This is a genomic window from Kitasatospora sp. NPDC028961, assembly GCF_055564815.1.
In genome coordinates, this window is sequence record NZ_JBVHVO010000003.1 from 1 (window position 1) to 55,245 (window position 55,245).

The following is a 55,245-nucleotide window of genomic DNA, read 5'->3' on the forward strand; positions in this document are numbered from 1 at the left end:
GCCCCCCCCCCCCCCTCTCCCCCCCCCCCCCCACCCCCCCCCCTCCTGTCCCCTCCCCCCCCCCCCCCCCCCCCCCCCCGGCCGTCTCAGCCCTGGCCGTCTCAGCCTCGGCCCTCTCAGAGGGTGTGCGATAGGGGATTCCCCCCAACTGTCCGGCTTCGATTCTTGGGGCGCGGACTCGGTTCCAGGATCTCGTGGCGGCCGGGTCCGTGTCCGCGATGTTGATCAGTGTGACGAAACGACGCAGGTATCCCTCGGACCTGAAGGACGATCAGGGGAAGCTCATCGAGCCGATGCCGGTGGCTCCCTGGTCACCGCGCTCGCCTTCGCGCTGGTCCTGAGCGCGGGCGCGCTGCGCCGCGCCGAACGTCCCGCCGTGCCGGCCGGCTCCGGCCGCCCGCACTCCACCCCGGTCCTGACAGGGTGAAACACGCTTCCCGACCGTCCCCGCGGTGTGATCCAATACGCGCGGCCGTGCAGGAAGCACGCCACCGACCCACAGGGGACCAATGAGCAGAGCCATCGACACCAGACGCATCGCCTCCGCCGCCGCGGTGCTCGCCGCGACCGCGGGGCTCGCCGTGGCCGCGCCCGCCGCTCCGGCCCAGGCCGACTCCCCGAGCGTGTTCCAGCTCGTCAACGCGGCCAGCGGTAAGTGCCTGGACGTCTCCGGCGGGTCCACCGCCGACGGCGCCGCGGTGATCCAGTGGGCCCGCACCGGCGGCACGAACCAGGGCTGGCACTACGCGGCCTCCTGATCCGGAACAGCACCGGAGCGCCGGCCCAAGGCGCGCCTTCGCCCGGGGCTCGCGTCCGTCGCGCACCCACCGGTCCGCCGGCGGCCGGCAAATCCACCGGAGCGACGCACAACCTTTCCGAACGACGCACGTCCAATCACATGACGCATCCGGCCACCCGGCGCCCGATCCGCGCAACCGGCCGCCGGCCGGACCGGGGCGGTCCGTCCTGCCCGATCGTCTGCACAGCTCCGTCCCAGGGGGACTCATGAACAGCCTCAAGCGACACCTCGGCTCCGCCGCCGCAGCCCTTCTCCTCGGCGCGGCCGGCACGGCCGGCATCGCCGCACCCGCCTCGGCCACGACCGCCTACCGGCCCGTCAACAGCACGGGCGACGTCGAGATCCGGGCCACCTTCAGCGACAAGTGCCTGGAGGTGGCCGACTGGCGCACCGACGACGGCGCCCCCGTCCGCCAGTGGACGTGCACCGGCGGCGACAACCAGAAGTGGCGCTTCACCGACGGCTACGCCGTCAACGTGCACAGCGGCAAGTGCCTGGAAGTCCCCGGCTGGAGCACCGCCCCGGCCGCCCCGATCGGCCAGTGGACCTGCACCGGCGGCAACAACCAGCGCTGGGGGGCCATCAACGTCGGCAACGGGGGCCTGGGCGTCAGCGACCGGAGCATGGCCGTCGTCAACTTCCACAGCGACCTCGTCCTGGACGTCAACGGCGGGGACTTCGCCGACGGCGCCCCGGTGATCCAGTGGTACTCGACCGGGGCGCGCAACCAGCGCCTGCTCCTCACCCCGCCCGCGACCGCCGCGCGCTGATCCTGAACGTCCGGGGTGGGGAGTCGGCGGACTCCCCACCCCGGACCCACCCCCCGTTTCGTGAGTCGTGGATCAGCTCGGTGGTGCCCTCGCGTTCCCACTCCTTGAAGTACCCGTGGACGGTGGTGCGGGGCGGGAAGTCGTGCGACAGGTACCGCCAGGCGATCCCGGTCCGTGCGACGTAGGGAATCGCGTTCACCACCTCGCGCAGCCCGGTCGCGGGCTCACGCCCTTCAGCGCGGCTGCGTCGCCACTACACCAGCATCGGCCAGATGAGCTACCCCTGATCGTCCTTCAGGTCCGAGGGATACCTGCGTCGTTCCGTCGCAATTGATCAATATCGCGGACACGGACCCGGCCGCCACGAGATCCTGGAACCGGGTCCGCGCCGCAAGAATCAAAGCCGGACAGTTGGGGGGAATCCCCTCTCGAACACCCCCTCAGCCCCGGCCGTCTCTCCCATCGGACGGGGCCGCCCGGTGGGCGGGCGTCACGAGGTGAGGGAGGCCACCTCGGCGGCGTAGAGCAGCTCCGGGTCGAGGTCCATCCCGGTGAAGTGGCCCGCCAGTTCCAGCGAGAGCGTGCCGTGCAGGCGGGTCCAGAAGGCGAGCGCGCGGCGCAGCTCGGCCGGGCGGGCGCCGGGGTGTCCGGCGGCCCAGGGGCGGTGGTGCTCCAGGTAGGCGTCGAGCGCGGCGGCCGGCCCCGCCGGCTCCGGCCCCGGACCGGCGGCGACACAGGCGTCGAGCAGGGTCGACATGATCTCCGAGGCGATCACGGTGGTGTCCTCGGGAGCGTGGTAGCCCGGGACCGGGGTGCCGTAGACGAGGAAGTAGCGGTGCGGGTCGGCCAGCGCCCAGCGGCGCAGGGTCCGGGTCAGCTCCAGCAGGTCCGCCGGGTGGGTGCCCCCGGCGGAGCCGGTGGCCAGCAGGGCGTCGGCGAGGCTGCGGTAGGCGTCCCGGACGAGCTCCGTGATCAGCTCGTCGCGGTTGGCGAAGTACCGGTACAGCGCGGGTCCGCTCAGGCCCATCTGCTTGGCGATCGCGTTCAGTGAGAGCGCGGACGCGCCCACCCCGGCGATCTGCTCCCAGGCCCGTTCCTTGACCTCCGCGCGGACCTGCTGCCGGTACCGCTCGCGTGGGGTCGGCGTCTTGTCGGCCATGCCTGTCTCCTTCTTCCGCTCGCCCCGGGATCCGCCCGTCCCGGGATCGGTCCCTCCGTGGATCAATCCGTCCCGGGATCGGTCCGTCGCCGTACCCGGCCGCCCGCCCCTGCCGTCCTGCCCGCTCGCCCGCCCCGGCCGCCCGCCCGGGTACGGGGACCACAGCATGGGTTAGACGGTATCACTCACGGCAGAGGTGTTCACGATCGATGGATTCGCTCGCTTGACACGACCCTCGGCGACATTCATTCTAGTTATAGCTTCTAACGGAAGCGAGAGCATCAAACACAGAGGAGATCGCCATGGTTGCCACCGAGTACGTCGAGGTCGTCCTGCCGGGCAAGGTCGAGCCGGAGGGCCTGAAGGTTCGTTCGGGACTGCCGCTCCCGGTGCCCGCCGCCGGTCAGGTCCTGGTCGGGGTGGAGGCCACCGGGGTCTCGTTCGCCGAGCAGCAGATGCGGCGCGGCCGCTACTACGACCAGCCGGCGTTCCCCTTCGTCCCCGGGTACGACCTGGTCGGTACGGTCCTGGCGGCCGGCCCCGGCGTCGGGCCCGAGCTGGTCGGCCGTCGGGTCGCCGCCATGACCAAGACCGGCGGCTGGGCGAGCCACGTCGCGCTGGACGCCGCGGACCTCGTCGAGGTGCCGGACGGCGTCGGCGCGGCGGAGGCCGAGACCGCGGTCGTCAACGGCCTGACCGCCTGGCAGATGCTGCACCGCAAGGCCCGGGTGCGGGCCGGTCAGACCATCCTGGTCCACGGCGCCAACGGCGGGGTCGGCTCGGTGCTGGTCCAGCTGGCGCTCGGCGCCGGCGCCCGGGTGATCGGCACCGCCTCGGGCCGCCACCACGACGCCCTGCGGGCCCTCGGCGTCACGCCCGTGGACTACCGGCGCGAGGACGTCCCCGCACGAGTCCGGGAGCTGGCCCCGGGCGGCGTGGACGCCGTGTTCGACCACGTCGGCGGCCCCGGCATCACCGACTCCTGGCGGCTGCTCGCCCCCGGCGGCACCCTCGTCTCCTACGGCAGCGCCGCCACCCGCGACGCCGAGGGCTCCAAGCAGCTGCCCGTGCTCGCGCTGCTCGGCCGGGTGTGGCTGTGGAACCTGCTGCCCAACGGGCGCCACGCCTACTTCTTCAACGTCTGGGCCGGCCGCGCGTTCGCCCCGAACCGGTTCCGGGCCCGCCTGCGCGCCGACCTCTCCCAGGTGTTCGCGGCCCTGCACCGGGGCGAGATCACGGCCCGGATCGCCGCCGAGCTGCCGCTGGCACGCGCCGCCGAGGCGATGCGCCTGGCGGAGTCCGGCACCGTCGCCGGGAAGGTCGTCCTCGTCCCGTAGGCACGGCCCCGCCCGACCGCCCCCCAGGCATCCCCCCAGGCATTCCCCCGGCACCCCCCTCAGGCACCCGACCAGGAGACCCACCGTGTTCACCACCCTCGCCGCCAGGGCCGCCGCCCTGCCCGTCGCCGTCGTCACCGGGCTCTGCGGAGGCGGCGGGCAGCAGCCCGCCGTCCGGATCGACCACCGGGCCCCGGTGATCACCCGCGACGACATCGTCATCAACGCGCCGCTGGAACGGATCTGGCGGATCCAGACCGACATCGGGGCCTGGCCGTCCTGGCAGCCCGACGTCACCCGCACCGAGTGGCTGACTCCCGGCCCGCTGCGCACCGGCTCGGTGTTCCGCTGGTCGGTGCACGGCCTGAGCGACATCTCCTCCACTGTCCGGGAGGTCCGCCCGCCGCACCGGATCGTCTGGGGCGGCCCGGCCCAGGGGATCACCGCCGTGCACGTCTGGACCTTCACCCCGGTCCGGGACGGCGTGCGCGTCCACACCGAGGAGTCCTGGGCCGGGGCACCGGTGGAGGCCGCCCGGCCGGAACTCCAGGCGGCGCTGGACGCCTCGCTGGACGCCTGGCTGCACCACCTCAAGGCCCGGGCCGAGGGGTGACGGTCCACCGGGCCGGCGCCCCGGGCCCCCTCCGCGGCGCCACCGGTCAGGCCCCGCCCGGCTCCGGCCGCCCGGGCGTCCGCGCGGCCGGGCGGACCAGCGCCACCGCGAGGACGGCCACGGCGGCGAGCGCGAGCAGGACCGTCCGCCCGCCGGACGCCGCGCCCGCCAGATGGACACCGAGGACGGGCAGCGCGGTGCCGAGCGCCGTCCCCAGGCTGCGGGCCATGTTGACCATGCCGCCGCCGACCGCCGAGCACTGCGGCGGGATCGCCCGCATCACCAGCGCGTTGTTGGCCGGCAGCAGCAGCCCCAGCCCGTACCCGGCGACCAGCAGCGGGCCCGCCGCCGTCGCCGCCCCCACCGGCAGCAGCGCGAGCAGCAGCAGCCCGGCGCCCGCGACGGCGGCGCCGAACCGGCAGCGGTCGACGTCCGACCAGCCCCGCGGCAGCAGCGCGCCGCCGACGGTCGCGGCGAGCGCGAAGGCGGCCGGGAGCAGGGTGATCACCAGACCGGCCCGGACCACCGGGACGCCCGCCCCGGCGAGCAGCACCGGGCCGAGCACCAGCGGGCAGAACAGCAGCAGATAGCCGATCAGCGCGACGGCCAGCCCGGGCCGCACGCCCGGGGTGTTGACCAGCCCCGGCGCCAGGATCGGCCGGGCGGCCCGCCGCTCCTGGCGGACCAGGCCGAGGGTGAGCAGCGCCGAGGCGAGCAGCAGGGCCGCCGCGGCCCAGCCGGGCAGGGGCAGGCCGGAGGCGGTGGAGAGGGCGAGCAGCAGCGCGGTGGTGGCTCCGGTGAGCAGCAGCAGCCCGGACAGGTCGAACCGGCCGCCCCCGGTAGCGCCCCCGCCCCCGTCGCCGTCGGCGACACCGGGGACCCACGCCCGGGCGCGGGTGCGGGGCAGCAGGAACCAGCCCGCCAGGATGCCGAACATTCCAACCGGCACATTGATCCAGAACACCCAGCGCCAGGAGGCGTGTTCGACCAGCAGCCCGCCGAGGCTGGGCCCGAGCGCCAGGCCGAGGCCCTGGGCGGCCGCCTGGATGCCCAGCGCCCGGCGCATCGCGTGGCCGGGGACGCCGCGGGCCACCAGGGCGACGCTGTTGGCCTGCATCATCGCGCCGCCGACCGCCTGCACGGCCCGGCAGGCCACCAGGATCCAGAGGCCGCCGGCGAACCCGGCGCCGAGTGAGGCCAGTGCGAAGACGGCGAAGCCGCCGAGGTACATCGTCTTGCGCCCGACCAGGTCGGAGAGCCGGCCGACCGGGGCCAGCAGGGCCACCAGCACCAGCAGATAGGCCAGCGCGACCCATTCCACCGCGGCGAAGCCGGCCCGGAAGTGCCCGCCGAGCGCGGGCAGCACCAGGGCGGTGATGCCGGCGGTGAGCTGGCCGAGGAACGCCCCGAGGCAGACGGTGCCGACGGCCAGCCAGTGGGCGTGCCGCCACCCGGCGATGCCGCGCGGCCGAGGGCGCTCGGCGAGCAGCCGGGTGGCGAGGGCGGTGGCGTTCATACGGCGAAATATATCGGACGCAGATATGTTCCTTCTACGAGCTGATCGGTCACCGATGGGCGTCGGCCCGGTGTCGAGACGGTACGCGACCGGCGGCCGCGGGCCGCGGCCTCCGGCGGGCGGGCGGCGGCCGGTCGGGGGTGGGCGGTCGGCGGGCGGCCTGGGGTGGGCGATCGACCCCTTCTCGGCAGGTGATCGGGCCGACGGCGCGGCCGCCACCAGGCGCTACGCTGTCCGCCATGCCGTCGTCACCCCCCGTTCCCGACCCCGCCGCCGCGCCTGCCGACACCCAGGCCGCCCCCGGGGTCCCGGCGGAGCTCCCCGCTCCGGCGATCGAACGCGCCCGGCGGCTGACCGACGTGGTCACCCGGCTGCGCCGCGCCCTGCGCAGCAGCATCCGCACCGAGTACCCGTGGGAGTCCCTGCCGATGGCGCAGGTCGAGCTCCTCCAGACGCTCGCCGCCGCGCCGCTGCGGGTCGGCGAACTCGCCGCCCGCCAGCGGCTGGCCCCGAACACCGTCAGCGGCCTGGTCGGCAAGCTGCTGGAGGCCGGCTTCGTCGACCGCCAGGCCGATCCCGGCGACCGCCGCACCGCCCGGATCGCACTCACCCCGGCGGGTCTGCGCCAGCTGGACGACTGGCGGCACGCCCACGAGCGCCGCATCGCCACCGCCCTCGCCACCCTGACCGCCGCCGACCGCGAGGCCGTCATGCAGGCGCTCCCCGCCCTCGACCGGCTCGCCCGCGCGCTGGCCGACCCGGGTGCGCCCGAGCAACCGACCGGGCCCGAATAGTCAGGTGACGAGCGGGCCCGGCGGCGGCTACCGTCCGTGGATGGAGAGCACTCGGGCGGACGCCGCACGGATACGGATCGAGCCCTGGACGAACGCCGATCTGGCGCTGCTCCGCCAGGTCAACACCCCGGAGATGAAGCGGCACGTCGGCGGCCCGGAGACGGAGCGGCAACTCCTCCACCGGCACCGCCGCTACCTCGACTTCGTCCCCTCCGGCGTCGGCTGCATGTACCGCATCGTGCTGCTCCCCGGCGGCGAGCCGGTCGGCACCGTCGGCTACGGCACCCGGACGTGGCAGGGCGCGACCGTCCACGAGATGGGCTGGAACGTCCTGCCCGCCCACCAGGGCCGGGGCATCGCGGTGGCCGCCACCAGGGCGGCCGTCGCCGCGGCCCGCCGCGAGGCCCGCCACCCCCATCTGCACGCCTTCCCCGACGTGGCCAACCCCGCCTCGAACGCCGTCTGCCGCAAGGCCGGCTTCACCCTCCTCGGCGAGACCGCCTTCGAGTTCCCGCCCGGGCGCCCCATGCGCAGCAACGACTGGCGGGTGGACCTCCGCGCGGACCCCGCCTAGCCCCGCCCGCCGGGGAGTTGACGGGTGCGGTAACGGCCGGGGGTCTCGCCGACGAGGGCGGCGAAAGCCTCGATGAAGGTCGTCGGATTGGCCCAGCCGCAGGCGAGAGCGGTCTCGGCGACGGACTTCCCCGCGGCGAGCCGGGTGAGCGCGTGGTGGACGCGGAGCTGAGTGCGCCACTGGTGGAAACTCATCCGCAGCTCCTGCCCGAAGAGCCGGCTGAGCGTGCGCTCACTCGCCCCGACCCGCGCCCCGAGCTCGGCGAGCGTCTGCTGGTTGGCCGGGTCGGCGTAGAGGATGCCGGTCAGCGCCCGGAGCCGGTCGTCGGCCGGCTCGGGCAGGTGCAGCGGCTGCTCGGGCGCCAGGGCGAGCTCGTCGACGACGACGGCGTGCAGCCGGTCGACCGCCTCCGGCGCCCGCCCGCCGGCGGCAGCCTCCTCGGCCGTGAGGGCGAGCAGGGCTTCGCGGGCGAGCCCGGAGACGCTGAGCACGGCCGGGCACGCGGGCAGCCGGGCGGCGAGCGCGTCGACCAGGAACAGGATCCGCATGTCCGCGTTGCCGTGCGCGGTGTGGTGGTGCTCGAAGGCTGCGGGAGTCCACGCCACCCGGGTCGGCGGGGCGATCCACGTGCCCCCGACGGTGGTCACGGACAGCACGCCGGTGGCCGGATAGACCAGGTGACCGCGGTCGTGGGCATGGACGGGCAGCCGCTGCCCGTGCGCCAGGGCGATGCGGCCGCGTTCCGCGGGATCGAGATGGCGGGTTTCCCTCATAGCTTGGCATCCTATCGGTGGCCCGCCACCCGGGCTCCGCCCGAGAGTGGACGGCATGACCAGCCCAGTAACCCACCAGGCCCCAGCGGCCGACCCGTCGGCGTTCCGGCAGGCGTCCCCCGGACCGGCCGGAGCACGCGCCGTACAAGCCGCTCTCGCGTTCAGCCTGGCCGCGCTGAACCTGCGCATCGCCGTCGCGTCCCTGTCCCCCGTCCTCGCGGAGGTCGAGCACGACGAACACCTCTCGTCCTTCGGCGCCGGAGCCCTCTCGACGGTGCCGGTCGTCTGCTTCGGGGCGTTCGCGTTCCTCGCACCCCGGCTCACCCGCCGCTTCGGCCCCCACCACCTGCTCTGGTACGCGCTGCTCGCGCTGGCCGGCGGCATCGTGCTGCGCTCCGTCCCGGGAGTGCCCGCCCTGTTCGGCGGGACCCTGATCGCCGGAGTGGCGATCGCGGTCGGCAACGTCCTCATGCCGCAGCTCATCAAGCACGACTTCGCCGGCCGCGCCGGGCTGATGCTCGGCTGCTACTCCCTGGCCCTGTCCGGCGGAGCCGCGCTCGCCGCGGGCTTGGTCGTCCCGCTGGCGTCGGCCACCGGCTGGGGCTGGCGGCCGGTGCTCGCGCTGTGGGCGCTCCCCGCCCTCATGGCCGCTCTCGCCCGGCTTCCCGAACTGCGCGCGCCGGACCGGCGTTCCGCGAACCGCCGGCGACCGGAGCCGGGGCAGCGGGGAGGAGCCGATACCGCCGCACCCGGGTCGCTGTGGCGCGACCGGACCGCCTGGGCGGTGACCCTGTACATGGGTCTGCAGTCCCTCGGCTACTACGCGATCCTCTCCTGGCTGCCGACGCTCCTGCGGGACCACGGCATGAGCGACAGCCAGGCCGGCTGGATGCTCTCCTTCTCCAGCTTCCCCGGGATGGCCGCGTCCTTCGCGGCCCCCTGGCTGCAGCACCGTCTGCGCCGGGCCTTCGTCCCGCCCCTGGCGGCGTCCCTGCTGTGCGCCACCGGCTTCGTCGGCCTGCTCACGTCCCCCGTGGCGGGCGCCTACCTCTGGATGACCGCGCTCGGGCTGGGCCAGGGCCTCGCCGTCGGTCTCGCCCTCGGCTACATCGTGGCCCGCTCGCCCGACGCTCACCACACCGGCCGGCTCTCGACCATGGCCCAGGGGATCGGCTACCTCATCGCCTGCCTCGGTCCGCTCGGTCTCGGCCTGCTGCACTCCGCGAGCGGGGGATGGTCGCTGCCGGTCGCCGTGCTGCTGGCCGTGCTCGTCGCCCAGACCGTCGCGGCCTTCGGCGCGAGCCGTGACCGCCACGTCCTGGCGTCCTCCTGACGGACCGGAGCGGTCCTCCTGACGGACCGGGCCCGGCGGGGACCACGCCGGGCGCGGTCCCCGCCGGGCTCAGAACAGCGTGCCGCCCTCCAGCTCCAGCAGCCAGCGCTTGCGGTCCACCCCGGCGGCGAAGCCGGTGAGGGAGCCGCTGGCCCCGACCACGCGGTGACAGGGCCGGACGATCAGCAGCGGGTTGGCCCCCACGGCGCCGCCCACCGCGCGGACCGCGTTCGGCGAGGCGCCGGCCAGCTCGGCGAGCCGGCCGTAGGTGACCGTCTCGCCGTACGGGATGTCGTCCAGCGCCGCCCAGACGCTCCGGCGGAAGTCGGTCCCGACCGGGGCCAGCGGGAGGTCGAAGGCGGTGCGCTCACCGGCGAAGTAGGCGGTGAGCTGGGCGACCGGCTCGACCAGCGCGTCCGGGTCGTGGACCCAGTGGTCGGCGGGCTCGGCCAGCGCGTACTTCTGGCCGGGGACGGTGACGGTGGCCAGCGCGGCCGGTCCGCCGTCCGTCGGCAGGACGCCGCTGAGCAGCAGCCGGCCGAACGGGCTCTCCATGAAGGTGAAGACGGTGGTGCTCATGCTCGGGTGTTCTCCGTTCCAGTGCTGAGGTCACTCGCGGCGCCCGCCCAGAGCCGGTGGACGGCGTAGGAGCGCCAGGGGGCCCAGGCCTCGGCGGCGCGGTCGGCGGATCTCGGGTCGCCGGGGGCGCCGAGCCGGACGAGGCCGTGGCGCACGCCGACGTCGCTCGGCAGGAAGACGTCCGGGTCGGCGAGGGCCCGCATCCGCAGGTAGCCGACGGTCCAGGGGCCGATGCCGGGGAGGGCGAGCAGCTGCGCCGCCGCCTCCTCCCGGTCGACGCCGCCGTCCAGCCGGACGACGCCCTCGGCCAGCGCCGCGCAGAGACCGGTGAGCGCCCGGCGGCGGGCGGCCGGCATCGCGAAGTCCTCGGGGTCGGCCACCGCCAGGGCGGCGGCGGTCGGGAAGAGCAGCCGCAGCCCGCCGCTCGGCTCCGGCAGGACGGCGCCGTACTTCTCGGCGAGCCGCCCGGCCAGGGTGCGGGCCGCGCCGACGGTGATCTGCTGGCCGAGGACGGCGCGGACCGCCAGCTCGTGCGGGTCGACGTGACCGGGCGAGCGCAGCCCGGGGCGGGCACGGACCAGCGCGCCGAGCACCGGGTCGGTGCCGAGCCGGCCGTCCACCGCGTCCGGGTCGGCGTCCAGGTCGAACAGGATCCGCAGCCGCTGGACGGCGGTCGGCAGGTCCCGCAGGTCGGTCAGGAAGAGGCGGCAGTCCAGCCAGCCGCGGGTCCGGGGTTCGTCGGCCGCCAGCCCGTCCACCTCGGCGATGCCGTGGCCGTACGGGAGCGTGAGGGTGCGGCGGTAGGTGCGCAGGCCCGGGCGCGGGCCGGGGACCACCTCCTCCACCCCGGGCACGGCGCGCAGGGCCAGGAAGCCGATCAGGTGGTCGCTGTCCAGCGCGCCCCGGTAGGCCAGCCGCAGGGTGAGCCCGCCGGCCGGGGTCGCGGTGCGCCGCCCCGCCGCGACCTCGGCGCGCAGCCCGCTGGGGGTGCGGTCGTAGACCTCGCGGACGGTGTCGTTGAACTGCCGGACGGAGGCGAACCCGGCCGCGAAGGCGATCTCGGTGACCGGCAGTTCGGTGGTCTGCAGCAGCAGCCGGGCGGTCTGGGCGCGGCGGGCCCTGGCCAGCGCGATCGGCCCGGCGCCGAGTTCGGCGGTGAGCTGGCGCTGGAGCTGGCGGGAGCTGTAGCCGAGGCGGTGGGCCAGACCGGCGACGCCCTCCCGGTCCACGATGCCGTCGCCGATCAGCCGCATCGCCCGGCCGACCAGGTCGGCGCGGTGGTTCCACTCGGGCGAGCCGGGCACCGCGTCGGGGCGGCAGCGCCGGCAGGCGCGGAAGCCCGCGCCCTGGGCGGCGGCGGCGCTGGGGTAGAAGGTGCAGTTGACGCGCTTGGGGGTCACGGCGGGGCAGCTCGGCCGGCAGTAGATGCCGGTCGAGGTGACGGCCGTGAAGAAGACGCCGTCGAAGCGGGAGTCCCTGCTGTCCACGGCTCGGTACCGGATGTCGTCGTCAATCACGCTGTCCAGTCTGCGGCACTCGGCGGGGTGGGACTGGCGGGAATCGGACATGGGCGTGCGGGTCCGCCGGAGCGGCTATCCGGCCGCTCGCCCGCGCGGGGAAAACCACGAGCCGTGCGGCCGGGCCCGCGGCTACCCTGACCGGGCCGGGCACCCGATCCGCCCGGCCGCCCGACCTTTTACCCGGCGACAAGGAGCCTCCCGTGACCGAGCAGCCGTACACCGGCCCGGACGATCCCCGGGTCACCGCGCTGCGGATGGAGCAGTTCGCCTTCCCCGGGCCGCTGCGCGACCGGCTGGTCGCGGCCGTCGTCAGCGGCGCCAAGACCAGCACCACCGGCCTGCTCGCCGAGTACGAGCACGAGAGCGAACCGCTGCCGAAGGTGGGCGTCCGCTCGGCGGTGATCGACTCGGACGGCCGGGCGGTGGCGGTGACCGAGACCACGGACGTCCGGGTCGTCCCGCTCGCGGAGGTCGACCTGCGGCACGCCGTGGACGAGGGCGAGGGCTTCACCACGGTGGCCGCGTGGCGTGCGGGCCACGAGGACTTCTGGCACAGCGAGGAGCTGCGGGCCGCGCTGGGCGATCCCGGCTTCACCGTCGACGACTCCACTCCCGTCGTGCTGGAGCGGTTCCGCGTGGTGGCCGACCTCCTGCGCTGACGGAGCTCCGAGCGGCCGCCGACGCCGCCCGCTCGGGGCCCGCGTCGCGTCGCACCGGCCCGACCCCGCTACGCCGCCGGGCCGCCGTCGCCCGTCAGCCGCCGCAGGGCCCGGTCGAGCCGGTCCCGCCGGGCCCGCGGGGTGAGCGCCTGGAGCAGCGGGAGGACGAGCCGGTAGCGCGCCGTCCGGTCGAGTGCCTCGAACGCCCGCCGGGCCCGCGGGTCCGCCTCCAGCGCCGCCGCCAGCTCCGGGGGCACGGTCGCGGCACGCTGCGAGGCGTAGGCCGCCGCCCACCGGCCGTCCGCCTGGGCTCGGCGCACCTCGGCGAGCCCGGGTCCGCGCATCCGGCCCTCGGCCGCCAGGGCCGCCACCCGGTCGACGTTCACCTGCGACCAGAGGCTCCTGGGCCGGCGCGGCACGTACTTCTGCAGGTAGTACCGCTCGTCGAGCGCGCGGCGCTGCCCGGAGATCCAGCCGTAGCAGAGGCCGATGTCGACCAGTTCGTCGTCGGTGACCGACGCGATGCCGGACTTCCGCCTGGCCATCCTGATCCACACGCCTTCGTGGCGCGGGTGGTTGGCGGCCAGCCAGTCCTCGAAGGCCCGGGCGTCCACGAAGGCGAGGACCTCCACCCCGTCGATCTCGTCCACGCGGTCGAGCGTAGCGGCACGCGCCCGGCGGGGCGACGGGCCGCCGTAACGCGCCCGCCGCCCCGCCGGTCCGCCGTCACCGCTTGACGACGCCCCGGGCGCGCACCGACTTGGTGATGGTCTTCCACTTCTTCAGCCGGGCCGAGGCCAGCCGGGCGTCCGAACGGGAGGCGATCCACTCGCTCTCGCGCTGGAGCTTGAGGTAGCTGTCCATCCGCCGCTGCGGGAGAGTGCCGTCCTCCAGCGCGGCCCGCACCGCGCAGCCGGGCTCGGTGTGGTGGCCGCAGTCGTGGAAGCGGCAGTCCTCGGCCAGCTCCTCGATGTCGGAGAAGGCCATCGCCACGCCCTCGCCGCCGTAGAGGCCGACCTCGCGCAGGCCGGGCGTGTCGATCAGCACGCCGCCGCCGGGCAGCGGGATCAGCTCACGGGTGGTCGTGGTGTGACGGCCCTTCTGGTCGACCGCCCGGGCCTGCTGAACGGTCATCACCTCGGCACCGGCCAGCACGTTGGTGAGCGTGGACTTGCCGACGCCGGACTGGCCGATCACGGCGGTGGTGCCGGGCGTACAGGCGCGCAGCACGTCCACCCCCTCGCCGGTCTCGGCGCTGACCACCAGCACCGTGACGCCGGGGGCGATGGCCTCGACGTCGGCCCGGATGAAGTCGGCGTCGTCCACCAGGTCGGCCTTGGTGAGCACGACCACCGGATCGGCGCCGGACTCCCAGGCCAGGGCCAGGAAGCGCTCGATCCGGCCCAGGTCGGGCTCGGCGGCGAGCGAGGCGGCGATCAGGACGGTGTCGACGTTGGCCGCCAGCACCTGGCCGTCCGAACGCTTGCCGGCCACCTTGCGGATGATCGCGGTGGAGCGCGGCAGCAGCGCCGCGACGGCCGGCATCGGCTGGGCCGCGAGGTCCACGGCCGCCCAGTCGCCGGTGCAGGGGCAGTTGATCATGTCGACGTCGCCGACCGACCGGGTGTCGGCCCGGACGGTGCGCGGTTCGCCGGTCGACGGGTCGGCCAGGACGACGTCGCACTGGCCGCGGTCCACCCGGACGATCCGGGCGGGCGTCAGCCCGGCCTCGGCGAGCGGGGCGAAGAGCTCCTCGGACTCGGCCGTCCAGCCGTAGTCGGCCAGCGGGAAAGCAGCCCGCTGGAAGTCGGAGGAGTCAAAGGAGTCGGAATCGGAGGAAAGGAGGGACGAGACGGAGGCAGCGTTGAACAACGCAGTGGGCCCTTCGGGAGGAAAGTGATCCCGCCGGGCTACGGCTGCGCGCGCGAAGGCGGCGTCAGCCGGCGGCCGGGAGGGAGAGGTGGTGGGTGCGAGCGCTGCCCAGGGCAGCCGTGACGGCAAAGACGGTCACAAGGCTCACCTCGTCTCTTCTCCGTGGACCGGTACAGCGGTCCCCTCAAACCGAACTGCTCACACCGTAGCGGCCGCCTCCGGCGCTGCCAACCGGTTTTTCACCTGCGCCGATCCGGTCGCCGACGATCGGGTCGCCGACGGCCGGCGCCGCGCCGACCGCCCGGCGCCGCAGCGCGTCAGCGCTGGTCCCACGGCGGCCGCGGCGGGTGGCTGGGTAGCGTGCGCTCGGGCGGCGGCGCGGTCGGCCGGTCGCTGTCCGGCGGCGGCGGGGTCGGCCGGTGGTGCGGACCGCCCCGGCTGGTGAGCCGGGCCCGGACGTTGTCGGCGGCGAGCACGTCGGCCCAGCGCTCGGGGTACTCGGAGGGCACGTCGACGTCCTCCCCCTCCTCGGCGTACTCCTCCTCGGCCCCCTCGGCGAGGCCGAGCTCGCGCGCCCGCCGGGCGCGCTCGGCGGCGCGCCGGGCGGCCACCTCGCGGACCACGGCGGCGGCGGCCTCCTCCTGCGCGCGCTCGTTCTCGGCGCGGGCGTCGGCGGTCTCCAGGGTCGGCCAGCGGCGGTCTATGGCGGCGTTCATCGCGGCGCCGATCAGCACCGCGAGCGCGACCACGAAGATCCAGAGCAGCACGGCCACCGGCGCGGCCAGCGAGCCGTACACCGAGGGGCCCTCGACCGAGCTGACCAGGTACAGCCGCAGTCCGACGCTGCAGAAGACCAGCACCACCAGCGCGACCAGCGCGCCCGGGATGTCCTCCCGCCAGGGCGTCGAGACGGGTACGGCCAGGTGGTACAGGGTGGTCAGGAAGACGATCAGCAACAGGATCGCGACCGGCCAGTAGAGCGCGTTGACCACGGTCGCGAGGTCCTGGACGGTGTTCTGCACCAGCCCGGGCCCGACCAGCAGCAGCGGCAGGACCAGGGAGCCGATCACCAGGGCGCCGAGGTAGAGGCCGAGCGACATCAGCCGGGTCTTGACGATGCCGCGCTTCCCGTCGAGCCCGTACATCACGGTGATGGTGTCGATGAAGATGTACAGCGCCCGGGACCCGGACCAGAGCGAGAGCAGGAAGCCGATCGAGACCAGGTCCGGCCGGGTGTGCTTGAAGACCTCGTCCAGCAGCGGGATCACCACGTCCTGGATGGACGAGTCCGAGAGGACCGTCCCGGAGGCCTTGAGGATGTCCTGCTTCAGCTTGTCGATCGTGCCCGCGCCGAGGAGGTCGTCCAGGTAGCCGAGGGTGCCGGCCAGGCAGAGCAGCAGCGGCGGGATGGACAGCAGGGTGAAGAACGCCGCCTCCGCCGCGAGCCCGGTGACCCGGTACTCGACGCAGGTGTTGGTGGTGTCCCTGACCAGCGCCCAGGCCGTCGTGCGCCAGGTGGCCTTGGCCGCCCGTCGGGAGCCCTTGCCCCGACGACGGGAGGGCCGCTCCGGGTTCGGTCTCGTCGTTTCGCCTGCTGCTTGCACAGGGCTAACGGTATCGGGCCGGGGCAGGTCCGTTGATCTCCCGTGTCGCGGGCCGTTCGACGGGGGTCCGATCCGGGGAGCGGCGGGAACGTCTCGGCATCTCGATATGCGAAACCTTTGCGTCCATCATTCGGACGTTAGTGGACCTCGCGTCGTGCTCCGTGCGAATCTCTTGCCATGCCTAGCGCCGGAACCACCCTAGTAGGTCGACTCCACGTCGATCTCCTTCGCGTGTCCAGCGCCATCTGTCCGGTGATCTGAGCCCCACCCCGCCGCCACCCACCGCACCCGGCGCCACCACCCCGCCATCCCCGTCGACGCGGATGCGCAGGCGCCCGCCCGGCCACGGTCACTGCTCTCCCGGCCTTGAGAAACCCGCAGGTCACAGCAGCAGCGCCCGGCCGAGCACGCCCAGCGACCGATCCGGCGTCAGAGCCACCTGCCCCGAAGGACTTCACCATGGCCACCACCCCCGAGACCGCCGAGCCGACGGCCGACCGCGCCGAGGCACGCCGCCCCGCCGCGCCTCGCAAGGTGACCCGCCACCGCGGTGAGGGCCAGTGGGGCATGGGCCACTTCACTCCTCTGAACGCCAACGAGCAGTTCAAGAAGGACGACGACGGTCTCAATGTGCGGACACGTATTGAGACGATCTACTCGCAGCGCGGCTTCGACTCGATCGACCCCGCCGACCTGCGCGGCCGGATGCGCTGGTGGGGCCTCTACACCCAGCGCAAGGAAGGCATCGACGGCGGCAAGACCGCGATCCTGGACCCGCACGAGCTGGACGCCGAGTACTTCATGCTCCGCGTCCGCATCGACGGCGGCCGGCTGACCGTCGCCCAGCTCAAGGCGATCGCCGAGGTCTCCGAGCTCTACGGCCGGAACACCGCTGACCTGACCGACCGGCAGAACGTCCAGTACCACTGGATCCGGATCGAGGACGTCCCCGCGATCTGGCAGAAGCTGGAGGCCGTCGGCCTGTCCACCACCGAGGCCTGCGGCGACACCCCGCGCGTCATCCTCGGCTCCCCGGTGGCCGGCATCGCCGAGGACGAGATCATCGACGGCACCTCCGCCATCGAGGAGATCCAGCGCCGCTTCATCGGCAACAAGGACTTCTCCAACCTGCCGCGCAAGTTCAAGTCCGCCGTCTCCGGCTCCCCGCTGCTGGACGTCGCGCACGAGATCAACGACATCGCCTTCGTCGGCGTCGAGCACCCCGAGCACGGCCCCGGCTTCGACCTCTGGGTCGGCGGCGGCCTCTCCACCAACCCCAAGCTCGGCGTCCGCCTGGGCGCCTGGGTCCCGCTCGACGAGGTCGCGGACGTCTACGGCGGCGTCATCGGCATCTTCCGCGACTACGGCTACCGTCGGCTGCGCAACCGCGCCCGGCTGAAGTTCCTGGTCGCCGACTGGGGCGTGCAGAAGTTCCGCCAGGTCCTGGAGGACGAGTACCTCAAGTACCAGCTGGTGGACGGCCCCGCGCCGAAGGAGCCCGCCGGCCGCTGGCGCGACCACGTCGGCGTGCACCGGCAGAAGGACGGCAACTACTACGTCGGCTTCGCGCCGCGGGTCGGCCGGGTCGACGGCGCCCTGCTCGGGCGGATCGCCGACCTCGCCGCCGCCCACGGCAGCGACCGGCTGCGCACCACCGCCGAGCAGAAGATGCTCGTCCTCGACATCGCCGAGGACCGGGTCGAGTCGCTGGTGGCCGGCCTGGAGGCGCTGGACCTGCGGGTCACGCCCTCCCCCTTCCGCCGCGGCACCATGGCCTGCACCGGCATCGAGTACTGCAAGCTCGCCATCGTCGAGACCAAGGAGCGCGGCCGCACGCTCATCGACGAGCTGGAGAAGCGCCTGCCGGACTTCGAGGAGCCGCTGACCATCAACATCAACGGCTGCCCGAACGCCTGCGCCCGCATCCAGGTCGCCGACATCGGCCTCAAGGGCCAGCTGGTGACCGACACCGACGGCCGGCAGGTCGAGGGCTACCAGGTGCACCTGGGCGGCGCGCTCGGCCTGGAGGCCGGCTTCGGCCGCAAGGTCCGCGGCCTCAAGGTCACCAAGGACGGCCTGCCGGACTACGTCGAGCGGGTGCTGACGCGCTACCAGGCCGACCGCGCCGAGGGCGAGCGCTTCGCCCAGTGGGCCGCCCGCGCCAGCGAGGAGCAGCTGTCATGAGTGAGCGCAGCGAGGTGGGCAATGAGTGAGCGGGCGGCACCGTTCTTCTGCCCGTACTGCGGCGACGAGGACCTGCGCCCATCCGAGGCCGGGCACGGCGCCTGGGAGTGCCACGGCTGCCGCCGGGCCTTCCAGTTGAAGTTCCTCGGCCTGCTCTCGGCACCCGACAGGACCACGGCGACCGACGGGGGTACGTCACATGACCGGCACGACGACTGACTACGAGGCGATCGCGACCGCCGCCGGCCGCGAGCTGGAGGAGGCGACCCCCCAGGAGATCCTGGCCTGGGCCGCCGAGACCTTCGGCGCGCGGTTCTGCGTCACCTCCTCGATGGAGGACGCGGTCGTCGCCCACCTCGCCTCCTCGGTCTTCCCCGGCGTGGACGTGGTCTTCCTGGACACCGGCTACCACTTCCCCGAGACCATCGGGACCAGGGACGCGGTGGCCGCGGTGATGCCGGTCAACCTCATCACCCTCAAGCCGCTGCAGACGGTCGCCGAGCAGGACGCCCAGTACGGGCCCGCCCTGCACGACCGCGACCCGGACCTCTGCTGCTCGCTGCGCAAGGTCGAGCCGCTGAACCGCGGCCTCGGCGGCTACGACGCCTGGGCCACCGGGCTGCGCCGCGACGAGTCGCCCACCCGGGCCGGCACCCCGGTGGTCGCCTGGGACGCCAAGCGCCGCAAGGTCAAGATCGCCCCGATCGCCCGCTGGACGCAGGAGGACGTGGACGCCTACGTCAACGCCAACGGCGTCCTGCTCAACCCGCTGCTGTGGGAGGGCTACACGTCGGTCGGCTGCTCGCCGCTGTCGTGCACCCGCAAGCCCGAGGAGGGCGAGGACGCCAGGGCCGGCCGCTGGTCCGGCTCCGGCAAGACCGAGTGCGGCATCCACCTCTGAGCGAGCCACCGCCCCACCACCGATCCACCGTCACTACCCGTCTGGAGAACCCACCGTGAGCACAGCCACCACCCTGGCCGCCGACGGAGCCGCGGAGGCGGCCCCCGCGGCCGCCCCCTGCGAGCGCGGCGCCACCGTGTGGCTGACCGGGCTCCCGAGTGCGGGCAAGACCACGCTCGCCTTCGCCCTGGCCGAGCGGCTGCGGGCCGAGGGCCACAAGGTCGAGGTCCTGGACGGCGACGAGATCCGCGAGTTCCTCTCCAAGGGCCTCGGCTTCACCCGGGAGGACCGGCACACCAACGTCACCCGGATCGGCTTCGTCGCCGAGAAGCTCGCCGCCAACGGCGTCAAGGTGCTCGCCCCGGTGATCGCCCCCTACGCGGACTCCCGGGCGGCGGTCCGCGAGCGGCACGCCGCCCACGGCACCGGCTTCCTGGAGATCCACGTCGCCACCCCCGTCGAGCTCTGCGCCGAGCGCGACGTCAAGGGCCTGTACGCCAAGCAGGCGGCCGGCGAGCTCTCCGGCCTGACCGGCGTCGACGACCCGTACGAGGCCCCCGTGGACCCGGAGCTGCGGCTCCAGACCCAGGGCCGCGAGGTGGCCGAGAGCGCCGCCGAACTCCACGCCTTCCTGACCGAGAGGGGTCTCGCGTGACCACCGCGACCGACAGCCTGGTCCACACCGAAGAGAGCGGCTTCGCGCTGTCCCACCTGGACGCGCTGGAGGCCGAGTCGGTGCACATCTTCCGCGAGGTCGCGGGGGAGTTCGAGCGCCCGGTGATCCTGTTCTCCGGCGGCAAGGACTCCATCGTCATGCTGCACCTGGCGCTCAAGGCCTTCTGGCCGGCCGCCGTCCCGTTCTCGCTGCTGCACGTCGACACCGGCCACAACTTCCCCGAGGTCATCGAGTACCGCGACCGGGTGGCGGCCGAGCACAACCTGCGCCTGCACGTCGCCCACGTCCAGGACTTCATCGACGACGGCCGGCTGCGCGAGCGCCCCGACGGCACCCGCAACCCGCTGCAGACCGTCCCGCTGCTGGACGCCATCGAGCGCAACCGCTTCGACGCCGTCTTCGGCGGCGGCCGCCGCGACGAGGAGAAGGCCCGCGCCAAGGAGCGCGTCTTCTCCCTGCGCGACGAGTTCGGCGCCTGGGACCCGCGCCGCCAGCGCCCCGAGCTCTGGTCGCTGTACAACGGCCGGCACGCGGTCGGCGAGCACGTGCGCGTCTTCCCGCTCTCCAACTGGACCGAGCTGGACGTCTGGCAGTACATCGAGCGCGAGGGCATCGAGCTCCCGGAGATCTACTACGCGCACGAGCGCGACGTCTTCTCCCGCAGCGGCATGTGGCTGACCGCGGGCGAATGGGGCGGCCCCAAGGAGCACGAGCCGGTCGAGCGGCGCCTGATCCGCTACCGCACGGTCGGCGACATGTCCTGCACCGGCGCCGTCGACTCCGACGCCGCCGACATCGGGGCCGTGATCGCCGAGATCGCCGCCAGCCGCCTCACCGAACGCGGCGCCACCCGGGCCGACGACAAGCTTTCCGAGGCCGCGATGGAAGACCGCAAGCGCGAGGGATACTTCTAAATGAGCACCACCACCCGGACCAGCGCCACCGCCCTGCTGCGCTTCGCCACCGCCGGCTCCGTCGACGACGGCAAGTCCACCCTGGTCGGCCGGCTGCTGCACGACTCCAAGTCGGTGCTCGCCGACCAGCTGGAGGCCGTCGAGCGCGCCTCCCTGAGCCGCGGCCAGGAAGCGCCCGACCTCGCACTGCTCACCGACGGCCTGCGCGCCGAGCGCGAGCAGGGCATCACCATCGACGTCGCGTACCGCTACTTCGCCACCCCCCGCCGGCGGTTCATCCTCGCCGACACCCCGGGGCACGTGCAGTACACCCGCAACATGGTGACCGGCGCCTCCACCGCCGAACTCGCCGTCGTCCTGGTCGACGCCCGCAACGGCGTGGTCGAGCAGACCCGCCGGCACGCCGCCGTCGCCGCGCTGCTGCGGGTGCCGCACGTGGTGCTGGCCGTCAACAAGATGGACCTCGTCGAGTACGCGGAGCCCGTCTTCGCCGCCATCGCCGAGGAGTTCACCGCCTACGCCGCCTCGCTCGGCGTCCGGGACGTGGTCGCGGTCCCGATCTCCGCCCTCGCCGGGGACAACGTGGTCGAGCCGTCCGCCCACATGGACTGGTACGGCGGCCCGACCCTGCTGGAGCACCTGGAGACGGTGCCGGTCGGCAGCGACCCGAGCGTCGAGCCGGCCCGCTTCCCGGTCCAGTACGTGATCCGCCCGCAGAGCGACGAGCACCCCGACTACCGCGGCTACGCGGGCCAGTTGGCCTCCGGCGTGCTGCGGGTCGGCGACCCGGTGACGGTGCTGCCCTCGGGCCACACCACCACCGTCGCCGGCATCGACGCGCTCGGCGCGGAGAGCGACCTCGCCTGGGCCCCCCAGTCGGTGACCGTCCGCCTCGCCGACGACATCGACGTCTCCCGCGGCGACCTGATCGCGGCCGGCCCGGTCCCGGTGCCCACCAAGGACATCGAGGCCACCGTCAGCCACCTCAGCGAGCGCCCGCTGCGCGCCGGTGACAAGGTGCTGCTCAAGCACACCACCCGCACCGTGCGCGCGCTGGTCAAGGCGATCTCCTACCGCATCGACATCGACAGCCTCGAACAGCGCTCCGGCGCCCAGGGGCTGGAGGTCAACGACATCGGCCACGTGGTGCTGCGCACCGCCGAGCCGCTGGCCCTCGACGACTACCGCGTGAACCGCCGGACCGGTTCGTTCCTGCTGATCGACCCGGCCGACGGCACCACCCTCACCGCCGGCATGGCGGGCGAGGCCTTCGACACCGTGCGCCCCGACGCGTCCGGCGCACCCGACGAGGAGGACTGGGTCTGATGCCCCGCGAGGCGTTCTCGGGCATGGACAAGGAAGGCGGCCGCATCGGCAGCGGCGTCCTCGGCAGCGGCCAGGGCGGCCTGACCCGATGTGCGGGCCGACAGGGCTGACCGGAGCCCTGTCACCGGGCCGGCCGCTGTCCCACCCCACAGCTGGTGCAGCGCACCGACCCGGCTTGCCCGGCATCCCCCGATGCCGCGAGCACGACCCGCCCCTTCCCGCCCGGGACCGTCCCCGCGACGGTCCGCCCGTGAACAGGACTTCGCCCATGGCACCGAACCACGCACTCGCGCCCGCCACCCTCCCCGATCGGCCGACACACCCGGCCGCCGGCCGGATCAGACGCTCCGCCGCGGCCGCCGTCGCCGGCCTCACCGCGGTGGCGCTGCTCTCCGCCTGCGGCTACGGCTCGAAGAGCGAGGACGACAAGCCCGCCGCGGCGGCCGCCGCCGGCGGTTCCGCCTCCGGTGCGAAGCTCTCCGCCGACACGGTCAAGATCGGCTACTTCGCCAACCTGACCCACGGCACCCCGCTGGTCGGGCTCCAGGAGGGCCTCTTCCAGAAGGAGCTCGGGGCCACCCAGATCAAGACCCAGGTCTTCAACGCGGGTCCGGCCGAGATCGAGGCGCTGAACGCCGGCTCCATCGACATCGGCTGGATCGGCCCCTCCCCCGCGATCAACGGCTACAGCCAGTCCAACGGCGAGTCGCTGAAGATCATCAGCGGTTCGGCCTCCGGCGGCGTCAAGCTGGTGGTCAACCCCGAGAAGATCCAGAGCCTGGACGACCTCAAGGGCAAGAAGATCGCCACCCCGCAGCGCGGCAACACCCAGGACGTGGCGCTGCTCAACTACCTGGCGGGCAAGGGGCTGAAGGTCAACCCCGACACCGGCGCCGGCGACGTCTCGGTGGTGCGGACCGACAACAAGGTCACCCCGGACGCCTACAGCTCCGGCTCGATCGACGGCGCCTGGGTGCCCGAGCCGACCGCGTCCAAGCTGGTCACCCTCGGTGCGAAGGTCCTGCTCAACGAGAAGGACGTCTGGCCGGACAAGAAGTTCGTGATCACCAACATCATCGTCTCGCAGAAGTTCCTCAAGGAGCACGCCGACGTGGTGGAGGCCGTGCTGCGCGGCTCGGTGAACACCAACGCCTTCATCAAGGCCAACTCCGACAAGGCCAAGGCCGACGCCAACGACGCCGTCAAGAAGGAGGCCGGCAACGCCCTGCCGGCCGAGATCCTCGACCCGGCCTGGGCCGACATCGACTTCCTGGACGACCCGCTGGCCGGGACCCTGCAGGCCGAGGCCGACCACGCCGTCACCGCCGGCCTGCTCAAGAAGCCGAACCTGGCCGGGATCTACGACCTGACGCTGCTCAACAAGGTGCTCAAGGAGAAGGGCCAGGCTCCCGTGGCGGACGCCGGGCTCGGCGCCAAGTAGCACCGCGCGGCACCCGCGCCACACACGGCGCACGGAAGCCCCGCCGCACCCAAGCCCCGAGGTCCGGTTCCCCGCCCGCCCGGTCGATGCCCGATCGATGCCCCCAGAGCACACGGGACGGGCGGGGCCGGACCCCGGCCCCGATTCCTTCGCCACCCGCCCTCCTCGCCCGCCGACCGGCAGGAGGGGCCCATGACCGCCCCCGGCCCCCGGCCGGGAGCTGCCCCCAGATGCAGGAGGTGCCCGGATGACCCCGGCACTGACCACCTCGGACGACGCCGTCGGCGTCGACACCCGCGGCGGCTCGCCCGCCGTCCGGATCTCGCACGTGCACAAGTCCTTCGGCCGCCCGGGCGCCGCCACGCACGTCCTGGACGACATCACGCTCGATGTCGCGCCCGGCGAGTTCGTCACGCTGCTCGGCGCCTCGGGCTGCGGAAAGTCCACCCTGCTCAACCTGGTCGCCGGCCTCGACAAGCCCACCGCGGGCTCGATCGAGGTGACCGGCGGACGCCCCGCGCTGATGTTCCAGGAGCACGCGCTGTTCCCCTGGCTCACCGCCGGCAAGAACATCGAACTCGCACTCAAGCTCGCCGGCGTGCCCCGCCCCGAGCGGCGCCCCGAGGCCGAGCGGCTGCTCGAACTCGTCCGGCTGGGCGGCTCCTACGGCAAGCGCGTGCACGAGCTCTCCGGCGGCATGCGCCAGCGCGTCGCACTGGCCCGTGCGCTCGCCCAGGGCGCCTCGGTCCTGCTGATGGACGAGCCGTTCGCCGCGCTCGACGCCATCACCCGGGACGTGCTGCACGACGAGATCACCCGGATCTGGGCCGAGCACAAGCTCTCCGTCCTGTTCGTCACGCACAACGTGCGGGAGGCCGTCCGGCTCGCCCAGCGCGTGGTGCTGCTCTCCTCGCGCCCCGGCCGGGTCGCCCGCGAGTGGCGGATCGACCTCCCGCAGCCGCGCCGGATCGAGTCCGCCGGCGTCGCCGACCTGTCCATCGAGATCACCGAAGAACTGCGTGGGGAGATCCGCCGCCATGGCCAGCACTGACAGCACCACCACCCTGGCCAAGGACCGGCCGGCGGACATCGCCGACGTCGGCGCCGGCCTGGACGCGCTGGACGCCGTCCAGGTGCGGCGCGTGCCGCTCGGCGAGATCCTGCGGACGAAGGCGCTGCCGCCGCTGCTCGGGCTGCTGCTCGTGCTGGCGCTCTGGCAGGGCGCCTACAGCCTCGAACTGACCTCCTCCTACAAGCTGCCCAGCCCGGCCGACGTCTGGCGCTCGCTGGTCGAGCTCTGGGAGGCCGGGACGCTGTTCAGCATCATCTGGACGAGCGTCTGGCGCGGTATCTCCGGCTTCCTGATCGCGGTCGTGATCGGCACCCCGATCGGTCTGCTGGTCGCCCGGGTCAAGCCGGTCCGGGCCGCGCTCGGGCCGGTGCTCTCCGGCCTGCAGTCGCTGCCCTCGGTCGCCTGGGTGCCCGCCGCCGTCATCTGGCTCGGCATCAACGACTCGATGATGTACGCCGTCATCCTGCTCGGCGCCGTCCCCTCCATCGCCAACGGCCTGGTGGCCGGCATCGACCAGGTGCCGCCGCTGTTCCTCCGGGCCGGCCGCACCCTGGGCGCCACCGGCCTGTCGAACGCCCGCCACATCCTGCTGCCGGCCGCCCTCCCCGGCTACCTGGCCGGCCTCAAGCAGGGCTGGGCGTTCTCCTGGCGCTCGCTGATGGCCGCCGAACTCGTCGCCTCCTCCCCCGACCTGGGCCTGGGCCTGGGCCGGTTCCTGGAGAACCAGCGGGAGTCGGCCAGCATGTCCGGCGTCCTCCTCGGCATCATCCTCGTCCTGTTCGTCGGCATCGCCATCGACCTCCTGCTCTTCGCCCCGCTGGAGCGCCGGGTGCTGCGCAACCGGGGCCTGGTGGGCACGGCCCGCTGACCATCGAGGTTCCTGTGATCATGTCTGCACCGGATCGACCGCTCCTGCTGATCGCCCACGGCAGCCGCGACCCCCGCCACGCCGCCACCGTGGCGGGGGTGGTCGAGCAGGTCCGGGCGCTGCGCCCCGGGCTGGAGGTCGCCACCGCGTACCTGGACCACTGCGCGCCGCGGATCCCGCAGGTGGCCGGCCGGCTGCCGGCGGCCGTGGCCGTTCCGCTGCTGCTGAACCGGGCCTTCCACGCCAAGCACGACATCCCCGCCGCCCTGCGCGCCGCCGGCGCCGACCTGCCGGTCGCGGACGTGCTGGGCCCGGCGCGACCGCGCGTCGCGGACGCGGCGCCGGCGACCGGGCCGCTCCCCGCCCCCTCCCCACTGCTGCTCGCCGCGCTGGACCGCCGCCTCGCCGGGGCCGGGCTGGCCGTCGGCTCCCCCGCCGTCCGCGCCCGCACCGGTGTCGTGCTGGCCGCGGCCGGCTCCTCCGACCCGGCCGCCGACGCCGCCACCCGGGCGGTGGCCGCCGAGTGGCGCCGGACCCGCGGCTGGGCCGGCGTCGAGGTCGCGTACGCCTCCGCCGGCGGCCCGCGCGTCCCCGCCGCCGCCGCCGCGCTGCGGGCGGCCGGGGCCCGCCGGGTGGCCGTCGCGCCCTACCTGCTCGCCCCAGGTCTGCTGCCGGACCGGATCGTGGACGCCGCGGCCGAGGCGGAGGCGGACGTCCTCGCCGAGGTCCTCGGCGCCGCCCCCGAGATCGCCCGCCTGGTGCTCAGGCGCTACCTCGGGGCCTGCCGCGAGGCCGTCGCCGCACCGGCGCTCAGCGCCAGCGCCTGAGCGTCCCCGCCGAAGCCGGCCGGGGACGCCCCCGCCGACGCACGCGAACGGCCCGGCTCCCCCACCGAGGGGAGCCGGGCCGTTCGTCCTCGTCCGCGTCCGGAAGGACTCAGTCGGTCTTGCGGCGCTGGCGGCCGGTGCCGTAGTTGGCGCCGGTCTTGGAGCCCGAGCCGGGCGCCGGGCGGCCGGAGGAGCGGCCGATGAAGCCCGCGGCCTGGCGGCTGCCGCCGCCGCCTTGGCCGCCGCCGGCACCGCCGAGGCGCTGCTTCGGACGGGGGCGGCGCGGGTTGCCGTTCATGTCGACGTCGGTGGGCAGGCCCGAGCGCTTGGCGGGGCGGCGGCGCGGGGCGCCGGCCTTGGCCTCGGCGGCCGGAGCGGCGGCCGGGGCCGGGACGACCATCGCGACGGGTACGCCGCTGGGAGTGCGGGCACCGGTGATCCGGGTCAGCTCGGCGTCGCCCGGGCGGATCTTCGTCGTGGTCGGGCGGATGCCGGCGACCGTCATCAGCCGGTTGACCTCGCGCCGCTGGTCGGGCAGGACCAGGGTGACGACCGTGCCGGACTCGCCGGCCCGGGCGGTGCGGCCGCCGCGGTGCAGGTAGTCCTTGTGGTCGATCGGCGGGTCCACGTTGACGACCAGGTCGAGGCCCTCGATGTGGATGCCGCGGGCGGCCACGTTGGTGGCGATCAGCGCGGTCACCAGACCGTCGCGGAACTGGTCGAGCACCCGGTTGCGCTGGGGCTGGGACTTGCCGCCGTGCAGGGCCGCCGCCTTCACACCGTTGGCCAGCAGCTGCTTGGCGAGGCGGTCGGCGCCGTGCTTGGTGTGCACGAACATGATCACGCGGCCGTCGCGCGAGGCGATGTGCGCGGTCGCGGAGGCCTTGTCGGCCGGGTCCAGCTGGAGCACGTGGTGGTCCATGGTGGTCACCGCGCCGGCCGACGGGTCGACCGAATGGGTGACCGGGTCGGTCAGGAAGCGCTTGACCAGCCGGTCGACGTTGCGGTCCAGGGTGGCGGAGAACAGCATCCGCTGCCCGCCCTCGGCGACCTGCTCCAGCAGCTTGGTGACCTGCGGCAGGAAGCCCATGTCGGCCATCTGGTCGGCCTCGTCGAGGACGGTGATGGCCACGTCGCCCAGTCGGACGTCGCCGCGGTTGATCAGGTCGTCCAGCCGGCCCGGGGTGGCGACCAGGACCTCGGCGCCCCGGCGCACGGCGTTGGCCTGCCGGGTGATCGACATACCGCCGACGACGGTGGCGATCCGCAGGTTCACGGCGGTGGCGTACGGGGTGAGCGCGTCGGTGACCTGCTGGGCCAGCTCACGGGTGGGCACCAGGACGAGGGCCAGCGGGTGCCGGGAGTCGGCGCGCTTGCCGGCCGTGCGGGCCAGCAGCGGCAGGCCGAAGGCGAGCGTCTTGCCGGAGCCGGTGCGGCCGCGGCCGAGCACGTCGCGGCCGGCGATGGAGTCCGGCAGGGTGGCGCCCTGGATCGGGAACGGCTCGGTGACGCCCTCGCGGGTGAGCGCGCTGAGGATGCCCTTGGGCAGGTCCAGCTCGCCGAAGGTGGCCGCCGGGGGCCGCGGCGGGGTGCCCCCCTGGACGACGGTGAAGTCGGCGGGTGCCTGGGCGGCGCGCGGGGCGCTGTTGCGCGGGGCGCCGCCGCGGGGGGCGCCGCCGTTGCGGGCGCCGCCGCCGGTGCGGGGCTTGCGCGAACGGTCGCCGCCGCGCTCGTTGTCACGGGGTGCGCGGGCAGGGGTGGTCATGGATTCTCCATCCGATGGGAGCACAGCCCGGTCGGGGCTGGTCGGCCGTCGGGTGGGAATTCGCCGCCCCGGCCGTTCGGCGGCATGCACGAGGGCCCGCACCGTGCGGTACGGGCCCTCGCTACGCGAGATCGCGAGTCAGCTCGGAAGCTGGACTCAGATGACGCGGATGTTCTCGGCCTGCGGGCCCTTCTGGCCCTGCGTGACGTCGAACTCGACCTTCTGGCCCTCGACGAGCTCACGGAAGCCCTGAGCGCTGATGTTCGAGTAGTGGGCGAACACGTCAGCGCCGCCACCATCCTGCTCGATGAAGCCGAAGCCCTTTTCGCTGTTGAACCACTTCACGGTGCCGGTAGCCATAACCGTCTCCTCAAAAACTGGGGCATCAGAGCCCACACTTCGTGGACCCCAAGTAGCCGCGATCCCCATCCGGAGACTGAAACACCGGACAAAACAAATGCGCCTGTTGGGTTGAACCAGCAGGCGCACACAAACGTTCATGGGAACCAAAACTGCAACTGAGTCGACTGTAGCACGGCGCCACCCCGATTGACCGGGGACTTTTTGCCTGGCACGTCACGTTTGCCCGCGCCGCAAAGCGGGCACGCGACGCCCGCCGAAGCGGACGCCGCGTGCCGTGCGGTGCGACGGGGCGGTCAGTGCCGTCCGGCCGGCTCCGGCACACCGTGCGCACCGGCCACCGGGGCCGGGCCGGACTGGTGCTGGTCGTCGGCGCCGTGGCCGGGCCACCAGGCGGCGCGGCCGATCAGCGCGGTGAGCGCCGGGGTGAAGAAGAGCGCCATCACGAAGGCCGCCAGGGCGATGCCGAAGGCCATCGCGAAGCCGAACTCCAGCATGAACACGTTGCCCGCGAGCATGAAGGTCGCGAACGACGCCGCCAGGATGAACCCGGCCGCCGCGACGGTCGGGCCGCCGTGGCGCAGCGCCTCGCGGGCCGCCTCACGCGGGTTGCGGCCCGCGCGGGCCTCCTCCCGCAGGCGGGCGATGATCAGGATGTTGTAGTCCGTCCCGATCGCCACCACGAAGAGGTAGATCAGGATCGGCAGCATGAACATCAGACCGCTCTCGCTGCCCAGCTTCTGGAAGAGCAGCGTGGCGGAGCCGAGGGTGGCCGTGAAGCCGAGCCCGACCGAGACCATCAGGTACCACGGGGCGACCACGCTGCGCAGCTGCAGGCCCAGGATCAGCAGGATCAGCAGACCCGCGACCGGGAACACCAGCTTGTAGTCGTGGTTCATCGCGAGGTTGATGTCCTTGTAGACGGCGGTCAGACCGCCGACCTTCGCCTCCGTGCCGGTCGGCGCCTGGCTGTGCGCGACCTCCCGCAGCTCGGTGACCGAGTCGATCGCCGCGTTGCTGGACGGCTCGTTGTTGAGCAGCACGGTGAAGTCGGCCGTCGTGCCGTCCTCGCTGAGCTGGGGCTTCGCCGCGACCGGGGACACCCCGTGGACGCCGCCGAGCTTGGCGGCGAAGCCCTCGAACGCGGCCGGGTCGAGCTTGGTGCCCGCGGTGCTGGTCAGGTAGACGTGGCTCGGGTCGGCCGCGCCGGCCGAGAAGCCGTTCATCAGCTTGTCCTGGACGACCATCGACTCCTTGTCCTTGGGCATGGAGCTGCCCGCGAGGTCGAAGGTGCCGTTGTAGCCCAGGGCGCCGGCCGACAGCGCCACCAGCACGCCGCCGGAGGCCAGGGCGACCAGGGCGGGGCGCTTCTCGACCATGCGGCCGAGCGCGGTGAAGCGGGCGTTGCCCGGCTCGTTCATCCACTTCTTGCCCGGCCAGAACACACCGCGCGCCGGGATGACCGCGAGCACGGCGGGGGCCAGGGTGAGCGAGGCGAGCGCGGTGACGATCACCGCGATGGCCAGGGCCGGGCCGAGGGCCTTGAACATGCCGAGGCTGGAGAGGATCAGCACCGCGAAGGCGACGGTGACGGCGCCGGCCGCCGAGGCGATCGCCTCACCGACCCGGCCGACGGCGTTGGCCACGGCCTCCTTGCGGTCGTCCCCGGCCCGCAGCCGCTCGCGGTAGCGGAACGCCAGGAAGAGGAAGTAGTCGGTGCCGACACCGAGCACGACGACGATCAGGATCGCCGACAGCACCGGGGTGCTCTCCAGACCGAACGCCTTGGTGGCGTAGGCGATCACGCCGTTGGCGGTCGGCATGGCGACCATCAGCGAGATCAGGATCGGCAGGAGTCCGGCCAGGACGCTGCGGAAGATGATTCCGACGATGAGCGCGACCAGGACGACCGTGGACATCGCGATGAGCGCGTCGGCCGAGCCGGAGGACTCCTTCTGGTCCAGCGCCTGGGCGGCGGCGCCACCGAGCTGGAACTTCAGGTCGGTCCCCGAGGTGAGCGACTTGCCCTCCTCGCGGAGGTGCTTGGCGGCCTCGCCGAAGTCCTCGGACTGCTGCTTGGCCTTGTCGATGGCTATCGGCGCGAGCGCGTACTTGCCGTCCTTGGACGTCGTCTGCTCGCTGACCGGGATGACCTTCTCGACGTCCGCGATCTTCTTGTCCGAGAGACCCTGGACGATCTTGGCCATGGCGGCCTTGTCGGCGTCGTTCATCGCGGCGCCGTCGTTGCGCTCGAAGAGCACCATCGCGGAGGGCGTGAAGTTGGCCGGGAACGCCTTCTCCTGGAGCGCCGAGGCCTGGATGGACTCGTAGTGCTTGGGGAGGAAGGAAGCCTCGTCGGTCTGTGCGGTGATCGTCGGCGCGCCGGCCACGATCGCGATCATCGCGACAACCCATGCCGCGATCACCCACCAGGCGCGACGGACGACGAAATGTCCGAGTCGGTGGAACATGCTCGTGATGCCTCCTGGGCATGGTTCACCGCCAGCCCTTGGGGGACGGGACTCCGGGCGACGGAGGACCGGCAGGGCATGGCGACGAGGCCCGCCCCTAGCCGGTCGGCAGGTAAGTGAGATGAGGACATCATCATACGAGAACTTGCTTGCCGACCGGCAAGCAAATATCCCCCGTAGACCAACCCCCTCAGGGACGCCGTCCAGCCGCCCCGCACCATCTTCACCCGCCGACCGGCCCTCTCACCTCGTGCTCGGGGTGGAGACCACTCCCCCTCAGGGTGGAGTTCGCACCCACTCTGAGGGAGGAGAAGTCAGGGTTCCCCGGTAGGGATAACCCCACCCCGCCCCCGTGGCAGACCCCCGGGACGACTCCCCCGCCAGCCGGATACCTGCTCAACGGCCCTTTCCCTACTGTCGGTTGTGACGCCGAACGCACACCGGCGCCCGATTCCGGCGGCCGGCTCTCCGACGGCACTCTCGCCCCGCGACGACCGCCGCTCTCCCAGGGGGAACGACTCCGTGAAGACCAAGCTCGGCCTCGCCGCCGCGATGGGCGCCTGGAGCGCCCGGCACAGAAAGGCAGCCGTCTTCGGCTGGCTGCTCTTCGTCGTCCTCTCCGCCTACCTCGGCGGACTGCACGGCAGCACCGAGGTCGCCGACTCCGAGGCGATGCCCGGTCAGGTCTCCCGAGCCGCGCGGATCCTCGACGACGCCGGGCTGACCGCCCCGGCGAGCGAGACCGTGCTGGTCCAGAGTGCCACCACGACCGCCGACGCACCGGCCTTCCGTGCCGCCGTCGACCAGGTGCTCGCCGGGGTGACCGGCACCGGCCGGGCCACCGACGTCCGCTCCCCGTACGACACCGGGGCGGTCTCGGCGGACGGCCGCTCCGTCCTCGTCCAGTTCAACGTCGCCGGCGGGGACGAGGTGGCTGTGAAGAACGTCACGGCCGTGCTGGACGCCGTCGCCGCCGTCCAGCGGCAGCACCCGGACCTCACCGTGGCCGAACTCGGCGACGCCAGCTCCGGCAAGTGGATCGACGAGCAGTTCTCCAGCGACTTCACCCGCGCCGAGTGGACGGCCGTCCCGCTCGCGCTGGGCATCCTGCTGATCGCCTTCGGCGCGCTGGTCGCCGCCGTCCTGCCGGTCGTGCTCGCGGTCACCGCCTTCGTCGCGGCCGGCGGACTGGTCGCGCTCGGCAGCGGCGTCCTGCACACCACCGACAGCGCCGGCTCGGTGATGCTGCTGGTCGGCCTGGCCGTCGGCGTCGACTACTGCCTCTTCTACCTGCGCCGCGAACGCGAGGAGCGGGCCGCCGGGCGGGACCTGGAGACCGCGCTGGCGGTCGCCGCCGCCACCAGCGGCCGGGCCGTGCTGGTCTCCGGGGTCACCGTGGTGGTCGCGATGGCCGGCATGTTCCTCACCGGCATGGCCGAGTTCCAGGCGATGGCCTACGCCACCATCGTGGTCGTGGTCACCGCCGTGCTCGGCTCGCTCACCGTGCTGCCCGCCCTGCTGTCCATGCTGGGCGACCGGGTCGAGAAGGGCCGCGTCCCGCTGCTCGGCCGACTGCGCCGCCCCGGCACCGCCGGCACCGGCGGCCGGTTCTGGAACGCCGTCCTCACGCCGGTGCTGCGCCGCCCGCTGGCCGCCACCCTCCTCGCCACCGCGGTGCTGCTCGCCCTGGCCGCGCCGCTGCTGACCATGCGCACCGCCAATCTCACCTTCCGCCAGCAGCTGCCCGCGGGCAACGCGCTGGTCGCCGTCTCGCAGAAGATCGAGGCGGCGTTCCCCGGCAGCCCGGCCCCGGCCTCGGTGGTGATCAAGGCCGCCGACATCGACTCCCCGGCGATGACCGCCGCGATCGCGGACCTCCGGGCGAGGGCGCTCGCCGACGGCCGGATGCACGGGCCGGTGGACGTCACCGTGCACCCCGCACAGAACGTCGCCACCGTCGACATCCCGCTGGGCGGCAGCGGCAACGACGCCACCAGCACCGCCGCGCTGAAGAGCCTGCGCGAGGACCTGGTGCCCGCCACCGTGCTCCGGGTGCCCGGCACCGAGGCGCCGGTCACCGGGCGGACCGCCGCGTCGCACGACTTCAACGCGAAGATGACCGGCTCAATGCCGCTGGTCCTCGGCTTCGTGGTGGCCTTCGCCTTCCTGCTGATGCTGACCACCTTCCGCTCACTGGCCGTCGCCGCCACCGCCGTGGTGCTCAACCTGCTCTCGGTCGGCGCCGCGTACGGGGTGCTGACGCTGGTCTTCCAGCACGGCGTGGGCGCCTCGCTGCTGGGCACCGCCGGGGTCGGCGCGGTCGAGACCTGGGTGCCGCTCTTCCTCTTCGTGATCCTCTTCGGCCTCTCGATGGACTACCACGTCTTCGTGGTCTCCCGGATCAAGGAGGGCCGCGACCAGGGCCTGCCGACCCGGGCCGCCGTCGCGCACGGCATCCGCTCCACCGCCGGGGTGGTCACCAGCGCGGCAGTGATCATGGTCGCGGTGTTCGCGGTCTTCGGCACCCTCTCCATGCAGGCGATGAAGCAGATGGGCGTCGGCCTCGCCGTCGCGGTACTGATCGACGCGACGGTGATCCGCGCGGTGCTGCTGCCCGCGGTGATGACCCTGCTCGGCGAGCGCAACTGGTACCTGCCGACCTGGCTGCGGTGGCTGCCCGAGCTCTCGCACGGCGGGGGCCTCCCGCCGGTCGGCGCAGCGGTCCGCGGCCCCGGAACCGCCACCGGGCCGGCCGAACCCGAGCGGGCCCGGCACCGCCGGGTCGGGGTCTGACACCACCGCCGGCACCCCACCGGCCGCCGGCCGCCGGCCGTGACCGGGCCCCGCGTCGCGCGGGGCCCGGTCCGCGTGCGTCATGATGATCACCGTCCAGGCGTCCCGCGGAACGGAGCAGCCCCATGATCCCCTTCGACGAGGGCCGCGCCCGGCTGCTGCTCGCCCGGGCCTGCGCGTCCGCCGGCCTGCCCGAGCCCGGCGGCGCCCGGCTGCTCGCCCTGGGCGAGAACGCCGTCTTCGACCTCGGCGACCCGGCCGTGGTGGCCAAGGTCGGCCGCGGCCCCGAGCTGTCCGACCGGGCCGGGCGGGAGCTCGGCTTCGCCCGCTGGCTGGCCGACCGGGGCATCCCGGTGGTCCGCCCGTACGACGCCGTCCCGCCCGAGCCGAACGTCGTCGACGGCCACCCCGTGACCTTCTGGGAGCGGCTGGCCCCCGCCGAGCGGCCCGCCCGGCCGGTGGACCTCGCGCCGCTGCTGCTCGCCCTCCACCGGCTGCCCCTGCCGCCCTTCCCGCTCGCCCGGCGGGACCTCCTCGCCCCCGTCGAGCGCTGGCTGGCCTCCGCCGAGGGGCACGTCGACCCCGCCGACGTCGCCTTCCTCCGGGACCGCCGCGACGACTTCGCCGCCGCGCTGCCCGGCCTGCCCGCGCAGCTGCCGACCGGCGTGATCCACGGCGACGCGCTGCCGCGCAACGTCCACGTCGGGGCGGACGGGCCCGTCCTGCTCGACCTGGAGTACGCCTCGCACGACCTGCGCGAGCACGACCTGGTGGTGCTCGCGCTCAGCCACGACCGGTACGGCGTCCCGGCCGAGGAGTACCGGGCGTTTACCGAGGCGTACGGCTGGGACGTCCGGGAGTGGGCGGGCTTCGCGGTGCTGCGCGGCGCCCGCGAGACGGCGAGCGCCTCCTGGGTGGCCCAGCAGGCGCCGGGCAACCCGGCCGCGCTGGCGGAGTTCCGCCGGCGGGTCGACTCGCTGCGCGAGGGCGCCACCGGGGTGCGCTGGTACCCGTTCTGAGCCTGCCGTCTTCCGCGTGGGATCGGCGGCTCCGGCGTGCAACCGGGGCGGTCCGATGGGCGTCTTGTCGGACAGTCTCCCTGATCGGGGACCGGTAGTCGCCCAGTGCCTCAGGAGCCGCAGCCATGCCGGAGCACACCACCTCGCAGCGTCCCTCCCCCTCCGTCCGACGCCGCCGCCGGCTGCTCGCGGGCTGCGTGGCGGTGGTCGCCTCACTCGCCCTGGCCGCCTGCGGCACCGCCAACGGGGCGCTGCAGCCGCAGCCGGGCACCACCGCGTCGGGCACCGGCGCCCCGGCTCCGGCCGCGTCGCCCGCCGGGTCCCCCTCCGAGTCCTCCTCGGCGTCCTCGTCCCCGTCCTCGTCCACGCCGTCGTCCACGCCGTCGGGCAGCGCCCCCGCCGCCACCCCGCCGGGCGACGCCGTCCCGGCTTCGAAGCCCGCGACCGGCGGACCGGCCACGCCCGAGCCACCGGCTCCTCCCCGGACCCCGGCGCCCTCGAAGAGCCCGGTGCCCGCCAAGACCCCGGTGCCCGCCAAGACCCCGTCCACCGCACCGGCCCCCCGGCCGCCCACGACGACACCGGCCCCGCCGGCCCCGCCCGCTCCGCCCGCGACCGGGGTGTCCACCTCGGTCGTCCGCTCCACCGCCTCCGGCGGGCGGACGGTGGCGCTCACCTTCGACGACGGGCCGGGCCCCGCCACCGGCGAGGTCCTGGACCTGCTGGCCCGGTACGGCGTCAAGGCGACGTTCTGCCAGATCGGCCAGCAGGCCGCGGCCCAACCCGCCATGGTCAAGCGGATCCGGGCGGCCGGCCACCGGCTCTGCGACCACACCGTGAGCCACCCGCTGCCGTTCGCCCCGCTCTCGCACGACAAGGCCGCGTCCGAGATCTCCGGCGGCCGGGACATGATCGTGCGGGCCGGCGGACCGGGCACCGAGGTCGCCTGGTTCCGGGCCCCCGGCGGCGGGTTCACCGCCGACAACCAGCACATCGCCGCGGCCGAGGGCCTGCGCCCGCTCGGCTGGTCGGTCGACCCGCGCGACTGGTCCCGCCCGGGCGTCGCCTCGATCGTCTCCACCGTGCAGAGCCAACTCCGGCCTGGCGGCGTGATCCTGATGCACGACGGCGGCGGCGACCGGAGCCAGACCGTCGCGGCGCTGAAGCAGCTGCTCCCCTGGCTGATCGCCCAGGGCTACCGCTTCGACCTCCCCGCGCGCTGACCCGGCCGAACGCCTCGCGACAGCGCGGCCCGGTGATCACCGCTCCGCACCGGGCGACCGATCAACCCGACGCGCCCGGACCGCGGTTGAACGCCGGGTACGGGGTGCGACGGCCTCCCCACCGCCGGCCACCCGGTCGGCGGACCTGATCGCCGTCCCGCACGACCGGGCCGGTGCCGGACGCGGCGCGAGGCCCGGTCGGCCCGGCCCGCGCGGCCGGGTGCTCCGGCGGTCAGGCCCTCAGCGCAGGGGCCAGCGCGGGTCGATGACGGCCTGCGGGTCCTTGCCGCGGCGGAGCCAGGCCTCCAGGCCCTCCGCCCAGCTCCGGTACCAGTCGATCTGGCGGGTGTGCAGGACGTCGAGCGGCACCTCGCCGACCTCGGCCGGGTACCGCTCCGCGAGGGCGACGGCGACCCGGACGGCGGCGAGGGCGTCGCTGCCGGCCTCGTGGGCGTCGGTCAGCTCGACCCCGTACACCTCGCAGACCCGCTGGAGGGTGCGCGAGCCCTTGCGGTACTTGTCGACGGCCCGGTCGATGACCAGGGCGTCGAGGACCGGCGCGACCGGACCGCCGAGGCGCTCGGCCAAGGGGGCCAGGCCGTGGCGGCGCAGCTCGGCGTCGAGCAGCGAGAGGTCGAAGGGGGCGTTGAAGGCGACCACCGGGTGACCGGCGGCGAGCCGCTCGCACAGGGCGGTGGCTATCTCGTCGACCGCCGCCTTGGCCGGGCGGCCCTTGCTGCGGACGAGCTCGTCGCCGATGCCGTGGATGGCCTCCGCCTCGGCGGGGATCGGGACACCCGGGTCGACCAGCCAGCCGGTGGCGCTCAGCCGGCGGGCTCCGACGGTGTCCACGAGGGCGGCCGTGACGATGCGGTCCACGGTCGGGTCGGTGCCCGTGGTCTCCAGGTCGAAGCCGACCAGTGGCTGCTGCCACCAGCTCATAGGGGTGTGTCCTTCCGTCCTGCTGGTCGAAACAGCCCCTATCATCGCCCGGGCCACCGACAACGCCGCCGGTGGGGCGGGCGGGCACCGTCCCCGGGCCCCGCCGGGCAGGCTCCGGCCCGGCCCGCCGGCACCGTCCCGGGCCCGGTGGAGACCGGCGAAGTGCCCAGCGGCGGTGGCCCGCCGCGAGTGGCCCGGCGACCGGTCCGGACGGCTGCTGACCGACGCGGCCATGACGGCTCCGCCCCTGGCCCAGGCCCGGTCGACACCCACCGGGGTCGGTGTGCGGCCACCCGGGGCCGCCGCGAGCGGGCCGGGCCCGCCGGTTTCCGACCGACGCGGCGGCGGCGCTTCGGCGGTGGTGGCGGGACGCCCGGCGCCCGCGGATCAGTTCGCCGCCGCGGCCGACGCCCCCACCCCGGCCCCCGTGTGCGCGGTCAGCCGGCGGGCCTCGGCCCACACCTCCTCGTCGAGTTCGCCGCGCGTGCGGGTGCTGCGGCCGAGCAGGTCGTAGTCGTCGTCGAGGAGGGCGAGCGCCTCGGCCGGCCCGTCCTCGTGCCCCCACCGCCGGTGCGCCGCGTGCGCCAGCTCCCTCGGCGTCAGCTCGCCGGTCAGCAGCCGGGCGGCCAGCGCCACCAGCCCCGCCCGCTCGGCGGAGCGGCTGTCGACCGGCGGGAGGTCGAGTCCGAGCTCCGCGAGCGCCGGCGCCAGCAGCTCGGCGACCGAGGCGTCCGCCTCCCCGTAGGTGCAGGCGGCGAGGGCCCGCAGGGCCGGGTTGTCGAGCCCGGCGGCCAGGGCCCCGCAGGCCGCCTCCACCACCTCGCGGGCCCGCAGCTCGCCGATGGTCCAGAGCAGGGCCCGGTCCCGCAGCCGGGCGGCGGCGGGCGAGCCGACGGGCCGGCGGAGCAGTCGGACGTCGACCTGGTCCTCGGAGACCAGGGTGAAGCCGTGCCGCTCGTAGAGGCGGCGGGCGGGGCTGCCCCGGAGGACGTCGAGCCGCACCGGCTCGCCGGCGGCGTCGGCCTCGGCCAGGACGGACCGCAGGACGCCGGAGCCGACCCCCCGGCCCTGGAGCTCCGGGGCGAGGTAGAAGTGCTCCAGCAGCCGCCCGCCCGGCCCGTCGGGGCGGACGGTGACGCAGCCGGCGAGGGCGCCGTCGACCAGCACGGCCGACGTCCAGCGGGTGGAGAAGGAGTCGCGCAGCCGCCGCCGGACCCGGTGCTCGTCGTAGCGGCCGAGCCGTTCGAGGTCGGGGCGCAGCACCACGGCGCGCAGCTCGACGAGGGGTTCGAGGTCGGCGGTCGTGGCGGGGCGCATCGTCCAGGCGGGGGTGGTGGTCACCGGGGCAGTCTTCCAGCGGCCCGGCCGGCCGGGCCAGCCGGTTTCGCGGCGGCCCCGGCCCCTGCGCGCCAACCGGCCCGCCGGCCGCTCAGGAGACCGGCCGGGAGTCCCCCCAGATGCCCTCGAACTCCTCGCGGTAGACCTCCAGCAGCCCGGCGTCGGTGCCGCCCGGCTGCTGGCCCGCGCCGCCGCGCAGGACCAGGGCGGGCGACTCCATGCCGCGGGCCCGGCGCAGGTAGGGCTGGACCACCCCGAGGTCCCGGGTCTGCCGGCGGGGGCCGCCGGTCTGGCCGGACGGGCGCGGGCCCTCGACCAGGTAGGCGGTGAAGCGCGGGGTCTCGTCGAAGACCCGGATCTCGAAGCCGCCCTGGTCGCGCAGCCGGGCCCGGACCCGGCGCACGTGCATGATGTTCATCTCGATCGAACGGGCCAGCTCGCCGCGGCCGAGGCCCAGTTCGCGTTCCCGGCGGCGGACGGCGCTGCTCGCCGGGTTGAGGAAGAGCAGCCGGACCCGGCAGCCGTCGGTGGCGAGGCGGACCAGGCGCTTGCCGGTGTAGTTCTGGCAGAGCATGCCGAGGCCGATGCCGAGCGCGTCCAGCCGCCGGGCGCCGTCCAGCAGGTCCTCCACCGGCAGGTCGCGCTGGAGCCGGACCCGGTCGGCGTGCACCGCGACCACGTCCGCGTACCGGCCGGCCACCAGGGACTCGACGACGTCGGCGGGGACGCCGCCGGTCCCGCCGTCCAGCACGGCGAGCAGCCGGGCGGCGGCGCGTTCGGTCTGGGCGAGCACGGTCGGGGTGAGGACGCGGTTGCGGGAGACGACGTGCCGGGCCACCTCCAGTTCGTCCAGCGCCAGCTCGATCTCCCGGCGGTCGGCCAGGTAGGGGTCGAAGCAGGGCCAGTGCTGGACCATCAGCTCGCGCAGCTGGGGCAGGGTGAGGAAGACCAGCGGGTCGTCGTCGGCCGGGTCGAGCAGGTACCCCTTGCGGCGGCTGACCTCGCGGACGGCGCCGGCCCGGTGGGCCCACTCCTCGCCGGCCGGGCCGGCCGCGGCCGTCACCCAGTCCTCGCCGTGGGCGGGCGCGTAGATCGGGTAGAGCACCTCGTCGACGAGGGAGCGCAGCCGCTGCTCGACCAGGTTGAGCCAGACGTACGCCCGCCCGGCCAGCCGGACCCGCTGGTAGGCGTCCTCCCACTCGGCGCCGGACCAGGCGAGGGCCGGTATCTCGACCGGGCCGCCCTGGGCCGGCACCACGGCCCGGCCGGTCATGGCGGGGCGCATGACGACCGTCGGGGCCTCGCTGCGGGCGCCGCCCCGGTCGGGGCCGCCGGGCCCACCGCCACGGCCGCCGGCGGGGTACACCATGCGCCACCTCACCTGGTTGCTGCCGGAGCCGGTGGTCTGCCGGATCGTCGGTCGGGTCTTCTGTCGGGTGCTGCCGGTCCTGCCGCGTCCGCCGGCGCCGCACTCCCTGATGGATCGCCACGGCGCGGGAAGCGGCCGGACGATCAAGGGTACTGCCCGCCGCGAGGCGCCCGCAGCCGGTTGGCCGAGGGGGGGCGCGTGCGCCCCGGCCGCCCCGTGCGTCCCGGCGGCCCCGGGGGTACCCGGCGGACACCCGTTCGGGCGAACACGCGGCGAATGGCCCCGCCCTCGGGGGCGGCGTCGGGGAGTATGCGGACTGTGCCGTGCGTCACGGCGCGCGACCGTCGCACATGCCCGGCCGCCCAGCCGGGAAGAGAGCGTCGGGGTCCGGGCTGATAGTCGGACTACCTGTCAGTTTCCCTTCGACACAAGGAAGTTGAGGACTCATGCAGGTCTGGCCAGGGAAGCCCTACCCCCTCGGTGCCACCTTCGACGGGGCCGGTACCAACTTCGCGGTGTTCTCCGAGAGCGCCGACCGCATCGAGCTCTGCCTGCTCGACGAGGACGGGTCGGAGACGGCCGTCGAGCTGCGCGAGACGGACGCCTTCGTCCGGCACGCCTACCTCCCCGGGGTCCAGCCCGGCCGGCGGTACGGCTTCCGCGTCCACGGACCGTACAACCCGGGCCTCGGCCAGCGGCACAACAGCGCCAAACTGCTGCTGGACCCGTACGCCAAGGCGATGAGCGGGAACATCGACTGGGACGAGTCGGTCTACGGCTACCACTTCGGCGCGCCCGAGCGCCGCAACGACCTCGACTCCGCCCCGCACACCATGCACTCGGTGGTCGTCAATCCGTACTTCGACTGGGGCACCGACCGGCCGCCGCGCACGGACTACCACCGCACGGTGGTCTACGAGGCCCACGTGAAGGGCCTCACCAAGCTCCACCCCGGCATCCCCGAGGAGATCCGCGGCACCTACGCGGGGCTGGCCCACCCGGCGGTGATCGAGCACCTGGCCAAGCTCGGCGTCACCGCGATCGAGCTGATGCCGGTGCACCAGTTCGTCCGCGACCACCGGCTGCGCGACCTCGGCCTGGCCAACTACTGGGGCTACAACACGGTCGGCTTCTTCGCCCCGCACTCCTCCTACTCCTCCACCGGGGACAGAGGCCAGCAGGTGCAGGAGTTCAAGTCGATGGTGAAGGCGCTGCACGCGGCCGGCATCGAGGTGATCCTGGACGTCGTCTACAACCACACCGCCGAGGGCAACCACCTCGGGCCGACCCTCTCGCTGCGCGGCCTGGACAACGTCTCCTACTACCGGCTCGCCCAGGACCAGCGGTTCTACGAGGACACCACGGGCACCGGCAACAGCCTGCTGATGCGCAGCCCGCACGTCCTCCAGCTGATCATGGACTCGCTGCGCTACTGGGTCACCGAGATGCACGTCGACGGCTTCCGCTTCGACCTCGCCGCCACGCTGGCCCGGCAGTTCCACGAGGTGGACCGGCTCTCCTCGTTCTTCGACCTCGTCCAGCAGGACCCGGTGGTCTCCCAGGCCAAGCTGATCGCCGAGCCGTGGGACCTCGGCGAGGGCGGCTACCAGGTGGGCAACTTCCCTCCGCTGTGGACGGAGTGGAACGGCATGTACCGGGACACCGTGCGCGACCTGTGGCGCGGCGAGAACGCCACGCTCGCCGAGTTCGGCTCCCGGCTCACCGGCTCCTCCGACCTCTACCAGGACGACGGCCGCCGCCCGATCGCCTCGATCAACTTCGTCACCTGCCACGACGGCTTCACCCTGCGCGACCTGGTCTCCTACAACGACAAGCACAACGCGGCCAACGGCGAGGACAACCGGGACGGCGAATCCTTCAACCGCTCCTGGAACTGCGGCGCCGAGGGCCCGAGCACCGACCCGGCCATCGAGGAGCTGCGCGCCCGCCAGCAGCGGAACCTGATCGCCACCCTGATGCTCTCCCAGGGCGTGCCGATGCTCTCGCACGGCGACGAGCTCGGCCGCACCCAGGAGGGCAACAACAACGCCTACTGCCAGGACAACGAACTCGCCTGGGTGCACTGGCCCGAGGGCGACGGCCCCGAGTCCCGGCTGCTCGAATTCACCCAGGGCATGATCTGGCTCCGCCGCGACCACCCCGTCTTCCGGCGACGCCGCTTCTTCCACGGCCGCCCGGTCTCCGGCCGCCCGGCCAACGGCCACTACGAGGACCTCACCGACATCGCCTGGTTCACCCCCGGCGGGGAGGAGATGACCAAGCGCAACTGGGGCGCCAGCTACGCCAAGTCGCTCACCGTCTTCCTCAACGGCTACGCCATCTCGGAGCCGGACCGGCGCGGCGGGCGGATCGTCGACGACTCCTTCCTGCTGATGTTCAACGCCCACTTCGAACCGCTGGAGTTCACCGTCCCGGCCGACCACGGCCAGGAGTGGCAGGTCGTGGTCGACACCGCCCAGCCCCGGCTGCCCGCCCCCGGCACCGGCGCCCGGGTCAAGGCGGGGGACGCGCTCTCGCTCGTCGACCGCTCGCTGATGGTGCTCCAGCGGCCGGCCTAGGCCGGGCGCCGGACGCCCGGCCGCGGGGCGGCGCCCGGGGTCCGCGGACGGGCCCCACGGCGTGCCGCGGTCACCACGTTCACCTGTTCGGATCAGCAACGGGTCTTGGCCGCGGGCTCGCACGGGTAGTCATGGACACATGACCTACGCCGCCGAGCCCGCCCAGCCCCGCCCGGCCGCAGTACCGTCCGCCACCTACCGCCTCCAGCTGCAGCCCGGCTTCACCCTCCACGACGCCACCGCCGCGGTGCCCTACCTCGCCGCCCTCGGCGTCTCCCACCTCCACCTGTCCCCGCTGCTGGAGGCCGCCCCCGGATCCACCCACGGCTACGACACCGTCGACCACGGCCGGATCAGCGCCCAGCTCGGCGGCGAACCGGCGTTGCGCGCGCTGGCCGCCGAAGCCCACCGGCACGGCCTGCGGCTGCTCGCCGACGTGGTGCCCAACCACATGGCCGTCCCCGTCCCCGAACGGCTCAACCGGCCGCTCTGGCACGTCCTGCGGGACGGCCCCGACTCGCCGTACGCACCCTGGTTCGACATCGACTGGACCGCCCAGCCGGGCCCCCCGGACTCCCCCGGCCGCGGCCGGGTGCTGCTGCCGCTGCTCGGCGACCGGCTCGGGGCCGTCCTCGGCGACCTCGTGGTCGACGGCGAGGAGCTCCGCTACCACGACCACGCCCTCCCGCTGCGGCCCGGCACCGCCGGCCTCCCGCTCCCCGAGCTGCTCAGCCGGCAGTGGTACCGGCTCGCCTGGTGGCAGCTGGCCCGCACCGAGCTGAACTACCGGCGGTTCTTCACCGTCAACGAGCTGATCGCCGTCCGGGTCGAAGTCCCCGAGGTGTTCGAGGCGACCCACGGCGTGCTGCTGCGGCTGCACCGCGAGGGCGTCCTGGACGGGTTCCGGATCGACCACCCGGACGGCCTGGCCGACCCGCGCGGCTACCTGCGCCGGCTCGCCGGGGCCACCGGCGGCGCCTACACGGTGGTGGAGAAGATCCTCACCGGTGAGGAGCGCCTCCCCGGGGACTGGCCGTGCGCCGGCACCACCGGGTACGACGCGCTGCGCCGCATCGACGGCGTGCTCACCGACCACGCCGGCGCCTGCCGGCTGGCCGGCGCCTACGAGCACGCGGTCAGCGGGGCCGGGTCCGGCGGGGAGCCGTGCGCCGACCCGCACCCGGCCGTCGCCGCCGCCCGGCGCGGGCGGGCCGACATGACCGGCCCGCACGGCGAGCTGGCCGCCGAGGTCGAGCGGCTGGTCCGGCTCGCCGTGCGGATCGGCGCCGCCGAACCCGCCCACGCCGACCACGCGCCCTGGCAGCTGCGGGACGCCCTGCGGCGGGTGCTCACCGGCTACCCCGCGTACCGCCCGTACGTCCGGCCCGGCGAGCCCGCCCCGGCGGTCTCCGAGGAGCAGGTGCGGGCGGCCCTCGACGGCTCCGAGGACGCCACCGGGCGGCTGGTCGCCGACCTCGCCCTCGGGCGGCTCGGCAGCGGGCCCGAGAAGGACGAGTTCTGCGCCCGCTTCGCGCAGACCGCCGCCGCCGTCGCCGCCAAGGGCGTCGAGGACACCGCCTTCTACCGCTGGAACGCGCTGCTCGCGCTGAACGAGGTCGGCGGCGAGCCGGCCCGGCCCGGGCTCCCGCCCGCCGCGTTCCACGCCTGGTGCCGCTACGTCGAGGAGCACTGGCCGGCCACCATGACGGTGCTCTCCACCCACGACACCAAGCGCAGCGCCGACGCCCGCGCCCGCCTCGCCGTGCTCGCCGAGCAGCCGCGGGCCTGGGCCGACGAGGCCGCCGCCTGGTCCACCGCCGCCGGCCCGGGCGGCGACCCGAACAGCGACTGGCTGCTCTGGCAGACGCTGGTCGCGGCCTGGCCGATCACGCCGGACCGGCTCGTCCCCGCGCTGCTCAAGGCCGCCCGCGAGGCCAAGCTGCGGACCTCCTGGACGGCCCCCGACGCCGGCTTCGAGCAGGCCCTGGCCGACCGGGCCCGGGCCGCCTACGCCAACCCGGGGCTGCTCCCGCGGATCGAGGGCTTCGTCCGGGCCCTCGCGCCCCACGCCCGGGCCAACACCCTCTCCGCCGCCCTGCTGCACCTGACCGTGCCCGGCGTGCCGGACCTCTACCAGGGCAGCGAGGAGCCGCTGTACACCCTGGTCGACCCGGACAACCGGGGCGTGGTGGACCTCGGCGCGCTCGCCGTCCGCCTCACCGACTCGGCCACCCCCCGGGCGGGCGACCTCGCCCGGGAGAAGCTGCACCTGACCGCGACGGCGCTGCACCTGCGCCGCCGCCGGCCGCTGGGCGCCTACCGGCCGCTGGCCGCCCGGGGCCCGGCCGCCGACCACCTGCTCGCCTTCGCCCGCGGCGACGACGTGATCACGGCGGTCACTCGGCTGCCGTACGGGCTCGCCCGGGCCGGCGGCTGGCAGGACACCGCGCTGGACCTGCCGGCCGGCGGCGCGTGGACGGACGAACTGACCGGACGCCGCCACCCGGCCGGCCCGGTGCCGGTGGCGGAGCTGCTGACCGCGCAGCCCGTGGCGCTGCTGACCAGGAGGGGCGAGGCGTGACGACGCACGAGGTCCGGACCTACGAGGTGTGGGCCCCGGCGGCCACCGAACGGGTCGAGGTGGAGGTCGACGGCGCGCGGCACCCGCTGGCCCGGGACGACGGCCGGCCCGGCTGGTGGCACGGGCCGGCGCCGGCCGGGGACTACGCGTTCCGGCTGGACGGCGGCCGCCCGCTGCCCGACCCTCGCTCGGCCCGGCAGCCGCACGGACCGGACGGGCCCAGCCGGCCCGTCGACCACGCCGCGTTCCGCTGGTCGCAGACCGGCTGGCGCGGCCGCCCGCTGCCCGGCGCCGTGCTGTACGAACTGCACGTCGGCACCTTCACGGCCGCCGGTACCTTCGACGCCGCCGCCGAACACCTCGACCACCTCGTCGAGCTGGGTGTCGACTTCGTCGAACTGCTGCCGGTCTGCCCGTTCCCCGGCCGGCACGGCTGGGGCTACGACGGGGTCTCGCTCTGGGCCGTGCACGAGCCCTACGGCGGTCCGGAGGGGCTGAAGCGCTTCGTGGACGCCGCGCACCGCAAGGGCCTCGGCGTCGTGCTGGACGTGGTGCACAACCACCTCGGCCCGTCCGGCAACCACCTGCCCGCCTTCGGGCCGTACTTCACCGACCGGCACCACACGCCGTGGGGCTCGGCGGTCAACCTGGACGCCCCCGGCTCGGACGAGGTGCGCCGGTACCTGATCGGCAGCGCGCTGGCCTGGCTGCGCGACTACCGGATCGACGGCCTGCGGCTGGACGCCGTGCACGCCCTCGCGGACGACCGCGCCGTCCACTTCCTGGAGGAACTCTCCCGCGAGGTCGACCGGTTGGCGACCGCCACCAACCGGCCGCTGTTCTTGGTCGCCGAGTCCGACCTCAACTCCCCCCGCACCACCACCCCCCGCGAGGCCGGCGGCCAGGGCCTCACCGCCCAGTGGAGCGACGACTTCCACCACGCGCTGCACACCGCGCTCACCGGCGAGTCCCAGGGCTACTACGGGGACTTCGCCCGCGCCCCGCTGGCCGCCGTGGCCCGGACGCTCACCCACGGCTTCTTCCACGACGGCACCTGGTCCTCGTTCCGGGAGCGCAGCCACGGCCGGCCCTTCCCGCCCGCGTACGGCCACCGGCTGCTCGGCTACCTGCAGACCCACGACCAGATCGGCAACCGGGCCCTCGGCGACCGGCTCTCCCCCGGTCTCTCCCCCGGGCGGCTCGCCTGCGGGGCCGCCCTGGTGCTCGCCTCGCCGTTCACCCCGATGCTGTTCATGGGCGAGGAGTGGGGCGCGGCCACCCCGTGGCAGTACTTCACCGACCACACCGACCCGAACCTGGCCGAGGCCGTCCGCCAGGGCCGGCGGCGGGAGTTCGCCGAGCACGGCTGGCGGGCCGACGCGGTGCCGGACCCGCAGGAGCCGGCCACCGTGCTGCGCTCCGTCCTCGACTGGACCGAGCCGGGGCGCGCCCCGCACGCCGAACTGCTCAGCTGGTACCGGACGCTGATCCGGCTGCGGCGCACCCGGCCGGAGCTCTCCGACCCGGACCTCGCGGCCGTCCGGACCGAGTACGACGAGGCGGCCCGGTGGCTGGTGCTGCACCGGGGGGCCCACCGGGTGGCGGTCAACCTGGGCGGTGCCCCCGCCGCGCTGCCGCTCGGGGGGCCGGGGCGGGAGGTGGTGGCGTCCTTCGGCGAGTGCGCGCTCGACGGGGCGGCGGTGCGGCTGGGGCCGGACTCCGTCGCGGTCGTCCGGCTGTGAGCGGCGCGGCCGGGGCCTGCCCGCGCCTCGGCTCGCCCGCCGGATCACCAGAGGAAGGTGCCGATCCGCTCCCGCAGCCCGGGCGCGTCCAGGCCGTAGGCGGCCAGGTGCTCGGCCATCGAGCCGTAGTGCCGGTGCTCCGCGCGCGGCACCCCGAGGGCGAGCACCCGGTGCGCCCGGTCCGCCAGCGCCGCGTGCACCTCCCCGGCGGACGTCCCGGCCAGGTAGGGCTCGACCACCACCACGTCCGCGCGTCCGCCGACCACCGCCCGGAGCCCGGCCGCGTCGAACGGCCGCACGGTGGTCGCGTACAGCACCGAGACGTCCAGCCCCTCGGTGGCCGCCAGCACGGCGTCCAGCATCGGGCCGACCGCGAGCACCACGCCCTTGGCGCCCCGGCGCAGGACGGAGAACCGCCCCGCCTCGACCGGTACCGCCGAGGCGTTGCGGTGCTCGGACAGCCGCACGTACACATTGCGGTCGCCGTCGGCCACCGCGTGCCGCAGCAACCGCTCCGCCTCGTCCGGGTGCCCCGGGACGTGGACCGTCCAGTCCGGCAGGGTGTCCAGCAGCGCGACGTCGCCCGGCGACATGTGGGTCCGGCCGCCGGCGGGCCAGTCGTAGGAGCCGGCGGCGCTCACCAGCACCGCGCCGACGCCCTGGTGGACCAGGTCCAACTTGACCTGCTCGAAGGGGCGTTCGATCAGGAAGCTGGCGAAGGTGTGGGCGATCGGCCGCATCCCGGTGAGCGCCAGTCCGCCGGCCGCGCCGATCAGCAGCTGCTCGCGGATGCCCACGTTGACCACCCGGTCGGGGTGGCGCTCGGCGGCGGGGGCGAAGCCCGCGGCGCTGATGTCGGCCAGCACGACGGCCAGCCGCGGGTCGTCGTCGAGCAGCCGGGCGGTCACGTCGACGAAGCGCTCGCGCATGGTGTCCATGGAGGTGAAGTCCCTTACTGGTGAGAGGTCTTGTCGGGGCGGCGGACGGACGCGGCGTTCAGGGGTTCTTCGGCTCCACCCGGGCCACCACGACGCGCGGGCGCCCCGGGTGCTCGGCGGTGAACGCCGCGTACAGCGCCTCGTGGTCGCGCCCGTCCACCGTCTCGGCCGACCAGCCCTCGCCCGCGAAGCGCGCCGCGATGCCGCCCCGCCACCCGTGCGTGGCCGAGGAGTTGTCGATGACGACGACGTGCAGCCGGTCCAGCCCGTACGCGCCGGCGAAGGCCAGCGCCTCGTGGTTCGAGCCCTCGTCGAACTCCGCGTCCCCGAGCAGCACCCAGACCGCCGGGTCGTCGAGCCCCTGGGCGCGCAGCCCGAGCGCGGTCCCGACCGCCAGCGGCAGACCGTGCCCGAGCGAGCCGGAGCTGATCTCCACCCCGGGGATCAGCAGGCGGTCCGGGTGGTGGCCGAGCGGCGAGTCGTAGGCGCCGAAGCTCGGGAGCAGCTCCGGGTCGATGAAGCCCTTCGCCGCCAGCACCGCGTAGTACGCCATCGGGCCGTGGCCCTTGGAGAGCAGGAAGCGGTCCCGCTCCTGGTCCTCCGCGGTGGCCGGGGTGACCCGCAGGACGCGGTCGTACAGCACCCAGAGCACGTCCAGGGTGGAGGTGGCGGCCGGGCCGTGCTTCTCGGCGCCGGTCATCCGGCCGATCAGGTCCGGGAGTTGCTCGAAGCCGGCCGCGGTGGCGGTGTTCGTCGTCATGCCCACGATCCTGCAACTTGAAGTCAGCTTGAAGTCAAGCGGCTACAGTGAGCGGCATGACCGCCCCCGCATCCGCCCGCGGCGAGAACTCCGGCGCCTCCACCGGACCGAGCCGGCACGACCTGCTCACCATCGGCCAGCTCTCCGAACGCAGCGGCCTCGCCACCTCCGCGCTGCGCTACTACGAGAAGCTCGAACTGATCCACGCCACCCGCACCACCGGCGGCCAGCGCCGCTTCACCCGCGGCACGCTGCGCCGGATCGCCTTCGTCCGCGCCGCCCAGCGCGTCGGCCTCTCCCTCGACGAGGCCAGGGTCGCCCTGGACCGGCTCCCCGAGCACCGCGCCCCCACCGGCACCGAGTGGGACGGCGTCGCCCGGTCCTGGCAGAACCGGATCGACGAGCAGATCGCCGAGCTGGAGCGGCTCAGGGCCAAGCTCACCGGCTGCATCGGCTGCGGCTGCCTCTCGCTCTCCCGCTGCGCCCTGTACAACGCCGCCGACCGCGCCGCCGCGGCCGGCCCGGGCGCGCGCTACCTGCTCACCCGCGACCCGGCCACCGGCCCCGAACCGGGCACCGACGACTGACCGCTCTCCCACGACGCACGCCGAGGGCGGCCGCACCGGGCGCCGTGCCGGCCAACGGCCGGGGCCTCACCCTCCGAGCAGCCGCTCCAGGTCGGCGCGGCCCGGCACGGCGCCGCGGGCACCGAGCGCGGTGACGGCGAAGGCCCCGGCGGCCACCGCGGTGGCCGCCGCCCGGGCGAGCGGGAGGCCGCGGGCGAGTTCGGCGGCGAGCGCGCCGCAGAAGACGTCACCGGCGCCGGTGCTGTCGACGACGGCCACCGGCGGCGCCGTCACGCGTTCGCCGCGGCCGTCCTCGGCGACCAGCGCGCCGTCGCCGCCGAGGGTGACCACCGCGGCCCCGCCGAGCGCCGCCAGCGCCCGGGCCGCCCCGGCCGGATCGTCGTCGCCGGTGAGCTGCCGGGCCTCGACCGCGTTGGCGACGAGCAGGGTGCCCGGTCCGGCGGCCCCGGCCGGGAGCGCCCCGGCCGGCGCGGCGTTGTGCACCCATCGCGCACCCGGCACCGCGGCGACGGCCCCGGCCGCCGCTTCGAGGCACGGCGTCGGGACTTCGCCGCTGGTCAGCACCACGTCGCCGGCGCGCAGCCGCAGCGCGGCGAGGGCGTCGGCGACGTGCCCGGCCGAGAGCAGCGCGTTCGCGCCCGGCAGCACCAGGATGCTGTTCTCCCCGCCGGGATCCACCATGACCAGGGCCTGCCCCGTCGCGGCCGCGCCCTCGGTGCCCACCGTGCCGGTGCCGACCGCGCGGCGCCGCAGCTCGGCGAGTGCCCGGCGGCCGGCGTCGTCCGCGCCGACCCTCGCGACCAGGTGGGTGGCCGCCCCGAGCGCGGCGGCGGCGACCGCCTGGTTGGCACCCTTGCCCCCGAAGCCCTCGTCGACGGAGGTCACCAGCACCGTCTCACCGGGCGCGGGCAGGACGGGACAGCGCAGGATCCGGTCGGCGTTCACCGATCCGACGGCCACCACACGGCCGGGAGTCTCTCTGTTCACCCCTCCTGTCTAGACGGTCGGACGCCCGCGTGCCAGGCCGCCACGGACGGGTCGCGCGCGGAATGAATATCCGGGCCGGCCGACTTCCCGCTCCCGGCACGACCACCACCCCGGCATTCCGGCTATTCACCGGCAGCACTCCCGCCGGAATTCCGCCGAACCCCGTGCCTTCCGCACATTCGCACGCATGGAATTGCGCGGACTGGTAAGACTCTTGTGATCACGAGAGGAGGTGGCAGACTGTGACTCGACGTCAACTGACAAGGAGCGGCCAGAGTGGACAGCCCGACCGTGCTCCGGCGTAGGCTCGGATCCGAGTTCCGCCGCCTGCGCGAGCAGACCGGGCTGCAGGCGAAAACCGTCGCCGACACCCTGGGATTCAGCGCCGCAAAGGTCTCGCGCATCGAATCGGGCCAGACCACCCTGAAGGAATCGGACGTCCGCGCACTGCTCGAACTGTACGGCGTCCGGGACGATTTCGAGCGGCGGCAGTTCATCTCACTGACCCGCCGCAGCACCCAGCGGGGTTGGTGGCACGACTACGGGGACGCCCTCCCCGACTGGTTCCAGACCTACGTCGGGCTGGAGGCCGATGCCGCCCGCATACGCGCCTACGAGACCGAGTTGATCCCCGGGCTGCTGCAGACGCCGGACTACGCCCGCGCCATGTTCCGGATCTCGCCGTCGGAGCAGGGGCACAGTGAGATCGAACGCCGGGTCAGACTCCGGATCCAGCGCCAGGAGGTCTTCCAGCGCGCCGATCCGCCGGTCGTCCAGGCGGTCCTCAACGAGTCCGCCCTGCGCCGCGCGGTCGGCGGGGCAGAGGTCATGCGCGCCCAGGTGCGCCATCTCGCCGAGTTGGCGCACAAGCCCAGCGTCACGATCCAGGTGCTTCCCTTCAGCACCGGAACGCACCCCGCCATGAGCATGGCCTTCCACATTCTCTCCTTCGCCGACGTACCGGGCGACATCGTCTATGTCGAGGCATTGACGAGCAGCCTCTACCTGGAGAAGGAGTCGGACATCGCGCGTCATGTGCTCGTGTTCGACCAGCTCGCGTCGACCGCCATGAACGCCGAGGAGTCCCTGTCCTGGATGCACGATCTCGTCGCGGAGGGGTACGGAAATGACGACTGACCTGGTGTGGCGCAAGAGCAGCTTCAGCGGCAGCGAGGGCGGGAACTGCGTGGAGGTCGCGGACGGTGCCGCCGGTGCGGTGCCGGTGCGGGACAGCAAGGACCCGTACGGCCCCTCCCTCACCTTCACCGCCGACGCCTGGTGCTCCTTCCTGACCGCCCTGCACAGCGGTGAGCTGACCGTCCGGCCCTGAAGTCGCCGGCGACGCCTGTGGTCTACTGCCGGTCATGCCGCTGCTGATGCTGGACCTCGACAACACCCTGATCGACCGCGATGCCGCCTTCCTGGCCTGCGCCCGGGCGTTCCTGGCCGAGCACGGCCTGCCCGGCAGCGACCTCGGCTGGATCGCGGAGCTCGACGCGAGCGGGTACACCCCGGAGGACCGGATGGCCGCCGCCCTGGCGGCCCGGTACGGGAGTTCGGTACCGGCGAGCGCCGTCGACGCCCTGCTCGACAACGGTGGCGCCGACCTCGTGGAGCTCGCCGCTCCCACCCGCCGGGCACTGGCCCGGGCCCGGGCCGACGGCTGGGCGTGCGTCATCGTCACCAACGGCCGTACCGGGCAGCAGGAGGCGAAGATCCGCCGCACCGGGCTCGACCGGATCGTCCAGGGCTGGGTGGTCTCCGAGGCCGTCGGCCACAAGAAGCCCGCTCCGGAGATCTTCCGGGCCGCGGCCGAGACGGTGGGGCAGCCGCTCAGCGGTGCCTGGATGGTCGGCGACTCGGCGCACGCCGACATCGCGGGCGCGCACGCGCTCGGTCTGGGCAGCGTCTGGGTGTCGGCCGGCCGCCCGTGGGCGCAGGACGCGTACCGGCCCACCCTGGTCGCCGAGGACGTCGCCACCGCGATCGGCCACGCGCTCGACCACACCTGCGGCGGGGCGACCGGCGGCCGGTGACGGACCGGAAAGCTTTACCTCCTGCTGGGGAATCGGCCCCCTCCGCCGAGCTCCCCACGCCCCCTCGGCGGCCGCCGGAGGCGCCCCCGGCGGGCGGACGCGGCGGGCCGCGAGGGGTGGGGCCAGAGCCGTCCGACGGGCCGTAGGGGCCGCCCCGGCGGGCTTCCGGCACGGCCTCCACCGGCCCGGAAAATGGCCTCTGAGCAGCCATTTTCCCTCTTCCGGCGACTAGAATCGGGGGGACCGGACGGCCCCGCGTCCGCCCGTGGAGAGGACCAGATGCACCGCGACATCCGCACCACCGACGACGTCCTGGACCTGCTGGACCAGCTCTTCCTCCCCGCCGCCGACCGGTGGACGGACCAGGCCCGCGACTGGTGGGACCAGTTCTACGCGGACCGCTCCGCGCCGCGCCCCTTCTTCGTCCCCAAGCCCGACGAGAACCTCGTCTCCTACCTGGACCGCGGCCTGCTCACCCCCGGCCGTGCGCTGGACCTCGGCGCCGGCCCCGGACGCAACGCCATCCACCTCGCCTCGCAGGGCTTCGAGGTGGACGCCGTCGACCTCTCCCCCACCGCCGTCGCCTGGGCCGGCGAACGGGCCCGCGAGGCCGGCGCCGACGTGCGCTTCCACTGCGGCAACATCTTCACCGTCGAACTCCCGCACCGGCAGTACGACCTGGTGTACGACTCGGGCTGCCTGCACCACCTCCCGCCGCATCGGCGGATCAGCTACCTCGCCCTCCTGGAGCGGGTGTTGAAGCCCGGCGGGCACCTCGTCGTGAACGCCTTCGCGGCCGGCGCCATGGGCTCCGAACTCCCCGACCGGGAGCTCTACCGCAACGGCCGGCTGGACGGCGGCCTCGCCTACACCCCGGACGAACTGCGCCACCTCTTCTCGGAGTTCACCGAGATCGAGATCCGCCCGATGGTGCCGCACGGGCCCGACTCCCCGCTCTTCGGCATCACGGTGCTGCTGAGCGCCCTGTTCCGGCGCCCGGCCGAGTAGGCCCGGGCGCCGGGGTTCGCGTGGTGCCGGGGGTGCGTGGTGCCGGGGGTCCGGCAGCCGGGGCATGGCGCCCGGGGCGTGGTGCCGCTACGCCACGACGGCGAGCGGCATCACCCGCCCACCGTCGGTCAGCAGCATCGCCACCGCGCTCACCGCGCCGGTGGCGAGGTCGACCCGCAGGACCAGCACCCGCTGCCCCTGGTTCTCCGAGCCGTGCTGGACGGTGGTGTACGCCGCGTTGGCGGCGCGGTCGACCACGAACGCCTCCTCCTGGACGGCGGACCCCCAGAACTGCTCGGGGATGGTGGCGAGCGGCTTGAGCGCGATCCGCGGGTGGGCCGGGTCGGCGGTGTCCACGGTGGCCAGCGCGAGTTCGCGCCCGTCGGCGCTGAGCACCTGTCGGTCGCCCACCAGCGCCTTGGGGTTGAGCACTCCGCCGCTGACCTCCGCGACCGGGTTGGCGGCGAGCGTGGCCACCGGGCCGACCCGGACGGTCCGCCGGTCGTCCGCGGCGACCGTCAGCGAGCCGTCGCCGTTGGCCACCGCCCGCTTCGCCACCTGCGCCGACACCACCCGGCCGCCGAGGAAGGCGAGCGCCTCGGGGGCGCGCACCCCGATCCCCTCGACCGGGTGCTCCCCGGTGCCGTCCGGCCGGACGGCCCGCAGGCGCCCGTCGGCCGCCGGACCGCTCGACTCGGCCCAGTACACGACCTCGCCGCTCACCGGGTCGACGACCGGGGCGCTCTGGCGGGTGCCCGCACCGGCGGCGGGCAGACCGGAGATGTCCTTGAGGTCGGTCGGGCCGCCCTGGCCGAGCACGGAGACGCGGGGCTCACCGGGGTGGTCCGCGTCCTGGAAGCCGTACTGCGCGGTGCCGACCATCCCGGCGAAGCCGGCGGTGAAGCCGGCCGGGGTCGCACAGCCGCGGACGTTGGTCGGCGGCTTGGCGAGCCCGTTGCTGACCGCGAAGCTGCGCACCTTCCGCGTCGCGCCGTCCGCGCCGACGGTGACCAGGACGCAGCGCTCGTCCGGCGTCCCGGCGTGCGTGCTCACCGAGAGGACCAGCCCGCCGACCTCGGTCGCGGTGGGCAGCGCGTCGAGGAGCACCTTCTCCGGGAACCGCACCTCGGCCGTCGGCCCGCCGGTGCCCGTCGTGGCACCCGCCGACGGGGTGGCCTCCCCGGTCCCCGTACCGCCGCTCTGGCACGCCGTCAGCGCCAGCAGCGGCACGGCGGCCGCCGCCAGGACAGCCCTGCGCAAGGGCTTCATGCCCCCCACCTCCACCCGTTCGGTTCCGGCCCAGGGTAGCCGGGCCCGGTTCCGGGCCGTACGGCGGCGGCCGGTCGGTCCGGCGGGTGGCCGGGGGCGGTCCCGCCGACCCCCGGGCGCGGTCGCGGCCGCGGCAGCTCAGGACCGCACCGGGGCAGTGGTCCCGGGAGGGGTGCCGGAAGGCGGACTCCTCGTCGCCGCCCCCCTGGCCGTCGCCGGACGCCGATGCCCTACGGTGGGCGCCGGAAGGGGTGGCACATGACCGACGACCGACCGACGAACTCGGCTCCACCGCCCGCGCCTTGGCCGCTGATCGCGGCCGGGAAGCCGTTCGCCGACCGGGTCGGCGACCTGGTCCGGGCCTGGGAGGCCGACGGGCGGGACCCGGACCGGCTGGTGCACGGGAAGCCGTTCTTCGCCCTGTACTGCTGGCACCTGTGGACCATCCGCGAGGGCCGGCCGCACGACGCCGCCACGGCCGCGTACGTGGCGAGCGCCCACCGGGCGAACGGCGGCGCGGCCGGCTGGGACGCCCTGCTGCGCGGCCGGGCGTACTGCTCCTGCCACGGTGAGCGCTGGCGGCTGGAGAACCTCTCGATCTGCCTCGGCTGCCTGGAGTACGTCTGCTTCGAGCTCGGGCGGCCGTGCTGCCACGGCGCGCCGGTCGTCGGCTGAGGCTCGGCCGGGACCGGACCCGCCGGAAAGCCCGGGTACCGCCCGACCGCCCCACCGCCCGACCGCCAGACCCGCCCGGGACCGCCCGGAACCGCCCGGGTACCGCCCGACCGACAGTCCGTCAGCCGGCCAGCAGCCGGGCCAGCAGCGCCGCCGGACCCTCCGGCAGGCTGCCGTGCACCAGCTCCGTCCGGTGGACCAGCCGCGGCTCCCGGACCGGCACGGCGACGACACCCGCCGCGCCCTCCGCCGCCGGGGCCGGGAGGACGACCAGGCCGTGCCCGGCGGCGACCAGGGCGAGCAGGCCCCGGACATCCGTACCCAGGTAGCGCGCGGCCGGGCGGAACCCGTCGACGGCGGTGGCGGCGCGCAGCCGGGCCGCGTCCGGCGCCAGGTCGGGAGCGTCCAGCCAGCGTGCGGCGGACAGGTCGGCCAGGGCCAGACCCGCGCGGCCGGCCAACGGGTGCCCGGCGGGCAGCGCGACGGCGAGCGGCCGCTCCCCGACCGCGACCGTGCCGAGCGGGCCGACCTCCGGGAGCGGCAGCGGGTCGCTCGGGGCCGCGAGCCCGTCGATCAGAGCGAGGTCCACCTCGCCGGTGGCCACCTGGGCGGGCAGCGCCTGCGGGGGGAGGACCCGCACGACGAGGTCCAGCCGCGGGTACTCCCGGCGCACGTCGGCCAGCGCGCTCCCG

The 55,245-nt window shown here is 74.5% G+C and carries 51 protein-coding genes and 1 pseudogene (1 of these 52 only partly in view); 31 read left to right on the forward strand and 21 right to left on the reverse strand.

Translation table 11 applies throughout. The features are described 5' to 3' along the window. Positions 1-271: 271 nt before the first annotated feature. Positions 272-403 (reverse strand): hypothetical protein, encoded by a 132-nt coding sequence (locus ACZ4UX_RS07450; RefSeq protein WP_465705986.1) that lies wholly within the window; start codon positions 401-403, stop codon positions 272-274. A 106-nt stretch (positions 404-509) separates the two neighbouring features. Here ACZ4UX_RS07450 and ACZ4UX_RS07455 point away from each other — a divergent pair, with 106 nt between their 5' ends. Both ACZ4UX_RS07455 and ACZ4UX_RS07460 read left to right on the forward strand, forming a co-directional pair. Next, positions 510-758 (forward strand): RICIN domain-containing protein, encoded by a 249-nt coding sequence (locus ACZ4UX_RS07455; RefSeq protein WP_465705987.1) that lies wholly within the window; start codon positions 510-512, stop codon positions 756-758. A 247-nt stretch (positions 759-1,005) separates the two neighbouring features. Further along, complete coding sequence (locus ACZ4UX_RS07460; RefSeq protein ID WP_465705988.1) at positions 1,006-1,569, forward strand: RICIN domain-containing protein; 564 nt, start codon at positions 1,006-1,008, stop codon at positions 1,567-1,569. Here ACZ4UX_RS07460 and ACZ4UX_RS07465 read toward each other — a convergent pair. Together ACZ4UX_RS07465 and ACZ4UX_RS07470 are read right to left on the reverse strand one after the other, a co-directional pair. Next, positions 1,541-1,801 (reverse strand): annotated as a pseudogene (locus tag ACZ4UX_RS07465) (transposase); the annotation flags it as partial. The gene ACZ4UX_RS07460 and the pseudogene ACZ4UX_RS07465 sit on opposite strands and share 29 nt — an antisense overlap. 258 nt (positions 1,802-2,059) lie before the next feature. Beyond that, complete coding sequence (locus ACZ4UX_RS07470) at positions 2,060-2,728, reverse strand: TetR/AcrR family transcriptional regulator (protein ID WP_465705989.1); 669 nt, start codon at positions 2,726-2,728, stop codon at positions 2,060-2,062. 302 nt (positions 2,729-3,030) lie between these two features. Between ACZ4UX_RS07470 and ACZ4UX_RS07475 the strand changes: the two genes are divergently transcribed. Together ACZ4UX_RS07475 and ACZ4UX_RS07480 are read left to right on the forward strand one after the other, a co-directional pair. After that, a complete protein-coding gene (locus ACZ4UX_RS07475) occupies positions 3,031-4,065 on the forward strand; it encodes a medium chain dehydrogenase/reductase family protein (protein ID WP_465705990.1) in 1,035 nt (344 codons plus the stop codon). A gap of 85 nt (positions 4,066-4,150) precedes the next feature. Next, positions 4,151-4,678 carry an SRPBCC family protein gene (locus tag ACZ4UX_RS07480; protein WP_465705991.1) on the forward strand — a complete coding sequence of 176 codons (528 nt, stop codon included), beginning with the start codon at positions 4,151-4,153 and terminating at the stop codon, positions 4,676-4,678. Positions 4,679-4,724: 46 nt separating this feature from the next. Here the strand turns inward: ACZ4UX_RS07480 and ACZ4UX_RS07485 are convergent, their stop codons facing one another. Then, complete coding sequence (locus ACZ4UX_RS07485; protein ID WP_465705992.1) at positions 4,725-6,194, reverse strand: MFS transporter; 1,470 nt, start codon at positions 6,192-6,194, stop codon at positions 4,725-4,727. Between the two features lie 239 nt (positions 6,195-6,433). On the opposite strand from ACZ4UX_RS07485, the gene ACZ4UX_RS07490 reads away from it, so the two are divergent. Beyond that, positions 6,434-6,988, forward strand: a complete 555-nt coding sequence (locus ACZ4UX_RS07490) for a MarR family winged helix-turn-helix transcriptional regulator (protein WP_329487137.1) — start codon at positions 6,434-6,436, stop codon at positions 6,986-6,988. Positions 6,989-7,028: 40 nt separating this feature from the next. Next, complete coding sequence (locus ACZ4UX_RS07495) at positions 7,029-7,562, forward strand: GNAT family N-acetyltransferase (RefSeq protein WP_329487138.1); 534 nt, start codon at positions 7,029-7,031, stop codon at positions 7,560-7,562. Here the strand turns inward: ACZ4UX_RS07495 and ACZ4UX_RS07500 are convergent. Further along, the gene (locus ACZ4UX_RS07500) at positions 7,559-8,335 is read right to left on the reverse strand and encodes an AraC family transcriptional regulator (RefSeq protein WP_465705993.1); all 777 of its coding nucleotides are present in this window, start codon (positions 8,333-8,335) and stop codon (positions 7,559-7,561) included. The two genes, ACZ4UX_RS07495 and ACZ4UX_RS07500, sit on opposite strands and share 4 nt — an antisense overlap. A gap of 55 nt (positions 8,336-8,390) precedes the next feature. Here ACZ4UX_RS07500 and ACZ4UX_RS07505 point away from each other — a divergent pair, with 55 nt between their 5' ends. Beyond that, a complete protein-coding gene (locus ACZ4UX_RS07505) occupies positions 8,391-9,668 on the forward strand; it encodes an MFS transporter (RefSeq protein ID WP_465705994.1) in 1,278 nt (425 codons plus the stop codon). A gap of 69 nt (positions 9,669-9,737) precedes the next feature. On the opposite strand, the gene ACZ4UX_RS07510 is transcribed toward ACZ4UX_RS07505, so the two are convergent. Together ACZ4UX_RS07510 and ACZ4UX_RS07515 are read right to left on the reverse strand one after the other, a co-directional pair. Further along, the gene (locus ACZ4UX_RS07510; RefSeq protein ID WP_465705995.1) at positions 9,738-10,247 is read right to left on the reverse strand and encodes a methylated-DNA--[protein]-cysteine S-methyltransferase; all 510 of its coding nucleotides are present in this window, start codon (positions 10,245-10,247) and stop codon (positions 9,738-9,740) included. Continuing rightward, entirely contained in the window at positions 10,244-11,764 is a 1,521-nt protein-coding gene (locus tag ACZ4UX_RS07515) for a DNA-3-methyladenine glycosylase 2 family protein (RefSeq protein WP_465705996.1), read from the reverse strand. The genes ACZ4UX_RS07510 and ACZ4UX_RS07515 overlap by 4 nt, the downstream gene beginning before the upstream one ends. 257 nt (positions 11,765-12,021) lie before the next feature. Between ACZ4UX_RS07515 and ACZ4UX_RS07520 the strand changes: the two genes are divergently transcribed. Then, a complete protein-coding gene (locus ACZ4UX_RS07520; protein ID WP_465706294.1) occupies positions 12,022-12,426 on the forward strand; it encodes an ASCH domain-containing protein in 405 nt (134 codons plus the stop codon). Positions 12,427-12,494: 68 nt separating this feature from the next. Here ACZ4UX_RS07520 and ACZ4UX_RS07525 read toward each other — a convergent pair whose 3' ends face one another. The 3 genes from ACZ4UX_RS07525 to ACZ4UX_RS07535 form a co-directional block, all read right to left on the reverse strand. After that, positions 12,495-13,076, reverse strand: coding sequence for a YdeI/OmpD-associated family protein (locus ACZ4UX_RS07525; protein WP_465705997.1), 582 nt, complete (start codon positions 13,074-13,076; stop codon positions 12,495-12,497). 76 nt (positions 13,077-13,152) lie between these two features. Then, positions 13,153-14,298, reverse strand: a complete 1,146-nt coding sequence (gene rsgA, locus ACZ4UX_RS07530) for a ribosome small subunit-dependent GTPase A (RefSeq protein ID WP_465705998.1) — start codon at positions 14,296-14,298, stop codon at positions 13,153-13,155. Between the two features lie 317 nt (positions 14,299-14,615). Next, positions 14,616-15,902, reverse strand: a complete 1,287-nt coding sequence (locus ACZ4UX_RS07535; protein ID WP_465705999.1) for a YihY/virulence factor BrkB family protein — start codon at positions 15,900-15,902, stop codon at positions 14,616-14,618. Between the two features lie 177 nt (positions 15,903-16,079). On the opposite strand from ACZ4UX_RS07535, the gene ACZ4UX_RS07540 reads away from it, so the two are divergent. From ACZ4UX_RS07540 to ACZ4UX_RS07590, 11 genes are all read left to right on the forward strand, one after another. Then, on the forward strand, positions 16,080-16,163 hold the full coding sequence (locus ACZ4UX_RS07540) for a putative leader peptide (protein WP_329492070.1): 84 nt from the start codon (positions 16,080-16,082) through the stop codon (positions 16,161-16,163). Between the two features lie 198 nt (positions 16,164-16,361). Continuing rightward, a complete protein-coding gene (locus ACZ4UX_RS07545) occupies positions 16,362-18,086 on the forward strand; it encodes a nitrite/sulfite reductase (RefSeq protein WP_465706000.1) in 1,725 nt (574 codons plus the stop codon). 21 nt (positions 18,087-18,107) lie between these two features. After that, positions 18,108-18,305 carry a hypothetical protein gene (locus tag ACZ4UX_RS07550; RefSeq protein ID WP_329487146.1) on the forward strand — a complete coding sequence of 66 codons (198 nt, stop codon included), beginning with the start codon at positions 18,108-18,110 and terminating at the stop codon, positions 18,303-18,305. Next, positions 18,286-18,987 carry a phosphoadenylyl-sulfate reductase gene (locus ACZ4UX_RS07555; protein ID WP_465706001.1) on the forward strand — a complete coding sequence of 234 codons (702 nt, stop codon included), beginning with the start codon at positions 18,286-18,288 and terminating at the stop codon, positions 18,985-18,987. Before ACZ4UX_RS07550 ends, ACZ4UX_RS07555 begins: the two co-directional genes overlap by 20 nt. 73 nt (positions 18,988-19,060) lie before the next feature. After that, positions 19,061-19,642: an adenylyl-sulfate kinase gene (gene cysC, locus ACZ4UX_RS07560; RefSeq protein WP_329492071.1), complete on the forward strand. Its 582-nt coding sequence runs from the start codon at positions 19,061-19,063 to the stop codon at positions 19,640-19,642. After that, positions 19,639-20,577, forward strand: a complete 939-nt coding sequence (cysD, locus tag ACZ4UX_RS07565) for a sulfate adenylyltransferase subunit CysD (RefSeq protein ID WP_329487148.1) — start codon at positions 19,639-19,641, stop codon at positions 20,575-20,577. Before cysC ends, cysD begins: the two co-directional genes overlap by 4 nt. Beyond that, positions 20,578-21,903, forward strand: coding sequence for a sulfate adenylyltransferase subunit 1 (locus ACZ4UX_RS07570; protein WP_465706002.1), 1,326 nt, complete (start codon positions 20,578-20,580; stop codon positions 21,901-21,903). Positions 21,904-22,171: 268 nt separating this feature from the next. After that, positions 22,172-23,344: an aliphatic sulfonate ABC transporter substrate-binding protein gene (locus ACZ4UX_RS07575; protein WP_465706003.1), complete on the forward strand. Its 1,173-nt coding sequence runs from the start codon at positions 22,172-22,174 to the stop codon at positions 23,342-23,344. A gap of 247 nt (positions 23,345-23,591) precedes the next feature. Next, positions 23,592-24,395, forward strand: coding sequence for an ABC transporter ATP-binding protein (locus tag ACZ4UX_RS07580; RefSeq protein WP_329487151.1), 804 nt, complete (start codon positions 23,592-23,594; stop codon positions 24,393-24,395). Then, positions 24,382-25,284 (forward strand): ABC transporter permease, encoded by a 903-nt coding sequence (locus tag ACZ4UX_RS07585; protein WP_329487152.1) that lies wholly within the window; start codon positions 24,382-24,384, stop codon positions 25,282-25,284. The genes ACZ4UX_RS07580 and ACZ4UX_RS07585 overlap by 14 nt, the downstream gene beginning before the upstream one ends. 20 nt (positions 25,285-25,304) lie before the next feature. Next, a complete protein-coding gene (locus ACZ4UX_RS07590) occupies positions 25,305-26,111 on the forward strand; it encodes a sirohydrochlorin chelatase (RefSeq protein ID WP_465706004.1) in 807 nt (268 codons plus the stop codon). 109 nt (positions 26,112-26,220) lie between these two features. Here the strand turns inward: ACZ4UX_RS07590 and ACZ4UX_RS07595 are convergent, their stop codons facing one another. The 3 genes from ACZ4UX_RS07595 to ACZ4UX_RS07605 all read right to left on the reverse strand — a co-directional run bounded on the left by ACZ4UX_RS07595 (position 26,221) and on the right by ACZ4UX_RS07605 (position 30,707). Further along, complete coding sequence (locus tag ACZ4UX_RS07595; RefSeq protein ID WP_465706005.1) at positions 26,221-27,876, reverse strand: DEAD/DEAH box helicase; 1,656 nt, start codon at positions 27,874-27,876, stop codon at positions 26,221-26,223. A gap of 156 nt (positions 27,877-28,032) precedes the next feature. After that, positions 28,033-28,236 carry a cold-shock protein gene (locus tag ACZ4UX_RS07600; protein WP_329487154.1) on the reverse strand — a complete coding sequence of 68 codons (204 nt, stop codon included), beginning with the start codon at positions 28,234-28,236 and terminating at the stop codon, positions 28,033-28,035. 296 nt (positions 28,237-28,532) lie between these two features. Beyond that, positions 28,533-30,707, reverse strand: a complete 2,175-nt coding sequence (locus ACZ4UX_RS07605) for an MMPL family transporter (RefSeq protein WP_465706006.1) — start codon at positions 30,705-30,707, stop codon at positions 28,533-28,535. 552 nt (positions 30,708-31,259) lie between these two features. On the opposite strand from ACZ4UX_RS07605, the gene ACZ4UX_RS07610 reads away from it, so the two are divergent. The 3 genes from ACZ4UX_RS07610 (at position 31,260) to ACZ4UX_RS07620 (ending at position 35,742) form a co-directional block, all read left to right on the forward strand. After that, positions 31,260-33,500, forward strand: coding sequence for an MMPL family transporter (locus tag ACZ4UX_RS07610; RefSeq protein WP_465706295.1), 2,241 nt, complete (start codon positions 31,260-31,262; stop codon positions 33,498-33,500). A gap of 125 nt (positions 33,501-33,625) precedes the next feature. Further along, positions 33,626-34,519, forward strand: a complete 894-nt coding sequence (locus ACZ4UX_RS07615) for a phosphotransferase enzyme family protein (RefSeq protein ID WP_465706007.1) — start codon at positions 33,626-33,628, stop codon at positions 34,517-34,519. 125 nt (positions 34,520-34,644) lie between these two features. Continuing rightward, positions 34,645-35,742, forward strand: a complete 1,098-nt coding sequence (locus ACZ4UX_RS07620) for a polysaccharide deacetylase family protein (protein WP_465706008.1) — start codon at positions 34,645-34,647, stop codon at positions 35,740-35,742. A gap of 240 nt (positions 35,743-35,982) precedes the next feature. Here the strand turns inward: ACZ4UX_RS07620 and ACZ4UX_RS07625 are convergent, their stop codons facing one another. The 3 genes from ACZ4UX_RS07625 to ACZ4UX_RS07635 form a co-directional block, all read right to left on the reverse strand. Then, positions 35,983-36,684, reverse strand: a complete 702-nt coding sequence (locus tag ACZ4UX_RS07625; protein ID WP_465706009.1) for an exonuclease domain-containing protein — start codon at positions 36,682-36,684, stop codon at positions 35,983-35,985. A 387-nt stretch (positions 36,685-37,071) separates the two neighbouring features. Further along, positions 37,072-38,025, reverse strand: a complete 954-nt coding sequence (locus ACZ4UX_RS07630; protein ID WP_465706010.1) for a GNAT family N-acetyltransferase — start codon at positions 38,023-38,025, stop codon at positions 37,072-37,074. Positions 38,026-38,113: 88 nt separating this feature from the next. Then, positions 38,114-39,391 carry an SAV2148 family HEPN domain-containing protein gene (locus ACZ4UX_RS07635; protein WP_329487159.1) on the reverse strand — a complete coding sequence of 426 codons (1,278 nt, stop codon included), beginning with the start codon at positions 39,389-39,391 and terminating at the stop codon, positions 38,114-38,116. Positions 39,392-39,837: 446 nt separating this feature from the next. Between ACZ4UX_RS07635 and glgX the strand changes: the two genes are divergently transcribed. From glgX to treZ, 3 genes are all read left to right on the forward strand, one after another. After that, complete coding sequence (gene glgX / locus ACZ4UX_RS07640; RefSeq protein ID WP_380386046.1) at positions 39,838-41,970, forward strand: glycogen debranching protein GlgX; 2,133 nt, start codon at positions 39,838-39,840, stop codon at positions 41,968-41,970. Between the two features lie 139 nt (positions 41,971-42,109). Continuing rightward, complete coding sequence (treY, locus tag ACZ4UX_RS07645) at positions 42,110-44,551, forward strand: malto-oligosyltrehalose synthase (RefSeq protein WP_465706011.1); 2,442 nt, start codon at positions 42,110-42,112, stop codon at positions 44,549-44,551. Continuing rightward, the gene (treZ, locus tag ACZ4UX_RS07650) at positions 44,548-46,293 is read left to right on the forward strand and encodes a malto-oligosyltrehalose trehalohydrolase (protein WP_465706012.1); all 1,746 of its coding nucleotides are present in this window, start codon (positions 44,548-44,550) and stop codon (positions 46,291-46,293) included. The genes treY and treZ overlap by 4 nt, the downstream gene beginning before the upstream one ends. A gap of 44 nt (positions 46,294-46,337) precedes the next feature. On the opposite strand, the gene ACZ4UX_RS07655 is transcribed toward treZ, so the two are convergent. Both ACZ4UX_RS07655 and ACZ4UX_RS07660 read right to left on the reverse strand, forming a co-directional pair. Beyond that, positions 46,338-47,231, reverse strand: coding sequence for a transketolase family protein (locus ACZ4UX_RS07655; RefSeq protein ID WP_465706013.1), 894 nt, complete (start codon positions 47,229-47,231; stop codon positions 46,338-46,340). A gap of 58 nt (positions 47,232-47,289) precedes the next feature. Next, on the reverse strand, positions 47,290-47,991 hold the full coding sequence (locus ACZ4UX_RS07660; protein ID WP_352290285.1) for a thiamine pyrophosphate-dependent enzyme: 702 nt from the start codon (positions 47,989-47,991) through the stop codon (positions 47,290-47,292). 56 nt (positions 47,992-48,047) lie between these two features. On the opposite strand from ACZ4UX_RS07660, the gene soxR reads away from it, so the two are divergent. Further along, entirely contained in the window at positions 48,048-48,578 is a 531-nt protein-coding gene (gene soxR, locus ACZ4UX_RS07665; RefSeq protein ID WP_329487165.1) for a redox-sensitive transcriptional activator SoxR, read from the forward strand. A gap of 66 nt (positions 48,579-48,644) precedes the next feature. On the opposite strand, the gene ACZ4UX_RS07670 is transcribed toward soxR, so the two are convergent. Then, positions 48,645-49,565 (reverse strand): PfkB family carbohydrate kinase, encoded by a 921-nt coding sequence (locus tag ACZ4UX_RS07670; protein ID WP_465706014.1) that lies wholly within the window; start codon positions 49,563-49,565, stop codon positions 48,645-48,647. A gap of 276 nt (positions 49,566-49,841) precedes the next feature. On the opposite strand from ACZ4UX_RS07670, the gene ACZ4UX_RS07675 reads away from it, so the two are divergent. The 4 genes from ACZ4UX_RS07675 to ACZ4UX_RS07690 all read left to right on the forward strand — a co-directional run bounded on the left by ACZ4UX_RS07675 (position 49,842) and on the right by ACZ4UX_RS07690 (position 52,609). After that, the gene (locus ACZ4UX_RS07675) at positions 49,842-50,702 is read left to right on the forward strand and encodes a helix-turn-helix domain-containing protein (protein ID WP_465706015.1); all 861 of its coding nucleotides are present in this window, start codon (positions 49,842-49,844) and stop codon (positions 50,700-50,702) included. Further along, entirely contained in the window at positions 50,692-50,895 is a 204-nt protein-coding gene (locus ACZ4UX_RS07680; protein ID WP_465706016.1) for a DUF397 domain-containing protein, read from the forward strand. The genes ACZ4UX_RS07675 and ACZ4UX_RS07680 overlap by 11 nt, the downstream gene beginning before the upstream one ends. 34 nt (positions 50,896-50,929) lie before the next feature. Beyond that, positions 50,930-51,601, forward strand: coding sequence for an HAD family hydrolase (locus ACZ4UX_RS07685; RefSeq protein ID WP_465706017.1), 672 nt, complete (start codon positions 50,930-50,932; stop codon positions 51,599-51,601). A 279-nt stretch (positions 51,602-51,880) separates the two neighbouring features. Next, positions 51,881-52,609: a class I SAM-dependent methyltransferase gene (locus ACZ4UX_RS07690; RefSeq protein WP_465706018.1), complete on the forward strand. Its 729-nt coding sequence runs from the start codon at positions 51,881-51,883 to the stop codon at positions 52,607-52,609. Positions 52,610-52,696: 87 nt separating this feature from the next. Here the strand turns inward: ACZ4UX_RS07690 and ACZ4UX_RS07695 are convergent, their stop codons facing one another. Beyond that, entirely contained in the window at positions 52,697-53,878 is a 1,182-nt protein-coding gene (locus tag ACZ4UX_RS07695; protein ID WP_465706019.1) for a hypothetical protein, read from the reverse strand. 258 nt (positions 53,879-54,136) lie between these two features. On the opposite strand from ACZ4UX_RS07695, the gene ACZ4UX_RS07700 reads away from it, so the two are divergent. Continuing rightward, positions 54,137-54,553, forward strand: a complete 417-nt coding sequence (locus tag ACZ4UX_RS07700; protein ID WP_465706020.1) for a hypothetical protein — start codon at positions 54,137-54,139, stop codon at positions 54,551-54,553. 121 nt (positions 54,554-54,674) lie between these two features. On the opposite strand, the gene ACZ4UX_RS07705 is transcribed toward ACZ4UX_RS07700, so the two are convergent. Continuing rightward, on the reverse strand, positions 54,675-55,245 hold the 3' portion of the coding sequence (locus tag ACZ4UX_RS07705) for a LysR family transcriptional regulator (RefSeq protein WP_352290268.1). It continues 311 nt past the right edge of the window; only the last 571 of its 882 coding nucleotides appear in the window; the start codon falls outside the window, past its right edge; it ends in the stop codon at positions 54,675-54,677.

Coding starts and splice junctions, on each gene's coding strand:
- ACZ4UX_RS07455 (WP_465705987.1), top strand. CDS start 510: ATGAGCAGAGCCATCGACACCAGACGCATCGCCTCCGCCGCCGCGGTG.
- ACZ4UX_RS07460 (WP_465705988.1), top strand. CDS start 1,006: ATGAACAGCCTCAAGCGACACCTCGGCTCCGCCGCCGCAGCCCTTCTC.
- ACZ4UX_RS07470 (WP_465705989.1), bottom strand. CDS start 2,728: ATGGCCGACAAGACGCCGACCCCACGCGAGCGGTACCGGCAGCAGGTC.
- ACZ4UX_RS07475 (WP_465705990.1), top strand. CDS start 3,031: ATGGTTGCCACCGAGTACGTCGAGGTCGTCCTGCCGGGCAAGGTCGAG.
- ACZ4UX_RS07485 (WP_465705992.1), bottom strand. CDS start 6,194: ATGAACGCCACCGCCCTCGCCACCCGGCTGCTCGCCGAGCGCCCTCGG.
- ACZ4UX_RS07490 (WP_329487137.1), top strand. CDS start 6,434: ATGCCGTCGTCACCCCCCGTTCCCGACCCCGCCGCCGCGCCTGCCGAC.
- ACZ4UX_RS07495 (WP_329487138.1), top strand. CDS start 7,029: ATGGAGAGCACTCGGGCGGACGCCGCACGGATACGGATCGAGCCCTGG.
- ACZ4UX_RS07500 (WP_465705993.1), bottom strand. CDS start 8,335: ATGAGGGAAACCCGCCATCTCGATCCCGCGGAACGCGGCCGCATCGCC.
- ACZ4UX_RS07505 (WP_465705994.1), top strand. CDS start 8,391: ATGACCAGCCCAGTAACCCACCAGGCCCCAGCGGCCGACCCGTCGGCG.
- ACZ4UX_RS07510 (WP_465705995.1), bottom strand. CDS start 10,247: ATGAGCACCACCGTCTTCACCTTCATGGAGAGCCCGTTCGGCCGGCTG.
- ACZ4UX_RS07520 (WP_465706294.1), top strand. CDS start 12,022: ATGGAGCAGTTCGCCTTCCCCGGGCCGCTGCGCGACCGGCTGGTCGCG.
- ACZ4UX_RS07540 (WP_329492070.1), top strand. CDS start 16,080: ATGCCTAGCGCCGGAACCACCCTAGTAGGTCGACTCCACGTCGATCTC.
- ACZ4UX_RS07545 (WP_465706000.1), top strand. CDS start 16,362: ATGGCCACCACCCCCGAGACCGCCGAGCCGACGGCCGACCGCGCCGAG.
- ACZ4UX_RS07550 (WP_329487146.1), top strand. CDS start 18,108: ATGAGTGAGCGGGCGGCACCGTTCTTCTGCCCGTACTGCGGCGACGAG.
- ACZ4UX_RS07555 (WP_465706001.1), top strand. CDS start 18,286: ATGACCGGCACGACGACTGACTACGAGGCGATCGCGACCGCCGCCGGC.
- ACZ4UX_RS07570 (WP_465706002.1), top strand. CDS start 20,578: ATGAGCACCACCACCCGGACCAGCGCCACCGCCCTGCTGCGCTTCGCC.
- ACZ4UX_RS07575 (WP_465706003.1), top strand. CDS start 22,172: ATGGCACCGAACCACGCACTCGCGCCCGCCACCCTCCCCGATCGGCCG.
- ACZ4UX_RS07580 (WP_329487151.1), top strand. CDS start 23,592: ATGACCCCGGCACTGACCACCTCGGACGACGCCGTCGGCGTCGACACC.
- ACZ4UX_RS07585 (WP_329487152.1), top strand. CDS start 24,382: ATGGCCAGCACTGACAGCACCACCACCCTGGCCAAGGACCGGCCGGCG.
- ACZ4UX_RS07590 (WP_465706004.1), top strand. CDS start 25,305: ATGTCTGCACCGGATCGACCGCTCCTGCTGATCGCCCACGGCAGCCGC.
- ACZ4UX_RS07595 (WP_465706005.1), bottom strand. CDS start 27,876: ATGACCACCCCTGCCCGCGCACCCCGTGACAACGAGCGCGGCGGCGAC.
- ACZ4UX_RS07600 (WP_329487154.1), bottom strand. CDS start 28,236: ATGGCTACCGGCACCGTGAAGTGGTTCAACAGCGAAAAGGGCTTCGGC.
- ACZ4UX_RS07605 (WP_465706006.1), bottom strand. CDS start 30,707: ATGTTCCACCGACTCGGACATTTCGTCGTCCGTCGCGCCTGGTGGGTG.
- ACZ4UX_RS07610 (WP_465706295.1), top strand. CDS start 31,260: ATGGGCGCCTGGAGCGCCCGGCACAGAAAGGCAGCCGTCTTCGGCTGG.
- ACZ4UX_RS07615 (WP_465706007.1), top strand. CDS start 33,626: ATGATCCCCTTCGACGAGGGCCGCGCCCGGCTGCTGCTCGCCCGGGCC.
- ACZ4UX_RS07620 (WP_465706008.1), top strand. CDS start 34,645: ATGCCGGAGCACACCACCTCGCAGCGTCCCTCCCCCTCCGTCCGACGC.
- ACZ4UX_RS07625 (WP_465706009.1), bottom strand. CDS start 36,684: ATGAGCTGGTGGCAGCAGCCACTGGTCGGCTTCGACCTGGAGACCACG.
- ACZ4UX_RS07635 (WP_329487159.1), bottom strand. CDS start 39,391: ATGGTGTACCCCGCCGGCGGCCGTGGCGGTGGGCCCGGCGGCCCCGAC.
- glgX (WP_380386046.1), top strand. CDS start 39,838: ATGCAGGTCTGGCCAGGGAAGCCCTACCCCCTCGGTGCCACCTTCGAC.
- treY (WP_465706011.1), top strand. CDS start 42,110: ATGACCTACGCCGCCGAGCCCGCCCAGCCCCGCCCGGCCGCAGTACCG.
- ACZ4UX_RS07655 (WP_465706013.1), bottom strand. CDS start 47,231: ATGGACACCATGCGCGAGCGCTTCGTCGACGTGACCGCCCGGCTGCTC.
- ACZ4UX_RS07660 (WP_352290285.1), bottom strand. CDS start 47,991: ATGACGACGAACACCGCCACCGCGGCCGGCTTCGAGCAACTCCCGGAC.
- soxR (WP_329487165.1), top strand. CDS start 48,048: ATGACCGCCCCCGCATCCGCCCGCGGCGAGAACTCCGGCGCCTCCACC.
- ACZ4UX_RS07680 (WP_465706016.1), top strand. CDS start 50,692: ATGACGACTGACCTGGTGTGGCGCAAGAGCAGCTTCAGCGGCAGCGAG.
- ACZ4UX_RS07685 (WP_465706017.1), top strand. CDS start 50,930: ATGCCGCTGCTGATGCTGGACCTCGACAACACCCTGATCGACCGCGAT.
- ACZ4UX_RS07690 (WP_465706018.1), top strand. CDS start 51,881: ATGCACCGCGACATCCGCACCACCGACGACGTCCTGGACCTGCTGGAC.
- ACZ4UX_RS07695 (WP_465706019.1), bottom strand. CDS start 53,878: ATGAAGCCCTTGCGCAGGGCTGTCCTGGCGGCGGCCGCCGTGCCGCTG.
- ACZ4UX_RS07700 (WP_465706020.1), top strand. CDS start 54,137: ATGACCGACGACCGACCGACGAACTCGGCTCCACCGCCCGCGCCTTGG.